This is a genomic window from Sphaerisporangium dianthi (genome assembly GCF_042654065.1).
GTDB classification, from domain to species: Bacteria; Actinomycetota; Actinomycetes; order Streptosporangiales; family Streptosporangiaceae; genus Sphaerisporangium; species Sphaerisporangium dianthi.
Window position 1 is genome coordinate 1 of record NZ_JBHSFP010000003.1, and the last position, 57,671, is coordinate 57,671.

Here is a 57,671-nt window from a genome sequence, read left to right on the forward strand (position 1 = left end):
CGACCTATGGTCAGGGTCGGCCGGTGGATCGGCCGTTGTGGTTGGGGTCGGTGAAGTCGAACATCGGTCATACGCAGGCGGCGGCGGGTGTGGCCGGTGTGATCAAGATGGTGATGGCGCTTCGGCACGGCCGGTTGCCCAGGACGTTGCATGTGGACGAGCCCAGTTCGCACGTGGACTGGTCGGCCGGCGCGGTGGAACTGCTGACCGGGGAACAGGACTGGCCGGAGACGGGGCGGCCGCGGCGGGCGGGTGTGTCGTCGTTCGGGATCAGCGGCACCAACGCGCACCTCATCGTCGAAGAAGCGTCGCTGGCCGGTGGTGAAGTGCGGAACGAGAAGGCGACCGTCACCCTCGACGTGGTGCCGCTGCCGGTGCCGGTGCCGCTGTCCGCGAAGACCGCCGATGCGTTGCGCGCCCAGGCACTGCGGCTGCGGGAACACGTCGAGGCCGACGCGACGCTCGCACCGGCGGACGTGGCCACCGCGCTGGTCGTCTCGCGATCCCTGCTCGACAGCAGGGCCGTGATCACGGCGAGGGACCGGGGGGAACTGCTGCGGGGCCTCGACGCCGTCGCCCGCGGCGAGACGGTGGCCACCGCGGTGACCGGAAAAGCCGTGAGCGGCCGCCTCGGCCTGCTGTTCTCCGGGCAGGGGACCCAGCACGCCGGTATGGGCCGGATGCTCTATGACACCTTCCCCGGGTACGCGGAAACGCTGGACGCGGTGTGCGCCGAACTGGACGGGCACCTCGACCGGCCGCTGGCGCAGGTGCTGTACGCCGATCCGGAATCACGGGAAGCCGGACTGATCGACCGTACGGAGTACGCGCAGCCGGCGATCTTCGCCACCCAGGTGGCCCTGTTCCACCTCCTGGAGTCGTGGGGCGTGCGACCCGATGTCCTGCTGGGACACTCGGTCGGCGAGTTCGCCGCCGCGTACGCCGCCGGCATGCTCACGTTGACGCAAGCCTGTGCACTGGTCACCGGACGGGGACGGCTGATGGGGGACCTGCCCGTGCGCGGCACCATGCTCTCCGTCTCCGCCGGAGAGGCGGAGGTGCGCGACGTGCTCGCCGGACTGGAGCTGCCGCTGGACGTCGCGGCGGTGAACGGGCCGTCCTCCGTGGTCCTGGCGGGCGACGTCGACGCCGTCGACGTCGCGGCCGGCCACTTCTCGGCACTCGGCCGCACGACCAAGCGGCTGCGGGTCGGCCATGCCTTCCACTCGGCACTCATGGACGGGATGCTGCCCGAGTTCCGGCGGATCGCCGCGACGATCACGGCCGCGCCACCGAGCACCCCGTTCGTCTCGACGGTGACCGGTGCGCTGCTGCCGAGCGAGGCACCGCCCTCCCCTGACTACTGGGTTCGGCACATCCGGCAGACCGTGCGGTTCCACGACGGTGTGCGCGCGATGGCCGCGCAGGGCGTGACCCGGTTCTGCGAGGTGGGTTTCGGCGGTGTGCTGACCGCGATGGCCCAGGACTGCGTCGAGCGCGACGACCTGGCGTTCGTGTCGGCCGTGCGGGGCGACCGGGCCGAGCCCGAGGCCCTCCTCACCGCGCTGGCCACCTTGCACACCACGGGCACGGCGGTGGACTGGCGACCCGTCCTCCCCGGTGGTGGACGACCGGTCACCCTCCCCACCTACCCGTTCCAGCGGCAGCGGTACTGGCCCGCACCCGCCACCGCGTCCGACGCGGCCGGGTTCGGCATGCGGACCGTCGGACACCCGTTGCTCGGCGCCGGCACGAACCTGCCGGACTCGGACGGGTTCCTCCTCACCGGCCGGTTGTCCCGCCGCACACATCCGTGGCTGCTCGACCACTCGGTCCACGGTCACGTGGTGGTGCCGGGTACGGCACTGCTCGAGGCAGCCGTGCGGGCCGGCGACGAGGCCGGGTGCGGCCGGATCGACGAACTCACCCTGCGGACGCCGCTGCGCCTGCCGGAACATGGCGGCGTCGCGCTCGGTGTCACGCTGGGCGGACCGGACGAGTCCGGGCGCCGGCCGGTGGCCGTCCACACACGAACAGACGGTGCACGGGACTGGACGTGCCTGGCGAGCGGCGTGGTGGCGGCCGGCGAGCACGTCCCGCCCGCCGAAACCGTGAGCTGGCCACCGCCCAGCGCGACCGCTCTCGACATCAGCTCCCTCTACGACGACCTGGCGGCGGCCGGACTGGTGTACGGCAACGCCTTCCGCCTGGTACGCGCCGCGTGGCGGGCCGGGGGGGAGGTGTTCGCCGAAGTCGCGCTGGCGGCCGAGCAGATGCCCGAGGCGGCTCGGTACGCGGTGCACCCGGCGCTGCTCGACGCTGCCCTGCACGCCTCCGTCCTGACGGGTGCCGAAGCCGGGACGCGACCGGCGGCACTGCCGTTCGAATGGAACGACGTGACCGTCTCGGCGGTCGGCGCCTCGGTGCTGAGGGTTCGGCTGACCCCAGCCGGCCCGGACTCGATCGCGGTCACCGCCACCGACCCGACCGGCGCGCCGGTGATCACCGCGGGCGCCCTGGTGCTGCGCCCCGTCGAGCCGGCCCGGCTGGGCGCCGACCACGCCGATGGGGAAGGCGAACTGTTCCAGGTGCGCTGGACGGAGGTGACCCTGCCGCCCGGTTCGCCGGTGGGACGGACGAACTGGGACGCGCACGCCTGCCTGGCAGCACCGACCGGCGAACCCGTGCCGGAACTGGCGTTCGTCGACTGCGCGGCCCGATGGCCGGCGGGCGACGAGATGCCTTTCTCGGTACACGCCGCGGTCACCGGGCAGCTCGAACTGCTGCGGGCGTGGCTGGCCGACGAACGGTTCGCGGCTGCCACCCTGGCGGTGGTCACCAGAGGCGCGGTCGCCGTGGGGCCGGACGAGGGGGTCGCCGACCTCGCGGGCGCGGCGGTCCGCGGGCTGGTGCGCACGGTCCAGAGCGAGCACCCCGGCCGGCTGATGCTGCTCGACGTCGATGACGACGACGGGTCGCAGCGCGTGCTCACGGCCGCGTGTCTCAGCGGTGAACCGGACATTGCGGTGCGCCGGGGGCGTGCCTACGTCCCCCGGCTGGTGCCGGCCGGGCCGCCCGCACTCACACCCCCCGCCGGCACACCCGCGTGGCGCCTGGACGCCACCGGGGACGGCGCGCCGGCCGGTTTGGAACTGGTCGCCTGCCCGGAGGCGCTCGAACCGTTGCGCCCGGGACAGGTGCGGATCGCGGTACGTGCGGCGGGCGTGAACTTCCGGGATGTCCTCGTCGCGCTCGACATGTATCCCGGACCTGCCCGGATCGGGGGGGAGGGTGCCGGCGTGGTGCTCGATGCCGGACCCGGTGTCACGGACCTCGCTCCCGGCGACCGCGTGATGGGAGTGTTCGACGGCGCCTTCGGTCCCGTCGCGGTCGCCGACCACCGCACCGTGGTGCGGATGCCGCGCGGCTGGTCGTACGTGCGGGCGGCGTCGGTGCCCGTCGTGTTCCTGACCGCCTACTACGGCCTGGTGGACCTGGCCGGCCTGCGACCGGGGGAGTCCCTGCTGGTGCACGCGGCCGCGGGTGGCGTCGGCACGGCCGCGGTCCAGATGGCCCGGCACCTCGGCGCCCGCGTGTTCGGCACCGCCAGCCCCGGCAAACACGACGCGTTGCGCGCCCTCGGGCTGACCGACGACCACATCGCGTCCTCGCGCACGCTGGAGTTCGAACAGCGTTTCCTTGCGAGCACCGGCGGTGACGGCGTCGACGTCGTCCTCGACTCCCTGGCCGGTGAGTTCGTCGACGCCTCACTGCGGCTGCTGCCCAGGGGCGGACGCTTCCTGGAGATGGGCAAGACCGACATTCGTGAACCGGACCACGTCGCCGACGCCCACCCGGGAGTCCGCTATCAGGCCTTCGACCTCGCTGACGCCGGCCAGGACCGGATCGGGCAGATGCTGGGTGAGCTCGTAGCGTTGTTCGAACGGGGCGTGCTGACACCGCCACCGGTCACCACGTGGGACGTACGCGACGCCACCGATGCGTTCCGGGCGCTCAGCCAGGCACGACTGATCGGCAAGGCCGTCCTGACGATGCCGGCGGCCGCCGGCCCGCACGGCACCGTGCTCGTCACCGGCGGCACCGGTGCGTTGGGCGGGATGATCGCCAGGCACCTGGTCCGTGAGCACGGGGTGCGCGATCTCGTACTCGCCGGCAGGAGCGGCCCGGACGCACCCGGCGCCCCCGAGCTGCTCGCGGAGCTGGCACGGTCCGGGGCGCGGGTCCGGGCCGTGCGCTGCGATGTGTCGGATCGGGACGCACTCGCCGACCTGCTGGCAGGTCTTCCCCTCACCGGTGTGGTGCACACGGCCGGCGTGCTGGACGACGCGGTCGTCGAGACGTTGACCGGCGCCGGCGTGGACGCCGTGCTCAGGCCGAAGGTCGACGCGGCGTGGCACCTGCACGAGCTCACGGTGGGCATGGACCTGAACTTTTTCGTCCTGTTCTCCTCGGCGTCGGCCCTGTTCGGCAACCCCGGGCAGGGCAACTACGCCGCGGCGAACGCGTTCCTCGACGCGCTCGCCCACCAGCGCAGGGCACGCGGCCTGGCAGGGGTCTCGCTGGCATGGGGACCGTGGGAGCGGTCGGCCGGTATGACCGCCGGCATGCGCGACCGGGAACTGCGCCGGTTGCACGCCAACGGCATCGGGTTGCTGGCCGGCTCCCGTGGTCTCGCGTTGTTCGACGACGCGGTCGGCGCGACCGCCGCGGTCGTGGCGCCACTGAACCTGGATGTCCGTGCGCTGCGCGCGAGGTCGTCGACGGAGAACCTGCCGGCGCTGCTGCGCGGGCTGGTGCAGGTCCGGAGCGTGAGCCGGCCGGACGAGCCTGCGCGTGCCCTCGCGAGCAGGCTCGCCGCGCTTCCGGCAGCCGCCCAGTACCAGGAGCTGCTCATGCTGGTGCAGGTCCACGGGGCCGCGGTGCTCGGCCACACCTCGCCGGCGTCGATCGATCCCGACGAGCCGTTCAAACAGCTGGGCTTCGACTCGCTGGCGGTGGTAGAGCTGCGGAACCGGCTGCGGACGGCGACATCGATGTCGTTGCCATCCACCCTGGTGTTCGACCATCCGACGCCGTCGGAACTCGCCCAGGCGCTGCGGCTGCGGCTGATGGGGGACGACACGGGTACCGGCTCCGCTGGTCTGCTGCGCGAACTGGACAGGTTCGAGGGCACGCTCACCGGGTCCGACACCGTGGCCGCCGACGATCACGCTGCGATCGTCGACCGGCTGCGCGGCATCCTGCGGCGGCTGACCGGATCGGACGAGACACCAACCGACAACTGGGAGCCGATGAAACTTGACGAGGTATTCGACTTCATCGACCAGGAGTTCGCGGACGACCACTGGCCGGACCGGCCTTGAACGCGGGGTCCGGCTGTTCTGAGACGGCAGAGGCACATGGCGGCCCTGCCGGTGACCGGGGGCGCGGCCACACGTCGCAGGAACACCTGGGCCGGGGCGCTCACCGAGTGCCGGTAGTCGGCTCAGAGCCGGCCGGCGTCGCGGGAGAGGCGGATCGCGTCGATCCGGTTGCCCCGCCGACCTCACTTATCGCGTTCGACAGGTAATCGCGCACGGTGGCCTGCGGTCCCATGGGTGTCGCGCTGTCGGCCACAGAGCGCGGGTCATGCTCGCACCCGCGAGGCCGGTCCGGTCTGGACCTGCTGTTTCTCCCTGGGTAACCAGTCGCAGGTTCAAATCCCGTCGTCCCGACCGGTTCTACTGGTCGTAGGGTTTCAGAGTTCTTCCGGAGCCCCTTTTCGTTTGAGAACGTGCCTGGACTTCCTGGTCTTCGGGTCACCCTTGGCACGCACCGAGCGGTGAACCGCGACGGTGCTCGCTTTGACGCCGGCCGAGGTGGCTCGTCAACGGCGCCTCTGGATGACCTTCTTCGTGGAGAATGGGCGGGTCGTCGAGGACGGGTGGTCTCATGCGGGAGCCGTTGCGGGCCGAGGACCCGCGGGTGGTGGGGCGGTATCGGTTGCGGGCCCGACTCGGGGAGGGCGGCCAGGGGGCGGTCTTCCTCGGGGAGGGCCCGGAGGGCGAAGTCGCGGTCAAGGTGCTCCATGGGCGGCTGTCCGGGGATTCTCGGGCGCGGCAGGACTTCGCGAAGGAGCTGGCCGCGGCCCGGCAAGTGCAGCCGTTCTGTACAGCGGCGGTCCTCGACGCCGACATCGAAGGTGACACGCCCTACATCGTCAGCGAGTTCGTCGCGGGGGCGGCGCTCAACGTCCAGGTCGCCGAGAAGGGGCCTTACAGCGGGACCGCGCTGCACCGGCTGGCCGTGGGGACGGCCACCGCCTTGACCGCGATTCACAAGGCCGGTGTCGTGCACCGCGACTTCAAGCCGGGCAACGTGCTCATCGCCGGGGACGGGCCGCGCGTCATCGACTTCGGTGTCGCCCGGCGGGCCGCGGCCGACGCGACGGCTACCGGGGTCGCGGGGACGCCCGCTTTCATGGCACCTGAGCAGGTCGCGGGAGCTCCGCCCGGGCCGGCTGCCGACATGTTCGCCTGGGCGGCGACGATGTTGTTCGCCGCTACGGGGCGTCCTCCGTTCGGCGGCGATTCCATCCCGGTCGTGTTCTACCGGATCCAGACCGCGCAGCCCGACGTCAGCATGCTCGAGCAACCTCTGCGCGGCCTGGTGGCGGCTTGCCTGGCCAAGGATCCGTCCCTGCGGTTGACCGCAAGAGAGGTGATGCTCGGGCTCGTCGGCCATGAGGACAGCCGTCCGATAGGGGTACCCCAGCCCTTCCAGCCGTTCACTCCGCCGTATTCGGGTCAGGCCGGTCAGGCGAGTGCCGGTCGCATGACGGCCGCCGAACCTGCGGTTCGGCGGCCGCACCATCGGGCGGTCCCCTTCGCGGTGTCCATGAGCGCCGCCCTCGCGGTGACGATGGCCGTGCTCATCGCGGCTTTCGCGCCGAACAGGAGCGGAGCCGACCCGAACGACGTCACGACGAGTCCCGCGACCGTCGCGGTGAAGACTCCTGCGGCGGTGATCACCTCGTCGCCGCCGTCCGGGCTCACCTGGATCGCCGATCGCATCGGGCTCGAACTCGAACCAGGCTGGAAGGTCTACACCTCGGATGCGGGCACCCATGTCGTCACCGGAAAATGCGTCAGGCCGTACGAGTACTTCTCCGCCGAGGAATGCCACGGCTTCTGGGTGATGGGGGCGAGACAGATCTCCGCCGGCGCTCACGGCAGCGGGGGTGGAGGGTCCTACACCGGCAAGATGCGATACAACCCGGCCAGCGACGTCCAGCCATGCTTCTACCCGTACACCGGCATGCAGGGCGAGGTGGGGAAGGCGATCACCGCCAACAGCGTGCTGGTCGGCGCGAAGAAGGCCCGTTACCTTGAGTGGCCGGTGGACTGCATGAACGACGACTTCAGCCAGGCGCTCGACCAGTTCCACCAGCGGGAGTGGTTCGTCGAGGAGCAGCGCGTCCTGATCATCGATCACCAGAAGAATCCTGATCTGCAGGACGTGCTTTCGACCGCCTCATGGCGCTGAGAAAGGCAGAGTGATCGTTTCCCGGAAACGCCGTCCGGCTGCAGTGTGATCGCGACCGTGTCCCCGGTGCTGCGGCCCCGTGGAGGTCGTCGGGCGGGGCGACGCCCCTGACCGAGCCGGAGGGGTCACTTACGGCGAGCCGCCGGACCCGCCCGCGACCACCGCCCTGCTCAAGGTCCTCAAGACGACCACATGGAGCATGATGACGACCTTCCCGGGCCGCGGGTGCGGCCGGCCGGCAGGCGGGGCAGCGGCCAGGGGCAGCCGACTCCGGTAATTACGTTGCGGGGTCCGGAACGGGCGGGCATGCTGGGGTGACCGAGCGGCGGCGAACGCTGCCTGAACTAAGGAGGGCTGACGGATGGCCATCACTGTGCTGCGGCATGTCCGCATCAGTCCCACCTCTCTGTTCAGGAGCACACCCGTTGTCTTCCGAGTACGAACTCTTTGATTCCTCCTCCGCCCTCCCCTCCCGCTGGTCCGATCTCACCAGTGACGAGTCCCGATCAGATCCGGCCGACGCCTTCGTCTTGGCGTTCCACTCGGTCGACGAGGAGCTGGGCCCGGATCAGCGATGGTCCACCTGGCTGGAGGTCGAGCGCGGTTCTCGCGGCCCGGAACCACGCCCCTCCTGGGTTGTGACGGAACAGGCTGCGATCGACACCGAGCTCGGCGTCCTCAAAACCGGTAAGGAAGCCGACGTCTTCCTGCTCGAACGGGCCGTCGAAGCCATCGGCGACAACCCGGCGAAGTCCTCGCTGCTGGCCGCGAAACGGTACCGCACCGAGGAACACCGGTCCTTCCACCGCAGTACGTCCTACGTCGAAGGCCGCCGTACCCGCAACAGCCGCGACAGCCGGGCGATGGCGAAGAAGACCTCGCACGGCCGTAGCGTCGCGGCCGGTCAGTGGGCGTACGCCGAATGGGACGCCCTCAACCGGTTGTGGAAGGCCGGCGTCCCGGTGCCGTATCCGGTGCAGGTGGACGGCACCGAGCTGCTGATGGAGTTCATCGACGACGGCGAGGGCGGCGCCGCGCCCCGGCTCGCCCAGGTCCGGCCGTCGAAGGCGCTGCTCGGCGTGTACTTCGAGCAGCTCCGCAACGGCATGCGCGAACTGGCCCGCGCGGGCCTCGCGCACGGCGACCTCTCGCCGTACAACGTCCTCGCGCAGGCCGAGCGCATCGTGATGATCGACCTGCCCCAGGTCGTCGACATCGTGGGCAACCCGAAGGGCATGGACTTTCTGATGCGCGACTGCCACAACATGGCCACGTGGTTCACCAACCGCGGGCTGGAGATCGACGAACAGGAGCTGTTCGCCGACCTGCTCACGATGGTGTTCTGATGGCCTTCTGAAGAACGCGGTCGAAGCACACCCCCAAGACCTGGCCGCCCGCTCCGTCCACCAGGGCGGCTCCCGGTCAACAAGTTCACCGTCGCCAAGTTCGACCGCTTCGCCGCGATTCCTGTCGTCCCGACCGGCTCTGGCTGGTCGTAGAGGACGCACGCTGCCTCGGTCCACCAGGCCTCCTGCCGCTCTGGGATCGCCGCCGGCCGCCAAGGACGGTGGCGATCCCGCCTGCTGTGCCCGCTACGCGAGCAGCAGATACGCTCCTGCGGCTACGGCGGCGGCGACAGGCGGAGTGCACAACCATGCGATCAGAAGGTCACGGACCGTCTTCTTGTTGAGCCTGGAGAGATCATTGGCCGCGATGCCGGAGATGGCCCCTGCCGACACCTGCGTGGTCGACATGGGCAGGCCCAATATGGCGCCCAGTCCGACGAGGCTCGCGGTCGTGAGGTTGGCGGTGAAACCTTCGACGTGAGGAATCTTGATAACGGAGTACGCGAGCCGGTCGGCGATGCGAGAGCCCGCCACAACACCTCCGATGGCCATGGCCGCGGTGACGGCGAACAGCAGGCCGGTCGGCGTCATCCCGCCCACCAGCGCGAAGGAGCCGATAGCAACGATCTTGGGCGCGTCGTTGAGGCCCCGGGCGAAGCTCGCCAGGCCGCTTGTCGCCCAGTGAGCGATCCCGATGGCTTGCTGCGCTCTGGTCGGCTCGACCCGCGTCGTCAAGGTCGCGGTCGTCGCCGCGTCGCCGTGTGGAACCGGAGCCGGGATCCTTTCCTGCCTCGCAGTACGGATCGTCACGATTTTCCGGGTGATGATTCCTAGTACGGCCGAGATGGCGTAGGCCACCAGGATGCTCAGCAGCAGCGGCTGCACGACCCTCCCGAGCAGTCCGTTCCACTCGACCGCGGAGCCGGCGAACAAGCTTCCGGCGCCAAGAAGCGAGCCGACCAGAGCGTGGGTGGTGGAGACGGGCAACTTCAGGGCGGTGGCCAAGACGACCCAGAAGATGGTTCCGACCAGCACCGCGACCGTGAAAGCCGGTGTGGGCTTGGCGGAGACGATGCCTTTGGAGAAGAGATCGGTCATCTTCGAGGCCAACGTCAACGAGACGAGGCAGCCGAGGGCGGTGGTCACCGTGCCCCATGCGATGGCCGTGCGGATTTTCGTCACGCCCGCGCCGGCGAGCGTGGCGACACCCTTCGGTACGTCGTTCGCTCCGTTGGCGGCGGCCAGTAAGAGCACGAGCAGAAGTACGAGCACTTCCATGGGTGTGCCTCCGGGGGGTAGCGGTGCTCGTGCGGGAGCGCGCGCAGCGAGAGGTATGGCTGGGCCGGACTACACGTCCGCGGGCATCCGACCGAAGAGCGACGCTCGAAGCCGGCGCATCAGGCGCCGTGGCGGACTGACGACATGTCGTCGTTGATGTCGACTACCAGAACGGAGCCGGCTGAGCCGGCGATCTGTGAGGCGATGAAACAGACCTTCCCGGCGCCGCTGCCAGGTCGAGCACCCGCTCGCCCGCGTGCCCACGTACTCGGCCGGCGCCCGGCGGGGTGACGCCGGGCTCACCAAGAATTACCGACCCGGTCGAGACGTACTGACGAGTCGCGCACGTTAGGCCTCCCCTTGACATGACATACCGCATGACGTCCTGCCGCACCGCACCAGCCGACCTGTCATTACATGGCCCCAAGCACCACTTCCAGCACTATCCGCACCGATATTTACAGATATCGATGCGATTGGGTAGCGTCAATCTCCGGGAAGTTCACCTGACCGCCGCGCCCGAGATCCCTGCCGCGATGGCACATTTCCGGACAGGCCAAGAAGGGGAGAAACACTCGGCGGCAGGCAGGCTCGCCCGCGCCGGCCAGCTGCTCGACAACGGCGACGTCCCGTCCGGCGTTGGCGCGTCGGCCCTATCTCGAAACCATGATCAGATGATTCGGGGGATACACCCTTGCCGTCAGATCCACAGGTCTCGATCATTGCTCTCCCGCGGAGGGCTGAGTGCATCCGCGCACGACCGACCCCATCGAGTCGACCTTCGCCACCGGCCGGGACGGGGATCATGGGGCCCGTTGTACGGCGTAATTACGAAAAGTATCGTAATCGTCCCGTAATATGGGTCGCATGCACGAATAGGCGATCTCGTCAAGACTCTTGACCGTCGCCGTCGGCCCATTTATTGTGCACTCGTCGGTTGCATCGATATATATCGATATAGTTCACCTGGTCGAGATGGGGGCGTTCTGTGGGAGGAAAGGAGCGCACCGCATCCTTCACCACATCGCAATCGACTCTGACGGTGGACGCCGCCGCCGGCTGGCGGGGATCGTACGTCCGGGCCACGCTCATCGGCCTGGCCATCGGCGTGCTGCTCTGCGTCCTCAACGTGCTGGTCCTGTTCCGCACAGGCACGTCCTTCGGAGGGTCGGCGCTGGTGGCCGCGCTGGGCGCGGCGCTTCTCCGGGTGGCGGGAGCGCTCAACTGGCAGGGTCTCTTCGTCGTCTTCTCCATCGCGTCCAGCGGATACATGGCGACGGCCGCGCTGGACACCGGCATCGGAGCCGTCGTACTGCGGGCCGGTGAGTTGCCGGCCTGGGGGTTCCTGGTGGTGCTGGCGATGGCCGCGAACGCCGTGGGCATCCTCCTCGGCGGGCTCGTCGCGCGGACGCTGGTGGTCGCCGAGAAACTGCCTTACCCGACCCTGAAGCCGGCCATCACCCTGATGGCATCGCTCAGCACCCCCAAGGACGAGGAGAGCGACCGGCTCGGCCGCCTGCTCCCCATCGCCGCCGGCGTGGGCGCCGCGTCGGCCCTGGGGATCGCCCTGTGGGGGCGCGACGTCACGCCGGAGGTCACGGGCACCCATCTCGCCCTGGCCCTCTCGCCGTTGTTGTACGGCGTCGGGTTCCTCATCGGCCCGCGCGCGTGCGCCTGGCTGGCGGCCGGCGCGGCGTACACAGTGGTCGTGTGGGCGGTTCAGGACGGCACGGCGGGCCGGACGGTGGCGTACACCGACCATCTGGCCTATCCCTGGGTGCTCGCCGCCGGTGTCGGCCTCATCCTCGGTTACTCCGTCGCCTCGATCGCCCGGGTCCGCGGCCCGCTGGTGCGTTCCCTTCAGGGGGGCCGTCTGCTCCCGGGCCGTATCCGATGGCTCGCCGTCGCCGTCCTCGTGGGAACGGCGCTCCTTTCGATGATGTACCCGTCTCTTCTGCGATACCTCGGTTACGGCCTGCTCGGCGTCGTGCTGCTCGCCGTGATGACCGTGTTCCTCACCCGGGCCGGCGGCGAGATCGGGCTGGTGCCGTTGTCCCCGGCGCTGTACTTCAGCGTCGTGGCCTTCGCCATATCCGGCGCGGACCAGACGGCGGCGTTGCTCATGGCCTCGACCATCTGCTGCGCGGCCCTCGCCGCGGTCTACTTCACCTACTCGGTGAAGGTCGCCCACGAACGTCCCGAGGGCCTGTCCGAGCCGCCCAGGCGGCTGACGGGCTGGACGCAACTGGCGGGCGGCCTGGCCGGCGCCGTGGTCGGAGTCCTGGTGATCGCGGTGCTCAGCCGCGCGGGTGTGCTCGGAGGACACTCCTTCCCCGCCCCCGTGGCCACCGCGGTCCAGTTCGTGGACGCCACCGTCCGGGGATCGGCCGACTACCCCGCCACCGTGGCCCTCGCGCTGGCCGTCTCGGGCCCGCTGGGCCTGGTCCTCGCCTTCACCTCGGCCATGCCCACGATGGTCGGCCTCGGGGTGCTGCTTCCCCCCGCCTACTCGCTGACCCTCGCCGCCGGAGGCCTGACCCAGTGGCTGCTCACCCGCCGCAACCCCGGCCGGCGCAGCGCCACCGAGATCGTCGCCTCCGGACTGATCATCGGCGAGGGCCTGATCACCGTGGCGGTGCTCATCGTGCGGGAGGTCCTGCGGTGACCCGCCACCTGGGGCGTGCGCCCCACCAACGACTCTCCCCGCCGCGTGGCGCCGGGGAGCGGGCCGGAGAGCGCGGCAGAGATCACAGCGGAGGAGGTGATACCTATGATCGCTCTTTCCATGATCGAGAACGCCGAAGTGTCCGAGAAGCAGACCGACTGCTGCACCGCCATGCGCGGCCGGAAGAACCTCGACGTCGTGACCAGCATCATGGCCAACGACCCCGACGGCTGCGAGTGACCGTGGCCGAAGGACCGTACCGCAGAGGTATCCCCTGCCGCGCCCTCCAATTCCCGGCCCACCCCCTGACCCGACCCCCGGCGACACCACGGACACCGTTTCTGGGAGACACCCCATGCTTGTGAGCCCGAACACCGTCACCTTCTCGGTGGAACTCCCCGAGGGCACCCTGGACCCGGCCTATCTCGACGAGAGCGGCAAGGTGAGCGTCCTCGCCAACGCGGTCTCCGGATCGATGGACATCGTCACCCCCGCCGAAGTCGCCGTGCTGGAACAGGTGCGCGCCGGGGACGCCACCGTCGGCGGCGACCTCGTGGCCGGCCTGATCGAGCGCGGGTACGTCTGCACCGACCCGGTCGAGGAGGAGGCGCGCTACCGCGCCATCGTCGACGGCTACTTCCAGGCGATCCAGGAAGCGCCGTTCCAGTTCATGTTCATCCCGTCGTTCGTGTGCAACCTGGCGTGCCCGTACTGCTTCGAGGGCGAGCTGACCACCAAGAGCCCGCGCATGGACGAGGAGATGATCGAGGCCGCGTTCGACACCATCCCGGAGATCCAGGACCGGCACCAGAACTCCGGCCCGCCGTACATCACCCTGTTCGGCGGGGAACCGCTGCTGGACACCGCGTACCAGCGCGGCGCCGTCGAGCAGATCCTGCGCGGCTCCTACGATCGCGGCTACCCGGTCACCGCGATCACCAACGGCGTGGCGCTGGACGCGTACGTGCCGATGCTGCTCAAGTACGGCTGCGAGGAGGTCCAGGTCAGCCTGGACGGCACGCCGAGGACCCACGACACCCGGCGGGTGTTCCGCAACGGCAAGCCGACGTTCGAGCTCATCGAGCGCAGCATCGACGTGGCCGCGGAGGCCGGCATCCGCGTGCTGATACGGGTGCTGATCGACGAGGACAGCGTGGACGACATGCCGCGCTTCGCGGAGTTCGCGCAGGCCAAGGGGTGGATAGATCACCCGAAGATCCGCCTGTTCAACGGCTTCACCAAGGCCACCACGTTCCTGTACGTCACCCCCGACCACCCCGAGGAGAAGCGCAAGCGCATGGTGCGGGGAGACGTCAAGGCCGGGCTCCAGGACGCCTTCTGGGCCATGGTGCAGCAGAACCCCCTGGTGGACCGCATGCTGCAGCCCGACCTGGCCCGCATCAGGTCGGCGGTCCTGGAGGGCGACCGCCTCCGGCCCAACCTTCAGGGGTGCAGCGCCGGCACGAGCGTCGTGGCCTTCGATCCCAACGGGAAGATCTACGGCTGCCCGGAGACCGTGGGCCGTCCCCAGCACGCGTGCGGGACCTTCTACCCCGAGTTCAGCTACGCGGCCGGCTATCGGGATCCCTGGCGGCACCGCCACGTGGACACCGTGCCCATGTGCCGCGACTGCAACGTCAAGTTGTTCTGCGGGGGCGGCGGCTGTCCCATCAAGGCGTGGGCGGCCAACGGCGGCGACTTCAACACCTGCTACTGCCCCAAGGTGTCCAGCATCACGACGCGTGTCGAGACCCAGTTGGCCTACCTGCTGCCCATGGCCCTGCGCCGGCGGCAGGAGCACGCGAACCGACCGGAAGGAGAAGAGGGAACGTGGGAGCAGATGACACGCGTGGGTTCGTTTCCCTGGATGAGCTGATCCGGCCGCGGCCGCTCGCCGAGCCGCTCGCCGAGCCGGACGCCTGCGGATGCGCGCCGGACGGCGCGGACCAGGCGTCGGGCTGCTGCGCGGCCCCGGCCGACCAGGGCCCCGTCCCCGTCGAGACGCACGTCAAGAAGCGCTACGACGCGCTCGCGGTGCAGGGCACCAGCACACTGTGCTGCTCTCCCACGGCGGTGTACACCCCCGAGGAACTCGCCGAGGTCCCCGACTGGGTGCTGGAGCTGTCCAGCGGCTGCGGCTCTCCCATGAACGCGATCGGCCTGCGCCCCGGCCAGACGGTCGTGGACTTCGGCTGCGGCGCCGGCCTGGATCTGCTGATCGCCGCGCGCAGGGTGGGGGAGGCGGGCCGGGTCATCGGCGTCGACGCGTCGATGCAGATGGTCAGGACGGCTCGCCGCGCGGCCAAGGAGATGGGCCTCACCAACATCGACGTGCGGGTCGGCGACATCCGGCGCCCGCCGGTGCGCGAGGCCAGCGTGGACGTGGTGATGAGCAACTGCGTCCTCGGCATGTTCCCCGACAAGAAGGAAGTGCTCCACGCGGTCGCGGCCGTCCTGCGCCCGGGCGGGGTGGCGGTGATCTCCGACGTCGTGTACTCCGACGACGGCCCGCCCCCGGCGGACGTGGCGGCCGGCGAGTCCGCCGGCGCGGAGGACTTCGCCCGGTGCGTGGTGGGCATGACCGAGAGCCAGTACCGCGACCTGGTGCTCGGCGCGGGCTTCGGCAGCGTGGACATGCGCAGCGACGGGCTCGTCCCGTACCGGGACGGCGCGCAGGTCACCAGCGCCATGATCTTCGCTTACCGGGACGACAGCCCCGCGCAACCGTGCTGCTGACCGGCGGCTCACCCGCGCTCTTCCGGGACGCGGGCCTGCGGGCCGGCGACTACGCCGAGGTCCGCCTCGAACGCGCCAGGATCGTCGATCTGGTGTGGCGCGGCGACGGCCTGGAAAGCAGCGTGACCAGCCGCGACGACGGGTGCTGTGCTCGGGTGATCGGCCGGTCGGGGTCCGCGTTCGCGACGAGCACCGCCATGGACGCCGGGCCGGTGCTGCGCAGGGCCGCGCGTGACGCCGTCGAGCTGGGGTGCGCGGCGGGACGGCTCGCCGCGCACCGGCCCTACCAGGACGACCGTCCCGGCGAGGCCGGCGAACTCGCCGAGACGGTCGGCCTGGCGGAGAAGGTGGAACTGCTCGGCGCCTACCACACGGCGGCGCTGGCGGCGCATCCCGGCGTGACCGGAGTGATGGTCTACTACCGCGAATCGGTCGCGGACGTGGAGCTGTTCACCAGCGAGGGGACCGGCGTCTCGTACCGGCGCAGGGACCTGACGCTGCAGATCACCGTCTACGCCGACGGCGGCGCGGCGAGGACCGCGGGCTCGGTGTCGGCGGGTAGCGGCGGCGACTTCTCCGTGGTGCGGGGCCTGGCCCCGGACGTGGAGGCCGCCGTCGCGGCCGCCGTGGAGCTGCCCGCCGCCCCCGTCGTGGCGCCCGGAGAGTACGACGTGGTGTGCGACGGCCCGCTGGCCGGCATCTGGGCCCACGAGACGATCGGGCATCTCGCCGAGGCGGACCATCACCTCGGGGACGCGCCTCTGCAACGGTCCCTGGCCCCCGGGCGGCGGCTCGGCCCGTCAATGCTGACGATCACCGATCATCCCGGACGTCCCGGTGCGCGGGGGTTCGTACCGGTGGACGACGAGGGCACGGCGGGGTATCCGGTGGAGCTGCTGCGCGACGGCGTCGTCACCCGGCCGCGGTTGCACGACCGCTCGACCGCGGCGGCCTTCCGCGAGGAGCCGACCGGCAACGCCAGAGCCCTGAGTTTCCGTCACCCGCCGCTGCCCCGGCTGCGGACGATCGCCATCGCCCCGGGTGCCGCGTCCGAGGAGGAGATGATCGGCGGTGTGGCGCGCGGGCTGCTGGCCCGTGGCGTGCTCGGCGGGCAGACCGACCGCGCCGGCTTCACCTTCCTGCCGGCGGAGTGCCGGGAGATCCGCGACGGTGAGGTCCGCGGACGGGTCAGAGGCGTGGTGCTGTCCGGTGACGTGCTCGGCGCCTTCGCGGCCATCGACGCGATCGGCCGGGAGCAGTGGCGCGGCGACACCTCGGCGAGCTGCGGCAAGCAGGGCCAGAACCCGCTGCCGGTCAGCTCCTGGGCCCCCGCGCTGCGACTGCGAGGCATACGTGTCACCTCTGGCTGACCGGCTGGAACAGGTCGGTGCGGAGGCCGCGGCCCGCGCCGAGCACTGGGAGATCCTGGCCGTCGAGCGCGACGACACCGTGGTGGAGGTCGGCTCGGGCGTGCCCGACCTGGTCAGGTCCGCGCACGAGACGGCGCTGTGCCTGCGGGTGCACCGCCACGGCCGGGTGGGCACGGCCACCACTACCCGCCTCGACGACGTGCGGGGGCTGATCGGCGATGCCGTGCGGAACGCGGCTCACGGGCCCCCGGCGGTGCACGACCCGGTCATCGGGAGGAACGCCGCCGCCGAGGCCGCCGAGACATCCGTTGCGGATCAGGGCACCCGATCCGTCCGGCTCCTGGCCGAGCAGCTGGGCGCGCTGCAACGCGCGGCCGGGCTGACGGTGCACGGCACGGTGACCCGGACCGAACAGGCGGTGCACCGCGCGGTCCCCGGCGGGCGGACCACCACCTCGGACCGGTTCTTTCACATCGCCGCGCTGGCGGAAGGGGCCGCCGTCCAGTTGCCCTGGACGGGCTGGACCCGGACTCCGGCGCTGCCCGCCGCGCTCGCCACGTGGCTGGAGGCCGCGGCCGGCTGGGACGGTCTGCCCGCCGCCGACGCGCCTTCCGGTGACCACGACTTGCTGCTCGCACCGTCCGCGGTGCACACCCTGCTCACCCCGCTGGTCATCGCGCTGAGCGGGACCGCCGTCACCGCGGGCCGCTCGTTCGTCGCCGGGCGGCTGGGCGAGCCGTTCCTGCACCCCTCGATCGGCCTGCGCGACCACCCCTCGGAGCCGGCCGCACCGGACGAAGAGGGCACCGGCGGGCTGGTCTGGCCGGGCAGCGACGACGACGGCGTGCCGTGCGCGCCCCTCCCGCTGGTCGAGCGGGGTGTCCCGGTGCGGGGCTATCACAGTGTCCGGACGGCGGCCGCGTGCGGGGCGGCGCCCACCGGGCACGGATTCCGGGGCAACGCGCTGCGCCGTACGGTGCTCAAGCCCGCCACGCCGGTGCTCAACGGCGCGACGCTGTCCGCCGAACCGGCCGACGTCGGCTCCTTCGACGACCTGCTGGCCGGTGTCCGCGAGGGGGTGCTCGTCGAGTCGCTGATGGGCGGCCACCAGCGCGCCGGCCTCTCACCGGTCGTCGAGGGCAGGCTGCGGCTCGGATTCCTGATCAGGGACGGACGGGTGACCGGGATCCTCCGGCAGCGTCCGATCGCCCTGGACCTGCGTGAGGTGCTCGGCCGCCGCTTCCGCGCCGTCAGCGACCGCCGGTGGGCCGTGAGCAGGGTCTGGTCGGGCCGCCTGCCGTTCGTACTGGCCGGCGGGACATGACGCGAGGAGTGGCCGATGTATGACGTGATCGTGGTCGGCGGCGGCGTCGCCGGGGCCGCGAGCGCCGCCCTGCTCGCGCGGGAGGGTCTGCGGGTCCTGGTGTGCGACCGCACCCGGCTGCCCGCCCCGGCCGTCTCCACCCATTTCTTCGGCCCGACGACGCTGGCCTTCCTGGACCGGCTCGGCGTGCTGGACGAGGTGCTCGCCACCGGCGCGCCGCCGCTGCGACGCTGGCACCTGGAGGTCGAGGGCGGGTACTACGGGGCGCCCATGCTGCCTCGCTCGCCGTACCACTACAACCTTTGCGTACGCCGGGAGACCCTCAGCGGGGTCCTGCTGCGCGCCGCGAGCCGGCACGGGGCCGAGATCAGGGAACGCAGCCCGGTCCGGTCCCTGAGCCTGGACGGTGACCAGGTCGTCGGGATCGAGGGCGCCGGGTGGTCGGAGAAGGCCAGGATCGTCGTGGGCGCGGACGGGCGTGGATCTCCGACCGCCCGTCAGACCGGCGCGGCCACGACCTTCGACGCCGGGGCCATGCGCTGCACGTTCCACGCGTATTGGGAGGACGTCGTCCCGCTGCCCTCGCCGGCGCTGGAGCTGTGGCATGACGGCGGCCACGTGCTCCAGGTCGGCCCGTGCGACGGCGAGCGGTGGGTGATCATGGTGTCGGCGCCCGTGGGGGAGTACGCCACCCTCCGGGGAGACGAGGGGTACGAGCGCCTGCTCCGGTCGATCCCCGCCATGGCCGACCGGTTGCGCGCGGCACGGCGGGTCTCGCCCGTGTACGCGTCCAGGAGCCTGCGGAACTTCCACCGTGAGCCGGCGGGGCCGGGCTGGCGGCTGGCGGGCGACGCCTACTGCCACAAGGACCCTCTGTTCGGCGCGGGCATCACCGACGCGTGCGCGGCGGCGGAGACCCTCGCCGCCACGGTGCCCCTCGCGGTGGACGGCGACACGCCGCAGGCCCGGGCGAGCTACGCGACCACCCTGGACGAACGCGTCGGGCGCAAGGTCCGCGCGGGTCTCGCGGGGCTGCGCATCGATCCGCCCGAGCCCGGCCAGCTCGCCTGGATCCGCGGCGTGCTGGCCCATCCCGGGCTGGCACTGGAGATGACCCGCCGCTGCTCTGAGCTGTTCGCCGGGCTCCCCGAGGACCGGCGTGACTTCTGGCAGCGGGTCGCCGACGGCGCCTCGGAGGTGCTCGGCCTGCCCCCGGCGGCCTCCGTGGACCCGTCGTGACCACCGTCCCCGGCTACCTGGCCGGTCATGTCGAGGATCTCGTGGCGCTCCAGGCCCGGGTCGCCCATGCCCGCTGGCTGGCCGCGACGGGACAGGGCGAGGACCACCCGGCGCCGCCGGAGGGCGGCCCGGCCTGGCTGACCGACGGCGGGCTCGTCCTGCTCGCACTGGAGCACGGGGACCTGCACTACGCCGGGGAACTGGTCCTCTGGTACTTCCGCGTCCGGTTGACGGAGGCGACCGCGCGGCTACGGCTGCTCCAGCGCACCGTCACCGCCGAGGCCGGCGGCAGGGCGCTCACCCACGGGGAACTGGTCGCCCTCTCGCGGACCGTCACCGACGATCGGCGGCGCGCCGAGGTCCGGGCGGCCCTGGCGGACGTCGGCGAGCGGCTGCGCGAGGGCCGGCGGCGATGGCTCGACGCGTACGCCGAGGCGCGGGCCGAGCTGGGGTTCTCGACGCACGCCGCGCTCGTGCGGGCACTGCACCCGGAGGTGGACCGGTTCGTCGCCCATGCCCGGGACTGGCTGGACGCCACGCGGGCCGCGTTCCTCCGGCGATGGGACGGCTGGCGGGAACGCGACGCCCTCTCCACCCCGGCCATGGGGGACGCCCGCCTCGTCGCCGCGCGTGCCGTCCTGCCCGACGCCGCCGGCGGCGCGCTCGCGAGCGTTCGCTCCACCGTACGACAGTGGGGTTTCGGCGGGTGTCTGGAACGCATCCTCGTCGACGACGTCGCACGGCCCGGCAAGTCGGGCACGGCGTTCTGCTCGCCGGTCGCGCCGCCGGCCGACGTGCGGGTGTCCACCACACCGGGCACGACGCTGGGGCATCACGCCACGCTTCTGCACGAGTTCGGGCACGCGCTGCACTTCACCGCGGGCATCCGGCACCCCGCCGACCTGTGGCGCACGCATCCGGCGCTGACCGAGGCGTTCGGCTTCACCCTGGAACGGATCGTCCGGCGGCCGGACTGGCAGCGGCGCCACCTCGGTGTCACGGTGGACGCCGAGTCCGTGCAGCGCCTGGCTTTCGCGCGTGAGCACGTCCGGCGCCTGGTGGCGACCAGCCTCTGCTTCGAGATGGCCGTCCACGACGGTCACCCTGACCCGGCCGCCGAGTACGTGCGCTCGTACGAGCGGGAGTTCGGCGTCGCGGTGGACCGAGGGGCCGCGTGGGATCGGATGCAGACGTACCTGGAGGGCAGGCCCTGCTATCCGCTGGTGTACCACCAGGCGTTCGCGCTGCGCGAGACGTTGTGGGACCACCTGGCCGGACGGGCGGGTGAGCGGTGGTACGCGGGCCCGGACGCCGGGCCGGCCATGCGGGAGCTCTTCGAGAGGTTCGCCGCGGGCGATGGCGCGGAGGGATGGCCGTCACCCGGCGGCGTCCCGCTCGGACAGGTCCACGGCGAGGGCGAGTTCGGCCCGCGCCGCGCCTGCCAGCCTGACGAAGCGGTCGCCGGCGGGCATGCGGTCGATCACGCCGAGCGTGCGCCGTGAGACCGACCAGGAGGGGAACATCCGGACGGCGACCGTACGCGCCGGTTCCCGGTCTCCGCCGGAGGCCAGCAGCGGTGGGACGTCCTGCGCGTAGCGCCGCACGAACGGCGCGAGCAGGTGATGGTGCGCGGGGTGGGCGAAGCCGTCGGCCAGCGCGCGGACCTGTGCGACGCTCTCGCTCCGCAGGATGGCCGTCCACGCCCACTCCTTGGCCTCCGCGGTGGGCGCCGACGCCTTGAGCCGCTCGGCGAGCCGGTCTCCCACCACGGTGAAGGCGCCGCTGACGTCCTCCGGGGGCTCGCCATGGGCGACGAGGGACCGGGCGAACCTGCGACGTAACCCGTCGTCCACGTCGATAGGGGCCGCTCCGTGGAACCATTTCCGCACCGTGTCGACGTGGTCGGCCGCCAGCGCCGCGTCCGCGACCGCCCGCGCCGCCGCCAGCCTCTGGTCCGCGTCGCCATCGTGGGCGCTGACGACGCGCAGCAGATGGTCCACGTACGAGGGCCAGCCGTGGGCACGGGCCCAGCCCTGCTCGGTGTAGGCCGTCAGCACGGTGGAGACGCGGACGAGGAGCCGCTGGAACACCCCGATCTGCGTCTCCGCCGTCAGCCCGCCGAGGACCATCGTCAGGAACCGCCGCGGCGGCAGCTCCGCGTGCCGGACCATGTCCCACGCCGCGGTCCAGCAGAGTGAGCGGGCCATGGGATCGGCCAGCCGGCCGATCCGGTGGACGACCTCCTCGGCGGAGCGCGGGTCCAGCACGATCCGGCAGTACGTCAGGTCGCCGTCGTTGGGCAGTACCAGCGGGCCGGACCGGGTGCCGATGAGCGCGTCCACGCTCGTGCGAGGGCCGTCGGCGTCGAGTTCGTGCCTCCGCACACGGACCAGATCACCATGGCGGTCCTCCGCGTAGACGCCCACCGCGAGACGGTGCGGCCTGAGCGATCCGGTCTGGAGCAGGTCGAAACGCGTGAAGCGCCCGGCCTCGTCGACGTCGAAGTCGGCGCGTACCTCGCTGAGCCCGGCCGTCAGCAGCCAGGCGTCCGTCCAGGCGGTCAGATCCCGGCCGGCCGCGGCCGCCAGGGCGCCAAGCATCTCGGCCCGGCCGGCGGTGCCGTAGGAGTGGTCCGCGAAGTAGCGCCGCATGCCCTCCAGGAACCCGTCGAGCCCCAGGCGGGCCACGAGCTGGCGCAGCACGCTCGCGCCCTTGTGGTACGTCAGCGCGTCGAAGGCCGACCCGGCGGCGTCCACGTCGGGGACGCCGGTCACGACCGGGTGCGTGGAGTCCGACTGGTCAAGGAGGTACGCATGCGCCTTCTTACCCGCGGCGAAGTCGGCCCAGGCGCCGGTGTCGCCCGTGAGCCGGGTCAGCGCGTGGACGCCCGCCCAGGTGGCGAACGCCTCGCTCAGCCACAGGTCGTCCCACCAGCGCAGCGTGACAAGGTCGCCGAACCACTGATGCGAGATCTCATGGAAGATCATCTCGTCCCGGCGGCGGTGCGCGTACCGGGTGACCGCGCGGTCGAACACGAACGTCTCCGCGGCGAACACACAGGCGGCGTTCTCCATGGCCCCGAAGTTGAACTCGGGGACGAAACACAGGTCGAGCTTCCGGAAGGGATAGAGCGTCGCGAACGCCCCGGCGAAGAACGCCACCCCCTCCCTGAGCCGCTCCAGCAGCACGGCCGGGTCCAGGTGCGTCGCGAGCGAACGCCGGGTGTGCACCCCAAGTGGCACGGCGCCTCCCTGGTCCGCCGTCCACGACGCCCATGGGCCGGCCGCCACGGCCACCAGGTAGGTGCTGATCGGCGGGGTGGGCGCGAACCTGTGGACGCCCGCCACCGGCGGATGACCGGGCAGGGCGTTGGACAACACGGTCCATCCGTCCAGTGCGGTCACGCTGATCTCGAAGGGCGCCTTGAGGTCGGGCTGGTCGAAGCAGGCGAACACGCGGGGGGCGTGGCCGGGCTGCAGGTGGCTGTACACGTACACCTGCTGATCGGCCGGGTCCGTGAACCGGTGCAGGCCCTCGCCACCGGTGGAGAAGTCGTAGTCCGCCTCCACGGTCAGTTCGTTGCGGGCCGCCAGATCGGGCAGGGGGATGCGTCCTGCGCCGTCGTATTCGACCGGCCGCCCGTTGAGCACGGCCGAACGCACCCGCCGGGGCAGCGCGTCCGCCCAGCTGGAAGCACCCGGCCGGGCGCAGGTGAAGCGGATCGTGCTCCTGGACCGGAACGCGGGCTCCCCGGTCCGGCTCAGATCGACGTCGAGGTCGTACGACCGCACGCGCAGCAGGGCGCCACGCTCTCTCACCTCGGCGTGGGTCAGCGGGGGACGCGGTATGACGAGACCTCCTGTGCGGAAGGGGAGTCTAGACTCGTGACGCGGCCGGGTGACCCACGCCCGGGGTGCTTAGGGAGAGGACCTGATCGCCATGGCCGAGCACGACGAGCCCGTGCTGCTGCCGCATGAGAACCTTCCCGTGGTCGAAGCCGGTGTGCCGCGTCCGGCGCGAGTGACGGAGCCGCTGACCCGGGAGCAGAGCATCACGCTCGCCGTGGGTTTCAAGGCGCTCGGCGACCCGGTACGGCTGCGGCTGCTTTCCCTCGTCGCCTCTCACCTCGACGGCGAGGCGTGCGTGTGCGACCTCGTCGGGGCTTTCGACCTCACCCAGCCGACCATCAGCCATCACCTCAGGGTTCTCCGGGACGCCGGGCTCGTCACGTCGACTCGTCGGGGCACCTGGGTCTACTACCGGGTCGTGCCCGAGGCGCTCACCGCGCTGACCAGCATCATCGCCCTGCCTTCCGTCGCCGCGGGATAGGGAATCCGTCGTGTGGTCACGTACCGATGCCGTCATTGCGGAAATGGTGCGCGAATAACATCGCACACGATATCCCCGTAGTGATTATAGAGCCCGTATTGACTGTCATCAATACCTATTTTTCCGGCCCGGCCACACGGCATTGTCAGTCATTTGTTGCCCGGGGTCAAGCATCTTGACCTGGTGGAACAGAGGCTGTTAGCTGGCTGCGGATGGCGGATCACGACACCGTCTCGACACCCTGTGACGCGAATACTCACTCGTGCCGTGCCATGCGGCGATATCTGCACTTAGCGCCGTTACCAGAAGTGAGGAGAAACCCGGTTGATCACCTTCATGACCTTGAGCGGTTTTCTCGGGGCGGGGAAGACCACCACCCTTGTCGCAGTCGCGAGACATCTCCAGTCACAGGGCCGCAGGACCGCGGTCATCACCAACGACCAGGGCACCGAACTGGTGGACACCCAGCTCGCCAAGTCCGCGATCGCGGAGGCCGGCGAGGTCACGGGCGGATGTTTCTGCTGCCGATTCGAAGACCTGCTGACCGTCGCGCAGCGCCTGGTCGACGACCACCAGGTGGACACACTGCTCGCCGAGGCGGTGGGCAGTTGCACCGATCTGCAGGCCACCGTCATCCGTCCGCTCGGCGTTCACTACGGTGAACGCTTCAGGCCCGTCCCCCTCCTGGTCATCGTTGAACCGGAAAGGCTTGACGCGCTCCGTACGTCGCTGCCGCTCGACGACACAGAGTCGGACATGTCCTACTTATTCGGCAAGCAGTTACAGGAAGCCGACGTGATCGCGCTCAACAAGATCGACCTGCTCGACGCGGCGGAAGCCGCCGCCATCATCGCGGATCTGCGCGGGCGATACCCCACGGCCACCGTGCTCGGCTACTCGGCGAAAACCGGCGAAGGGCTGGAACAACTGGTGTCCCTCTGGCTTGGCTCGGAGCCCGCCGGGCGCGGCCTCGACATCGACTACGACCGCTACGCCAACGCCGAGGCCGCGCTGGCGTGGCTGAACCTCAGCCTGGACGTGACGGCGGCGGAGGGCTTCGACCCGGACGCCTGGGCCCGTGCGCTGCTGGAGCACCTGTCCGCGACCGCCGCCCGCAACGGCTGGCTGATCGGCCACGTGAAGGTCAGCCTCGAGTCCGCCGGGGATCTGAGCAAGGTGAGCGTGACCGCCGGCGGTGCCGAGCCGACCGTGGACGCCGTGGCGGGGAGGACGTTCACCGCGGCGAAGGCACGGCTCAACGCCCGCGTCGCGTGCGAGCCCGCCGTACTCGACGCCGCGGTGGCCGAGGCGGTGAAGGAGACGTCCGCCGCCACCGGCACATCGGCCGTCCAGAGCGCCGGCGTCCCGTCGTTCAAGCCCGGCTACCCGCGTCCCACCTACCGGATCCCCGCCGCGGCAGGATGAGGCGAAGCCGGGGGCGACCCTGGGCTCGCCGCCGCACCCGTCCGCGCGTGAAGGAGGCCGCCGTGGCCCACGATGAGATCGTCCTGCACGAGGGAGACCTTGTGCTCGTCCTCGGCTCCGGCGGCGGAATCGACGTCCTGCCGTCCGCCCGCCGCGTCGGCCCCACCGGCAGGGTCTACGGGCTGGACGCCACCTCCGACATGCCGAGCCTCGCCCGCGACAACGCCGCACAGGCCGGCGTGACCAACACCGAGTTCCTGCACGGCACCATCGAGCACGTCCCCCTGCCCGGCCGTGCGGTCGACGTGGTCATCTCCAACCGCGTCGTCGACCTGTCCGGCGACAGGGCCGCCGCCCTGGCCGAGGCGTTCCGCGTCCTGCGCCCCGGCGGCCGCTTCGGCGTCGGCGACGTCGTCACCGAGGACGCCGTCCCCGACCAGGACCTGCGCCGCCGCACCGAGACCCGCATCGGCTGCGAGGCCGGTTCCCTGACCGCCGGCGAGTACCGCACCCTGCTCCTGGACGCAGGCTTCACCGGCATCACCATCACCCCCACCGCCGACCACGGCGACGGCGTCCACTCGGCCGTCGTCAAGGCCGCCAAGCCGCCCGTCGCTCCCGGTTTTGAGATCCGCCCGATGCGGGCCGAGGACGCCGGGCAGGTTCTGAGCGTCTACCAGCTCGGCCTCGATACCGGCCACGCGAGCTTCGAGACCACCGCCCCGGCCTGGGAGACGTTCAGTTCCGCCCGCCTCGGCCATTTGCGGTACGTCGTCGCCGACACCCGTACGGACCAGGTGGTCGCCTGGGTGGCCGCCTCCCGCGTCTCCGCCCGTCCCGTCTACGCGGGCGTCGTCGAACACAGCATCTACGTTCACCCCGATCACGGCTCCCGGGGCCTGGGCCGTGCCCTTCTGAACGCCTTCGTCACCGCCAGCGAGGACGCCGGCGTCTGGACCGTCCAATCCGGCGTGTTCCCCGAGAACACCGCCAGCCTGGCCCTGCACCAGGCGGCCGGCTTCCGCGTCCTCGGCACCCGCGAACGCATCGGCCGCCATCACGGCGTCTGGCGCGACGTCCTCATGATCGAACGCCGCAGCCCCGCCATCTGACGTCACCGGTGACGCGGTTCGGCCTCCGTGGCGGGAGGAGTAGAGCGTATTCGAGGGGCCTAAGGCGCTGAAAAACCCATTGCCGCCCATTCACAGGAGGTTCCGTGAAGGTCAGCGTCGTCATTCCCGCCTTCAACGTGCGGAGCAAGTTACGCCTTTTGCTGTACACCCTCGCGCACAGCGTGCTCGATCCGGGAGACTCCTTCGAGCTCGTCGTCGCCGACGACGGCTCCACCGACGGTACCGGCGAGATGGTCGCCGAGCTGGCGGGCCGTGGCGATCTGACCTACCTCTACCTTCCGCGCACCGATCGGTCGAGCCGGGCGGCGGCCCGTAACGCGGCCATCGCCAAGGCCACAGGGGAGCTCATCGTCATGGTCGACGCCGATACGGTGGTCGGGCCGACCTATCTCGCCGAACACGTCCGTTATCACCGGCTCAGGAATGATCTCGTCGTGATCGGCTCCCGCCCGGATCTCGGAGACGGAGACTTCGACGAGGAGCGCCTCAGCCGCGAATTCACCTTTGACGCCATGCCCGCCGTCGCCTGGGGCGATCCGCGCGAGCAGGTGCTGGCCGAATTCTCGGGCAACATGAACCGGCTCGCCATCTGCTGGCATCTCCTGTTCACCTGCAACGCCTCGGTCCGCGTCGAGCACCTGCGCCGGCTCGGCGGTTTCGACGAGGCGTTCATCGGCTGGGGACTTGAGGACACCGACCTGGGGTATCGGCTGCGGCAGGCGGGAATGGCCTTCGCTTTCAACGCCTCGGCCGTGGCCTACCACCAGCGGCGCCGGGGGATAGACGCCGCGATGTACAGCGACTGGGTCCGCAATCTCGCCTACATGATGGCCAAGCATCAAGCGCCCGAAGTGGCGATCCAGTCGATCGCCGGCCTGGCCATGAACCCTGCTGGCCGGCGGATCGGCTGGGTGGAGGCGATGCGCTGCTTCGAGGTCGCCGCGCGGGCCCTCGATGGCCGGCTGCCGGTGCCCCTCACCTACCGGCTCGTGGTGGTCGAGGAGGACACGGTCGACGCCGCTACGGCGGAGTTGGCGGCCCGCGGTGCGACGAGCGATCTTCTCATCATCGACGAGACCAGCGGCGCCGAGCTGGCCGGCCCGGTCCAGTGCGTGGACACCCGCGGCGAGCTGCTCTACTTCCACCGGCCGTCGGCGACGCGGCGAGCCGAGATCTTCAGCCGCTACCCGGTGGCCGGCGGCTGAGCAGTGCTGCGCACGGAGTCGGCTGGTGGTGCCGTCAGCGAGCACTCCACGAGCTTCTACTCGACCTCGGTGTCCTCGGGAGCGCTCCTGGCCAGCGCGGCGAGAGTCGCCAGCGCCGTGGCCAGGGTGCCGGGCGGTGGTGCGGACAGGGCGAGACGGACGGCGTTGGGTGCGCGGGCCGTGACGACGGTGAAGGCCGCGCCGGGGGTGACCGCGATGCCACGACGGGCGGCGGCGGCGACGAAGGTGTCGGCCCGCCATGGGCCGGGCAGGCGCCACCAGCAGTGGAAGGCCTGCGGGTCGGCCTCGACGGCGAACTCGGCGAGGTGCTCGCGCACGAGCCCTTGGCGTGCCGCCGCGTCGCGGCGTTTGATCTCTTGGAGAGTGGCGACGGTGCCGTCGGTGAGCCATCGCGTCGCGGCCTCGACGGCGAACCGCGGAGCGGTCCAGCCGCCTGAGCGCAGCGCCGAGGCGACCCGGTCGCCGATCGCCTCCGGTGTCACCGCGATGCCGATGGTCAGACCCGGGGCCACTCGCTTGGACAGGCTGTCGGTGACGATGACGTGTTCGGGCGCGAACGCGGCCAGCGGTGGTGGATCATCGCTGAGGAACGCGTAGATGCGGTCCTCGACCGCGTGGATCCCGAGTTCCCGCAGAGTGGCGGCGATCTCGGCGCGCCGCCGTTCGGGCATGGTGACGCCGAGCGGGTTGTGGAGGGTCGGCTGGAGGTAGACGGCACGCAGTGGCCCGGCCGATCGGATGGCTTCCGGGAGCACCCCGCGGTCGTCCATGGCGAGCGGGACCAGGGTGATGCCGAGGCGGGTGGCGATGCCCTTGACCAGCGGGTAGGTCAGCTCCTCGACGCCGAGGCGGTCACCGGCCGGAACGAGTGCCGCGAGCGCGGCGGCGATCGCCTGCCGCCCGTTGCCCGCGATCAGCAGGCGTCCGGGGCCGGGGCTCCAGCCCGGACGCGACAGCATCGCGGCCGCAGCCGCCCGCACCGCCGGCGTACCCGCGGCGCCCACGGGGGCGAGCGCGTCCGCCAGCACGTCGGGACGCAGCATTCCGCCCAGGCTCTCCGCGAGCAGCGCGGGCTGCTCTGGAGGCAGGGAGAAGTTCAGCTCCAGGTCCACTCGTGCTCGGGCCGGCTCGGCGAGTGCGGGCTCGCTCGACGACGCGGCGGCGCGGATGAAGGTGCCGCGCCCGACCTCGCCGACCGCGAGGCCGCGGCGGATCAGCTCGCCGTACACCCTCGCCGCGGTGGAGCCGGCGATGCCGTGCCTGCGGGCGAACCGCCGCTGGGGCGGTAGCCGGTCCCCGGGCCTGAGCCGGCCGGAGACGATCTCTGCCGCGAGCACGTCCGCGATCCGCCGGAAGTCGTCCATGTTCTCTCTGGCCAAGATTGCTCCGAGTGCAATTATCTCTATTGCACCGAGATAATGCCCCTAATAGCATCGAGCTGTCAAAGCCTGGACGAACAGGAGAGACTCACGGTGGACACTTTCATCTCCGGGCAGGTCGCCATCGCCTATGACGACCACAATCCCGAGGGCACCGGGCCGCCGCTGGTGCTCGTCCACGGGCACCCCTTCGACCGCTCGATGTGGGCACCCCAGGTCGAGCACGTCGGCGGGGAAGGGCGCCGGGTGATCGTCCCGGACCTGCGCGGCTACGGCCGCAGCACCGTCGTCCCGGGCAAGACGCCGCTTCAGACCTTCGCCCAGGACATCGCCGGCCTTCTCGACCACCTCGACGTCGCGGAGATCGTCCTCGGCGGCCTGTCCATGGGTGGGCAGATCGTCATGGAGTTTCATCGCCTGTTCCCGGACCGACTGTGCGGGCTGGTGCTCGCCGACACCGCCGCGCAGGCGGAGACCGAAGAAGGCAGGCGAGTTCGCAACGCCATGGCCGACCGGCTGCTCCGGGAGGGTTTGGGCGGGTACGCGGAGGAGGTCCTGGACAGGATGCTGGCGCCGGCCGGCATTCGGAGGTTTCCCGCGGTAGCCGAGCATGTCATCGGAATGATGCGGAGAACGCCTCCCGAGGGCGCGGCCGCCGCGCTGCGCGGCCGTGCCGAGCGCCCCGACTACATGGCGTCACTGTCGCGCGTCCGCGTGCCCACGCTCATCGTCGTCGGCGGCGATGACGAGTTCACCCCGATCGGTGACGCCCGGCTCATGCACGAGGTCATCCCAGGCTCCGCGCTCGTCGTCATCGAGGACACCGCGCACATGCCCAACCTCGAACGGCCGGCCGAATTCAACATGGCGCTGAGCAGGTTCCTCGACTCGATCCCCCGAAAGCCGTGAGCCCGATGACCATGACCGCGTTCGTGACCGGCGCCCGCCGGGCGTCCTCGACATCAACGCTGCGATCAACATCCTGGCCGCCGGGCGGGCGGACGGCTGAACACCTGTGGAGGGCCGGTCAGACCATGCTTCGGGATGGCACAGCCCCGCGAAGCGGGAAGCCACGGCAGTGCCGCCGCGTGAACGGGGTGCCACAGGCCGGAATCTTCGGGCACGCGCGTTTCGCTGGTCAGCGGCATGACGGGCAAACGCGAAAGCCGGTGACCCGTCGTTGACAGGTCACCGGCTTTGTGGCCCATCGACTCTGTTACGTGATGAGCGGTACCGCCATGAAGCTATTTCAGACCGGTCGTGCGTCTTTCACCGGCTGGTAAGATCAGTAACAGTCCAGCCTGATGTTGCGGTCGTCGCCGTCGTAAACCTTCTTCCAGAACGGGCCTGTGTACCAGGAGCCCCCGTAGTAGGCCGAGCAGCCACTCCAGACGTAGAATCCGTCCGCATCCTTGACTCCGATGTCTTTCGAGCTCTGGCCGGGAGACAGCGCGCGCCAGGTGGACGAATTGTTATAGTTTCCCCAGTCCGTGGTGATCCGGAGCAGGTCATCAGAAGCTGAGTTGTTCTTGACGACTCCACACAGGAGCCCTCCGAGGCTGCACGTTCCCATAGGGGAGACGTCCTGGTCGGTGGCGGCGTTCGCCTGTGCCCCGGAGAGCCCGCCGAGAGCCAGGAGCACACTCGCGGTCACTCCGATGCCGATCCTCTTAACGTGCTGCAGCATGCTGTTCCTCTCGTCCGAAGTGCCCCTTGGCGCTTTCGCTGACGCGCCGCCTCGAAGGTCCACCGAGTTATCGCGACTTTCACATCGCGCCCCTGTGGCCGCTGGAGGCCCGGGCAAGAGCAAGCTTCCTAGATGCTAAGCGAAATGTCCTTACCAATCTGCGTCACGTACTTGACTTTCCGTGCCAGCCGCGTAAGAAGGTCACCGGTTCCCGCCGGGCTCGTCCTTTCGTCTCAGGTCGCGAGGCGGTGGAGCAGGGGGGTGATGCGGTAGTCGACGAGTTGGCGCATGACCAGGGCGGTGTTGGTGCGTTCGACGCCGGGAATGGCCAGGACCTGCCCGGCGATGCGGTAGAGGTCATCGGCGTCGGCGGCCACGATGTGCGCGAGCAGGTCGACGGGCCCGCTGATGCCGTGGACCTGGAGCACCTCGGGAATGCCGGCGAGCGCGTGGGCGACGTCATCGAGTTCGCGCTGGGTCACCTGGATGGTGACGAAGGCGGTCAGCGGATAGCCCAGGGCCGCGGGATCGATCCGGCGCTCGAAGGAGTCGAGCCCCCTCCCTTGTTCCAACCGGTTGAGCCTGGCCTGCACCGTGTTGCGGGACAGCCCGGTGTGCTCGGCCAGCGCGATGGCGGTGGCGCGAGGGTGTTCTGTCAGGGCGAGCAGGAGGTTTGCGTCGGTCGGGTCGATCCGGTCATCGGTTGGCATAATGCACACCCTGTCCACGCGCTCTTTGATCAACAAGTGCAACCTGCACACTTCGCACTGCAGAAGTTGTGCATGTCATCACAATATGGTGCCCTTTGATGCAATCGTGCGTCATTTGGAGGGGCCATGGGCATCTCGCCCATAAGAACCGATCTTCTGCGAGACATCGAGCGCCGCGTCCTGTGGCTGTCGACGGCGATGGTCCACCACGCCAACCGCGTCCGGCCGAACCCGTCCGGTCTCAAGGTGGGCGGCCACCAGGCGTCGTCCGCGTCAATGGTCTCGATCATGACGTCGTTGTGGTTCGGTCACCTCAGCCCCGAGGACCGGGTGTCGGTCAAGCCGCATGCCTCTCCCGTCCTGCACGCGATCAACTATCTGCTCGGCGAGCTGGACGAGGCGTATCTGACGACGTTGCGTCAGTTCGGCGGACTGCAGAGCTACCCCAGCCGGTCCAAGGACCCCGACCCGGTGGACTACGCGACCGGATCGGTGGGCATCGGGGCGACCGCCCCCATCTGGGGCGCCATGGCTCGCCGGTACGTGAACGCGGGCTCGGGCCGGCAGTACTCCCTGATCGGCGACGCCGAGCTCGACGAGGGCGCGGTGTGGGAGGCCGTCCTCGACCCCGCGGTCACGGAGCTCGGGGAGATCGTCTGGGTGGTCGACGTCAACCGGCAGTCGCTCGACCGCGTGGTGCCCCATCTTGCCGCCGCACGTCTGCAGGGCATGTTCGCCGCCGCCGGCTGGCAGGTGCTCACCCTGAAGTACGGGCGGCTGCTGCAGGAGCTGTTCGGCCGCCCCGGCGGTGAGGCGCTGCGCAGCCGTATCGACCACATGCCCAATCCGGAGTACCAGCGCCTGCTGCGCTGCACCGCCGAGCAACTGAGGCAGCGGCTGCCCGGCGGCGACCAGGACATCTCCCGGCTACTGGAGGATCTCGACGACGCGACTCTGCTCGCGGCCGTCCGTGACCTGGGCGGGCATGATCTCGACGAGCTCAACCAGGCCTACTCCGCCATCGACGACGGCCGTCCCACGGTGATCTTCGCCTACACGGTGAAGGGCTACGAGCTGCCGGTTCAGGGGCACCCGCAGAACCACTCCTCCCTGCTGACCACCGACCAGATGCGCGAACTGGCCGGCAGGTTCGGCGCCGACCCCGGCAAGCCCTGGCAGCGGTTCCCGCACGACAGCGAGCAGGAGCGGCTGTGCGCGCAGACGGCCCAGCGGCTGCGCAGGGAACGGCCGTCGCCACAGGAACCGCCGCCGCTCCCCGTCGACATCGGCCGTACGCCGACCGGGACCGCCACCACCCAGGCGGCGCTCGGCCGTACGCTCATGGATCTGAGCCGGGAGGCGCCCGAGGTGGCGCGTCTGCTGGTGACGGTCAGCCCGGACGTCAGCTCCAGCACCAACCTGGGCGGCTGGGTGAACAAGGTCGGCGTGTGGTCGCCGAACGAGCGCGTGGACTGGTTCGCCGACGACGCCGAGACGATCTTGCACTGGCGGGAGAAGCCGACCGGGCAGCACATCGAGCTCGGCATCGCCGAGACCAACCTCGTGGGCCTGCTCGGCGAACTCGGCGCCACCTGGAGCCGCTGGGGCCGGCCGCTGCTGCCGATCGGCGTGATGTACGACCCCTTCGTCGAGCGGGCGCTGGAGCCGTGGTCGTTCGGAATCTACGCCGGAGGCCAGTCGATCCTGGTCGGCACCCCCTCCGGGGTGACCCTCGCACCCGAAGGCGGTGCGCACCAGTCCATCACCACCCCCTCCATCGGCATTGAACAGCCCGGTTGCGTCACCTACGAACCGGCGTTCGCCATCGACGTCGAGTGGACGCTGCTGGCCGCCCTCGCACGCCTGGGCAGGCCGGACGGCGGCTCGGCCTATCTGCGGCTGTCGACCCGGCCCATCGACCAGTCCCTCGCCGCCGTGCCCGCCGATCCGGCCGCCCGCGAACGCCGCAGACGCCAGGTCGTGGCCGGGGCCTACCATCTTCGCCGCAGCGACGGAGCCGCGGTCACCATCGCGGCCATGGGCGCGATCGTCCCAGAGGCCCTCGCGGCCGCCGAGCGGCTGGAACGCAACGGCGTCATCGCCGACGTCGTCTGTGTCACCAGTCCTGATCTGCTGTTCCGGGCACTACGCGCCCGCCAGGGCCACGACGAGGGCCCGAGCTGGATCCTCGACCAGGTGTTCCCCGCCGCGCGCGCGACGCCGCTGGTCACGGTCCTGGACGGCCACCCGCACTCTCTCGCCTTCCTGGGCACCGTCAACCAGGTGCCCACCGCCGCACTCGGCGTCACCCGTTTCGGCCAGTCCGGAGACCTCGAGGACGTCTACCGCTACCACGGCATCGACGTCGACGGCATCATGGGCGCCGCCCTCGACCTCGTCGAGTAGGGCGAAGCGGGACGATCGGTGCGCCGCGCGCCGCCGGAGTGGTGGCGCGCGGTGGGGCGGTCATCGTCCGGCGGCTCGGCGTGCCGCCGCCACGATCGTGTTGTCGCTGATGGCCCAGGCCACCTCGAAGTAGTCGCCCTCGGGGGCGGCCAGGTAGGCCGACCGTCCGGCGCGACGGGTTTCGTGGCCGGTGAGGGACTGCTAGCTTGCCTTCGCCACCACAGATCACGAGTGCCCTTTTCGCGGCCGCACGTTGAAGGCGGAGAGACGCAGTGAACACACCACAGCAGCCGCAGCCCGCCGGTCCGCTTCGGCCCGGCTACTATCCCGACCCGGGCGGCCGGCCATGCCTGCGCTGGTGGGACGGCGGCAACTGGACGCCCAATACGGCTCCGGCACCACCGCAGGCGCCTTCACCGGCCCCGCCTCAGCCGTCGAAGGGGTCGGCGGGGAAATGGCTCGCCGTCGTCGGAGTCGTTCTCGCCCTGGCGGCGCTGGGGTGGCTGGTTCCGACAGCGGTGGCCCTCTTCCGGGATATCAACCCGGTGGTGCTGGTCATGCCTGCGGGGGAGGAGGTCAAACGGAACGAAGTAGGCCAGATCCTGGACGAACTCGCTACGTACGTCAGCGTGAAGGCCGGCGACGCGAACTCCACTGCGCGTTGGACCTTCTGTGACGCGATTCCGGCCGCTTTTCTGAAGGCCGGGATCAAAGCCCGGTATCCCTCCGGTGAGGGGGCATTCGTCGGGGCGTGCGTCGACGCTCGCTGATCTGGTCTCCAATGGTGCCCGAGCTCGCCGCCGGCGCTGGTGCGCGATGGAGCGCTGCGGCAACCGCCACAAGCTCCGCGCTCTCCGCGCCCGGCAGGCCACGCACCCGTGACGCGGCCTGGAGCGCGCGCCGACGCCACTCCTTAATCGGTTGCGCCTGTGGTTAGCGTGGTCGTCATGGCAGAGATCGATGGTGAGACGTTCGTCCGCGACGGGTTCGTGAAGGTGGCCGCGACGGTGGCGCCGGAGCTGGCCGAGGCGGCGCTGACGCAGGCGTGGGAGCAGCTGGGCGGCCGCTCCGCCGGCGATCCGTCCGGCTGGGACGAGCCGGTGATGTGGGCGTCGGACCTGAGCGGTCAGGGGCCGCTGGGCGAGATGGCGCGCAGCGCTCGGCTGGCGCGGGCACTGGACGAGGTGTGCGGGGCGGACGGCTGGGCACCGCGTGGCGCGCTGGGCATGATCCCCGTACGGTTCCCCGGCAAGGCGGCGGTCGACGATCGCGGGTGGCACATCGATGCGAATGTGGCCCTGCCCGGCGGGACGTACGCGGTCAGCGGGCGGCCGGAGATGATGCTGGTGCTGACGTTGCTGTCGCGGGTGGGCCCGGATGACGCGCCGACGCGGATCCGGGTGGGTTCTCACCGGGCGGCGGGGGAGGCGCTCGCAGGGCAGGTGCTGGACCCGATGAAGGCCGGGCCGGTGGTCGACGAGGCCACGCGAGACTTCCCGGTGGCGTACGCCACGGGCGAGCCGGGCGATGTGTTCCTGGTGCACCCGTTCACCGTGCACGCCGCCGACGAGCACCGGGGGTCGCGGCCGCGGTTCATGGCGCAGGGGCCCGTACTGCTGAGGCGGCCGGTCTCGCCGGAGGCGGGCAACCTGCTGGGGCTGGCACTGTCCTGAGTGTCCATCCGAGTGACGACGGATCGATCGGCCGTCCGCCGGACCAAGCCGTGGATCTCCCGCGGCGGCACGGAACCCTGGGGCCCGCCGAGGATGAAAGCTTCATCCGCCGCGGTTCGACGGTGAGCGAGGCGGACGTAGGGTGATCAGGCCGCTACCGCAGCCGATGACGGATTGTGGGGGGCAAAAGATGCTCGCTCCACGGCCGGAGGTGTCCCCTCATCTCTCGCGCCGTTGCTTTCCGGTCGGCGCGGTGGGACGTTGTGCGACATGCGTGCTGTATCGGGGCGATGGGGTGTGGCCGGTGCTCTGGCCGCGCTCGCGATCGTCGTAGGTACGGGGTGGCCGGGCGGCTTCCCCGCGGGTGTGGCCACGGCCGGGGTCTTCGCCAGTCCGACGCCGTCCCCCACCGGTCCGGAACTGGTCTACGTCGCCAACGTCCGCGGTCCGGTGACGGCATATCCGGCCGCCGGCAGCACGGGTGCCGTGTCGCCGGTGCGGCGACTTGCCGACCCGGGCGATCCGAACACGTACTGGGGGCCGTGGGGGATCGCCTTCGACAACCGTGGGAACGCGTACGCGCAGAGCTTCCTGTCGGACGCGACCACCTTCGTGTACCCGCCGGGCGCCACGACGCCGAGCCGGATCTTCCGCGTCGCCGGGCCGGATTCCCGGGCGGTGGCGGTGGACACGGCGGGGTACGCGTACGTGGCGACCGGCCAGGCCGAGGCGGGGATCTCGGTGGCGGCGCCGGGGGCGAGCGGCGTGGCCGCGAACGTCTACACGGTGCCCGCTGTCCGCCAGATCCCGCTGGACGAGACGGGGTTCTACCCGTGGCCGGGCGTCCTGACCACGGACACGTCCGGTCATGTGATCGCCGCGGTGGCGCGCTCGACCGGCAACGCGGTGGAGTTCTTCTCCGGCGGCTCCTCCGGCGGTGCCACGCCGGTACGGGTCATCGCCGGGCCGCACACCGGCCTGGGCAGCTGCTCCAGCACGTGCGACCACATCTCGGTCGCCTACTCCGCCTTCACCGGGCGGCTCTACGTCGCGGTCAGCCAGGGGCAGCAGACCCGCATCAACGTGTACGCCGGCACCGCGTCCGGGGACGCCGCCCCGGTGCGCGTGATCTCCGGACCGGCGACCGGCCTGGCCGGGAAGGTCGTCACCGGCATCGCCGGCAGCCAGGCCGACGGCACCATCTACGTGCTCACCAAAGCGGCCCTGTTCGACAGCCCCGGCAGCATCCTGGCCTTCGACCGGCTGGCCGGCGGCAACACGCCGCCGCGGCGTACCTTCACCGACGGCGGCACCGGACTGCGGGACGGGCTCGGCATCGCGGTGTCATCCGCCCGCTGAGTCGCGGGTGGGGCCGGATGACGCGCCGGCGCGTCATCCGGGTGGGTTCTCACCGGGCGGCGGCCGGCACTGGCGGGCTGCCGTAGCCGGCCAGGAAACCCGGATTCCGGCGCATGGAAACCTAGATTTCGGCCAGGAGGTAACCGGCGGCGGAAGGGGTGGTGAATTGGGTCGTCTCGAGTTGCCGGGCGCGCGGCGAGCACTGCAGGGTTGGGGAGCGATCACCGCTCCCCCCCACGATGGAAGTGCTTCCCTGTGCGTCTACTGGCGTTCCTCGCCGCCCTCGCCGCCGTGCTCCTCGTCGCCGCTCCGGCGCGGGCGCACGTCCGCACGACCTCGGTCGCGGTCGACCTGCGCGGCCAGGGCGACGGCGTCGCGGCCGTCGTCGACGTCGAGTACGACGTCCTCGCCCGGCTGCTGGGTCTCGACGGCGCCCTGAGCCCGGACGCCGCCGGCGCCGGCGGCACGGCCGCCGAGGTGCCGGCCGAGGTGCGGCGCACTTCGCTGGACGCGCACGCGAGCGACGCGGCGGCCTACATCGGCGGGCGGCTGCGGCTGAGCCGCGGCTCGATCGGGTGCACCGCCGGGGACGACGCACGCGTCGAACTCGCCGACTCCGGCGCGGTGCGGGTCGCGCTCGCCTACGACTGCCCGGCGTCCGGTGCGCTCACCGTCCGCAGCGGCGTCTTCCGCGTCTCCGACGGCGTCATCGACGAGACCGAGACGATGGTGGCCTACGACATCGACGGCCGCCGCGGTTCGACGTTGCTCGACGCCGGCCACACCAGCGTCACGGTGGGGCGCACCGACCTGCTCAGCGAGATCCCGCGGTTCGTCCGGCTCGGGGCGGAGCACCTGCTCTTCGGGCTCGACCACGTGCTGTTCCTGCTGGTGCTGCTGCTGGGCGCGAAGCGGCTGCGCGACGTCGTCGAGGTCGCCACGGCCTTCACGGTCGCACACTCGGTGACCCTGGTGCTGGCCGCGATCGGCTGGGTCAGCGTGCCCGGGTGGATCGTCGAGCCGCTCATCGCGCTGTCGATCGCGTTCGTCGCGCTCGACAACCTGCTCGCGCCGAGGACGAGCCACCGGCTGCCCGTGGTCTTCGGCTTCGGGCTGCTGCACGGGCTCGGCTTCGCGGACGCGCTCAGCGTCGACGGGCCGCTGTCGGCCTCGACGCTGGCCGACCTGGTGTCCTTCAACGCCGGCATCGAACTCGCCCAGTTGACGATCATCGCGCTGACCTTCCCGGCGCTGCTTCTCCTGCGCAGGGCCGCGACCACGCCGGTCGCCGTCCGCGCCCTCACGCTCGGCACCGTCGCGGCGGCCGTCGCCGTCGCCGGTACCGGTCTTGTCTGGTTCGCCGAACGTTCCCCGTTCCTGACCTGACACCTCCTCCCCCCACTCCGAAGGATTGTGATGTCCGCGTTCACCTGGACGCGCGCGCGCCTGCGCGTCGTCCTGTACGCCACCACGCTGGGGCTCGCCGCCAGTGTCGTGGCGGGCCCGCTCGCGTCGTACGCGACGGCCGCCATCGACCCGCCGGAGGCCACCGTCAGCGGCGTCGTTTACGTCGACGCCAACGGCGACGGCCGGCGCGACCCCGGCGAGGCCGGCCTGGCCGGCGTGCGCGTCTCCGACGGCAAGGTCGCCACCACGACCGCCGCCGGCGGCTCCTACTCGCTGACGATCTCCACCGACCGCCGCAAGACGGACATCGTGTGGGCCGGTCAGCCTCGGGGCTACCGGTTCGGCCTGGACCAGTACAAGGAGCCGAGGTTCTGGGCCGACCTCGGCCGGCTCGCCGACGACGCCACACCTACCGCGGACTTCGCGCTCGTCCGTGACGACCTCTCCGACGGCGACACCTTCTCCTTCGCCAACATCGCCGACCCGCACGTGAACGCACAGCTGCCCGACCAGATCCGCGAGATCAACTCCACGGGCACCGACCTGCGCTTCATCGCGGTCAGCGGCGACCTCACCAACGACGCCAGCCAGGGGCAGTTCGACACCTATCGTCGCGGCACCCAGCAGTCGGCCGTCGGCGTGTGGCCGGCCGTCGGCAACCACGAGTACGCGAGCGGGTCGGCGTACGAGGACAAGATCGAGAACTACCGCAAGAACGTCGGCCCGGAGTGGTACTCGTTCAACTACGGCAACCGGCACTTCGTGGTGCTCGAGAACAACGGCTCGGCGCCGTTCGACGAGGAGCTGAACTGGCTCAAGGACGACCTCGCCGCGAGCGTTCCGCTCGACCGCGACCCCGCCGACGACATCGAGGTCGTCGTCCTCACCCACCAGCCGATGAACGTCCCGTTCGGCTCGCCCTCGACGTACGACGCCTTCGGTGACGTGCTCGAGCACTACAAGGCGCAGCTGATCCTGGTCGGCCACGAGCACTCCAACCACGTCGAGAACCACTCGGCGTTCGCCTCGACCGCCAAGCACATCCAGACCGTGTCGAGCTCCTACACGATCGACAACGCGCCGCGCGGCTTCCGCTACATCCATATGGCGGGCCCGGGCTTCGACAACCCGTTCCGGATGTACGGCGAGAACGAGCACCTCACCATCGTCAGCCCCGCGCCGGGCTCGAAGGTGCCGGCCGCGAAGTTCCCGGGCGTCCAGGTCAACGCCTACGACACCGGCGACGAGGTCGTCTCGGCGCGCTACCGGATCGCCGGCGACAAGAAGTGGACGCCACTGCGCCACAGCGGCGAGTTCACCTGGCAGGGCGACCTGCCCGGCCGACTGCGGAGGGCCGGTGAGCACGGCATCGACGTGGAAGTGGTCGACGCCGCGGGCAAGACCTGGACCAGGTCGGCGGACTTCACCCTCACCCGCGGCCCGGCGCTCAAACCGGTCGCCGGCGGCGACTGGAAGCAGCACCACGGCGACGAGGCCCACTCCGGTGTCGCGCCCGCGCAGGAGGCCGGCCGCCGCCTGGCCTGGAGCTTCCGCACCGACGGCACCTTCCTCACCGGGTCGCCGGTCATCCACGACGGCGTCGTCTACGCGGGCACCCGCGACGAGAACGGCGACGGCAACAGCCGGGTCCACGCCGTCAGACTCAAGGACGGCAAGGAGCTGTGGAACTTCACGGTGCCGCAGTCGATCCACGGCAGCCTGGCCTACGGCGACGGCCTGATCTTCGCGCCGACCCTCGGCTCGGAGCTCTACGCCGTGGACGCGGCGACCGGGAAGCTGCGCTGGAAGGCCGTCCCCGAGAAGGCGCCGGCCCCGAACAACCAGCGCACCTACGGCTACTACTCGCCGGCCGTCTCGGGCCACACCGTGCTCTGGCCCTATCTGACCCGCTTCGGCATCGGCAGCCAGGGCGTCCTGAAGGCGCTCGACACCCGCACCGGCGCGCAGATCTGGGCCTCCCCGATGTCCGGCGCGACCATGAGCGACGGCACGCCCGCCGTCATGGACGGCACCGTGTACGTCGGCAACGAGACCGCCGACCGCGTGCTCGCCTACGACCTGGCCACCGGCGCCCGCAAGTGGACCGGAGCCGAGTCCCTCGGCAGCTGGCAGGACGGCGTGCCGACCGCGGCCGAGGGCAAGGTCTTCATCGGCGCCAACAACGGCATCGCCGCCCGTGACGCCAGGACCGGCGCGACGCTGTGGACCTACCTGAGCTCCCGTTCCTCTCTCGTCTCGAGTGGCTCGACCCCGAGCGCCGCGGCCGTCAAGGACGGCGTGGTCTACATGGGCTTCCCGAGCGGCGCCGTCGTCGCCCTCGACGCCGAGACCGGCAACGTCTTCTGGGAACGGGTGCTGCCCGGTGACATCTACCACGGCGGCGTCATGTCCAGCCCGGTCGTGGCCGGCGGCACGCTCTTCGTCGGCGCCAACAACGGCAGGTTCTACGCCCTGGCCACCGACACCGGCCAGATCCTGTGGAGCCACGAGATCGGCACCTGGGTGGGCGCCGGCCCGGCCGTCAGCGGCAACACCGTCGTGACGGGCGCCTGGGACGGCAACCTCTACGCCTATGTGCCGGGAGGCGAGTCCGCGCCGCGCTGGGCGACGGTGACCGGCACGGTCAGCGACCGGGAGACGGGCGCTCCGATCGCCGGCGCGAAGATCACCGCCGTCGCCGCCGGTCAGGACACCGCGGTGACCAGCACCGACGCCAAGGGCCGCTACCGGATCGGCCTGCAGGCGGCGACCTGGACCGTCACGGCGGCCAAGCGCGGCCTGATCGCCGACGACCGCTCGGCGGCCGGCGTCACGGTCGGCGCCACCGGCGACGCGAAGGCCGACCTCAAGCTGGTCAAGGTGGCCCATCCGGTCGCCGGCAGGTCGACGTACGCGCCGGACTACGGCAACGGCAGCACGCGCACGGACGTCGTCACGGGCACGGAGTACTACTACCTGGCCAACGACAGGATCCGGGCGTCCGTGACGCCGTACGCCGGCGGCAACAACGGCGCCGGCGGTCTGGGCCAGGGCGCGCTGTCGGACCTCATGCTCAACGACGCGGCCGGCGCCGAGACCCTCGACTGGGGCGAGATGCTGCTGCGCCCGAGCCTCACGCCGCCCGACTCGTGGGACCGGCCGAACGACCAGCTCGACCTGCCCGACCTCGCCGTCGACGGCGCCGCCGTGGTCGGCAACGGCCAGTACCGGGCGGATCCGGCCATCAAGGCGCAGGTCCGCTACGAGACCCTGCCCGACGCTCCGATCGTGAAGATGACGGTCAAGCTGACCAACACCGGCACCACGGGCTACCAGGGGTACTTCAACTACATGATCGACCCCGACAGCTCGGTCGACAACGGCCGGATCCCGGGGTTCGGCGGCGTCAACCCGGGCCTGAAGACCTCGGGCTGGACCGGGAACTTCGTCTACGTCGGCGCCGACACGGCCACCACGAACGGCCAGGCCGCCCACGGTCTCGCGTGGGCGGCGGACATGCCGGCCGCGGTCGGCGCGTACGGCTACGTCGAGGGTCTCTACTACGACGCCACGATGGCGCCCGGTGCGAGCCGGCAGTTCAGCTTCTACCACCTGACCGACTACGCGACCGCCGGTGGCGACCCCACCCGCACCATCGCCAAGTGGGCCGACGAGATCGACCTGCGGGACGCGGCCGTCCCGGACGCCGCTCGCGCGGCCGGCACGGTCACCGCGGGCGGCGCCGCCGTCTCCGGCGCCCGGGTCGCCCTCGAGCAGGCCGGCACGGTGGTCGCGGTCACGAGCACCGACGCCCAGGGCAAGTACCTCCTCAAGGCCCCGGCCGGCCGGTACGACGTCCGGGTGTCGACGCTGGGCTACCAGACGGCCGCCGGCACGGTCACCGTGCCGGCGGCGGGCAGCGGCGTCGCCGACGTCGCGCTGAGCCCGGTCACGGTCGAGGCGAGCTACGGCAAGCGGATCGGCTCGGGTCTGGTCGAGGCGGGCCCCGGCGACGTCATGCTCGAGAACGACAAGTTCTCGATGGCGATCGCCGACGCCTACGACGACGCGCAGCTCTCCGGCGGCACCCGCGGCAAGCCGGTCGACATCGCCGTCCGCGGCAGGGCCGACCAGTTCGACTGGATCAACCTGCCCTACGTCTCGGCGACCCAGCCGACCGGCGGCAGCGCGTGGGACGTCCGGTCGGTGGCGGCGACCAGCGTCCAGATCGTCCAGGCGACCGGCGACAAGGCCGTCGTGCGGGTGTCCGGGCCGGTCAAAGGCTTCACGGGTCTGACGGCGACGACGACGTACACGCTGAAGCGGGGCGACGACTTCGCCACGGTCTCGACGGAGCTGAGCAACTCGGGCTCGGCTCCGCTCAGCGTGTGGACCGGTGACGCGATGGACCACGACGAGGCCGGCCAGGCCAGTGTCATCCCGGGCGCCGGCATCGTGACGCCGGGTACGGCGGCGGCGTACGTCCCGGCCAAGCCGTACATCGGCATGACCGGCACCGACCCGCAGGTCTTCGGTCTCGTCTACGGCACGCGGGCCGGCGCCTTCGACGTCTACTCCGCCGGCAACTGGGTGATGAGCCGGTTCAACGTCGAGGTGCCGGCGGGCGGCTCCTCCACCCTCACCCGCAAGCTCGTCGTCACCCCCGGCACTGACGCGGTGGGCATCCTCGACGGCGTCGCCGCGCCGTAACGCACATCCACCCCAGCGCACGGGGCCGGCCCGGAATCCGACCTGGGCCGGCCCCGTGGTCGCTCGCCGTGGGGGAATCCCTGATCCTCGATCCGCTTCGCCCGCCACCTCCCGGGCCGTTGATCCGGTCCCGGGGGGTGTCGCGCGCGGTCCGCTTCACCTACCGTTCTCCTTCGAGTGCGAGGGTGCGCCGCGCGGGCGGCACCGGCAGCGGCAAGGAGGGGATCGCGTGACCGATTCCGGTACGGGCTCCATCCCAGGGCGGACTCCCGCGTGGCGGTACGCCATCGGCATGTTCGGCACCTCGATCCCGATCAGCATGATCAAGGGGTCGATGATCCTCTACTACGTCGACATCCTGGGGCTCGACGTCCGCGCGTACGGTGTGGTCATGGTGATCTACGCGGTCATCGACGCCGTCGACAACCCGCTGCTCGGTCACCTGTCGGACCGCACGCGAAGCCGGTTCGGCCGGCGCCGGCCGTGGTTGCTCGTCGGCGCGCCGATGCTCGTGGCCTGCATGATCGCGTTCTTCTCCGCGCCGGCCTCACTGCGAGGAGCCGGCCTCGTGCTCTGGTTCGCGGTGTTCGCGATCCTGTGCGAGGCCTTCGACTCGATGCTCAACGCGAACTACGGCGCCCTGCTCCCCGAGCTGTATCCCAAGGAACGCGATCGCGCCGTCGCCAACGGTCTGCGCCAGGGCTTCCAGCTCCTGGCTCTGGTGATCTCGCTCGCGGTCACCCCGCTGCTGACGACGGAGGTGTTCGGCACCGAGGAATCCACCGAGGGCTTCCGGACCACGGCGGTCATCTACGGCGTGGTCGCGCTCGCCGTGATCGTGTTCATGGCGCTCGGCGCGCGGGAGAACCCCCGCTACTCCACGCGTGAGCAGCCGCTGCTGCTGCGCAGCCTGTGGTCCATCGTGCGCAATCCGATGTTCTGGACGGTGGGGCTCACCGGCGCCTGCTACGGGATCGCCATGGCCCTCGTGTTGTCGGGCGTCCAGCTGTACGTGCGGTATTCGCTCGGGCTCCCGGTCGGGAACGCCCTGTTCCTCCAGGGCGTCGTCATTCTCGTCTCGGCCGGCGGCCTCGCGGTGTGGACGCGCGTCGTCGCACGCCGCGGCGCCCTGTGGACCTGGCGGCTCGCCTTCGCGGTCCTCGCCGCCGGCTTCGCGGCCCTGTTCTTCGCCACCGGCCTGGTCACGGCGATCGCCGCGGGGATGCTCGTCGGGGCCGGATGGTCGGGAATGCTGGCCACGAACGACCTCATCGTCGCGCGCGTGCTGGACGCCGACGCCACGCGCAACGGAGAGCATCGCGAAGGGCTGTTCCTGTCCGCTTTCGGGTTCTTCGCCCGGCTCAACGGGATCGTGACGGGGCTCGCCCTCACATCGCTGGGCGTGTTCTTCGGCTACAACTCCGGCGACGATCCGGGCACCAGCACCGGGCTCGCGTTCCGGGTGTACCTGTGCGTGTACCCGTTCGCGCTGACGGTGGCCGGCGCGGTCGCGGCGCGGTTCATCTCGGTTCCGATCGAGCCGCCGCCCACGGCGGCCGAGCCGGTGGAGCCGCCGCCCGCCGGTCCCGCGGACGAGTCCGCCGTGGAGGGGCCCCGATGACCCGCCGCGTCGTGATCACGGCGGACGACCTCGGCCGTGAGCAGGGGACGACGGAGGTCGTCGTCGCGCTGCTCGCCGAGGGGCGTGTCAGCGCGACGACGCTCATCCCCGTCTCGCCCGCCGCCGAGCAGGCCGCGAGCCGGGTCCGCGGGCTCGGCTTCGTGCCGCGGCTGCACGTGACGCTCACGAGCGAGCGCGGGCTCCCGCGCTGGCGGCCGCTCGACGGCGCGGCGAGCCTCGTCGGCCCGGACGGGACGCTCAGTGACGATCCGTTCGTCCTCGGAGCCCGCGGCGAGGCCGGCGACGTCATGCGAGAGGCGGAGGCGCAACTGCGGTGGATGCGCGAACAGGACCTCACGCCCGAGGCGGCCGACTCCCACGCCGGCACCCTCTACGGCCTGCACGGCCGATCGTGGCTCACCCGGACGCTCCAGTGGTGTGCGGGCCACGGCCTCGCCTTCCGGCTGCCCCGCGACCCGGAGCCCTACGTCGGCGCGCCGCTCCCGCCGCCGCTCGCGGCCGCGCACGAGCGCGCCGTCGCCCTCGCCGACGCGCTCGGCGTGTCCATCCCGCAGACGATCGCGACCAACCGGCGCACGGCACACGAGCTCGGCGCGTACGAGCGGCTACGGGAGGACTACCTCCGCCGGCTCGCGGCCCTCCCTGAGGGCACGAGCGAGTTGTTCCTGCACCCGTCCAGGCAGGACGCGGTCACCGGGCCGGACGGCGTCGTGCGGGCCTGGGAGGCGCGGCTGCTGCGCGATCCGGTGTGGCACCGGGCCCTGGAGAGCGAGGGCGTCGAGGTCGTCGGGGGCTGGTGGACGTGACCCGGGAGCCGCCCGGGGGCCGATCCGCGGACCACCGGCCACGAGCCCGCGCTCAGGGCTTCGGCCCCGGCCCGGCGTCGTGGACGATCAGGGCCAGCTGAACCCGGTTGTCCAGGCCCGCCTTGGTGAGGATGCGGGAGATGTACCCCTTCACGGTGCCCACGCTCATGTGCAGCTCACCGGCGATCACCGCGTTCGGCTTCCCCTGGCCGACCGCGAGCGCCACCTCGCGCTCCCGTGCGCTCAGCCGTGCCAGCACCTGACGGGCGTCGGCACGCCGCCGGCTCTCCTCCTCGGGCACGAGGTGGGCGATCAGCTTGCGCGTGACGCCGGGCGACAGGACCGGCTCGCCCGCCACGACCTTCCGCACGGCGTCCACGATGCCCTCCGGCGGGGTGTCCTTGAGCAGGAACCCGCTCGCTCCCGACCGCAGCGCCCTGAACACCAGCTCGTCGGCGTCGAACGTGGTGAGCACCACCACCTCGGGCGCTCCCGCCTTCGCCCGCAGCCGCCGGGTCGCCTCGATGCCGTCGAGGCCGTTCATCCGGATGTCCATGAGCACCACGTCCGGCCTGTGCTCGGCCACGGCGCTCTCCACCTCGCCGCCGTCGGCCACCGCGCCGACGATGCGCAGGCTCGGGGCGCCTTCGAGCATCAACGTCAGACCGGCGCGCACGAGGGCGTCGTCGTCCACGATCAGCACCCGAATCGGCGCGCTCTCGTCGGCTCTCACCCGCGCCATGCTAGTCACGCCCTCACCGCGGCCACGGCAGCCGGCCTGCCAGCCGGAAGGCGCCGTCCGCCGTCTCGCCCCATTCCAGCCGGCCGCCGGCCAGCGACGCCCGTTCCGCCAGCCCGGCCAGGCCCGCTCCCGCCCCGGTCCCCGCGAGGGCGGACGGCCCGCCGTGAAGAGGGTTGCGCACCTCGACCACCAGCTCGACCCCCCTCGCGCCCGACACGAGCACGGTGACGGGCCGCCCGGGCGCGTGCTTGCGCGCGTTCGTGAGCCCCTCCTGCACGATCCTGTACGCGGCGCGGCCCGCCGCGTCCGGCGCCTCGGACAGGCGCACCCCGTGATCGCGCAGGTCTACCCGCATCCCGGCCCGCCGTGACTCCTCGACGAGCGCCCCGAGATCCACCCCACCGCCGGGCGGCGGCCCGGTGCTCGATGGCGGCGGTGGCGCCGGATCGCGCAGGACCGAGACGACGGTGCGCAGTTCCTCCAGCGCCAGGCGCGCGCTCGACCGGATCACCCCGGCGGCCTCCGCGACCCGGCCCGGTGTCGCGTCGACGTTGAACTCGAGCGCCCCCGCGTGCACCACCAGCAGCGACAACCGGTGAGCGAGCACGTCGTGCATCTCCCTGGCGATCTCGAGCCGTTCGGCGCGGCGGGCCTCCTCGGCGCGCAGCCGCTGGTCGGCCTCCGCCCGGTGAGCCCGCTCGGTCAGCGACAGCACCAGCTCCCTGCGGGTGCGCGCCAGCATCCCCCACACGGTCACCGCCACCCCGAACAGCACCCCGACCAGCGCCCACACCGGATAGGGCGCGAGCCCGGGCGGCCGCAACGCGAACCGCGCCAGCGTCGCCCCCACCCCCGCCGCCCCCACCGCGATCGCCACGCGCGGCCGCCGGTGCAGGGCCGCGATCAGCGCGGCGATGCCCGCCGCCACCGATGCGGAAGCGGCGGGCACCGACAGCGCGATCACGCCCAGCCCCGCGGAGACGGGCCACCTCCGGCACAGCCACACCCCGGCGCAGGCCGCCGCGCCACCCACCAGGTCGGCGGCCAGGTGCCGGCCCGGAGCGCCCGCCAGATCCCCCCAGACCACGGCCACCGCCGCGGCGAGCGCGGGCACGAAGCCGCCCAGGTCCACGACCCGGCCGCCTCGCGACCAGATCCAGCCGATCCGCGCCTCATCCGCGCTGGTCAGGGACATAACCGCCGATCGTAGCCCGCCCCGGGGCCCCACGTGGGCAACCGAGGTCACCCGTGGACCACGACCAAAGTCACCGGCGGAGGCGTCCGGAGCGCCGGGCGCAAGCGACTCCGGCTGCGACGATCCGGACGTCCGCAGGCAGAGAGGGGTTCCCGCCGTCCGGCACGCTGGCCCCCATGAACGCACCAGGCCCGCCGAAGGGCGGCCGACGCGCCGCGTCGCTCCTCGCGGTGATCACCCCGGCCATCGCCGAGCTCACGCTGGGCAACCCGCCGCTCAGCCGGATCTGGCTGATGCTCCTGTGGATCCCGATCTACGGCGCCGGCACGGTGCTGATCCGGGAGCTGGTGCGACGGCGCCGCAGGGGCGCTTCGTCGATCCTGCTGCTCGGACTGGCGTACGGCATCGTCGAGGAGGGGCTCGTACTGCAGGCGCTCACCAGCCCCACCATGTACGGGGCGGCCGGTTGGGCGCCGAGATTCCTCGGGCTGAACAGCGCCTATGCCGAGCTCAACCTGGTCTACCACGCCGTGTTCAGCGTGGCGCTGCCGATCCTGCTGACCGACCTGGCGTTCCCGTCCCTGCGCGACCGGCCGTATCTGGGACGGACGGGGGTCGTGGCGGCCGCGGTCGTGTTCGTGCTGGGCGGGCTGCTCCTGCGGGTGACCGTGGCGACCTCCGTCGATCCCGGCTACCAGGCGCCGCTCGCGGTGCCGGCGGGGTGCGCGGCCGCCGTGGCGCTGCTGGCGGTGGTGGCCTTGCGCGTACTCCCGCCCACCGGGTCCGGTGCGCCCATCGCCCGCGCGAGGTCCGGTACGCCCGCGGCGGTACCTCGGCTCTGGGTGGCAGGAGGGTTCGGGGCGGCGGCGGGGTTCGGCTATCTGGCGCTGCTGTTCCCGTTCGGCGGAGCCGTTCAGCCCGCCTTCACCCACGGCGGCTGGGTGGCGGCGCCGATGCTGGGAGGAGCTGTGGTCGCGGTGCTGGCCTGGTGGCTGACACGCCGCTGGACGGCGAGCCGCGGGTGGACGGACCGGCACAGCCTCTGCCTGGCCGGCGGGGCTCTGGTGGGGCACACCGCTTTCGGGGTGGTGGCCAACGCCGCCACCCTCGCCGACGAACTCGAGCTGTCCGCTCTGGGGCTGGTCATGGTCGGTCTGACAGGGCTGCTCGGCCGCCGGCTCCGGGCACCGATGCCGGGGAGATGACCCGGAAATTCCTTCCGCCGGATGTCGAGAACGTCGCCACGGCTCCGACCCACGGTGAAAGCAAGTATGAGCGGGGGCCGGACATGCGACGGCGAAGAGAACAGGAACCGCACATGCGTAAGATCATCTTCTGGGTGCACACGTCGATCGACGGGCACATCGACGGCCCGGACGGCGAGTTCGACTGGCCCGTGATGGGCGAGGAACTGTCGGCGTACTCCGAGGCGCTGAGCGACCGTTCCGACACCTTCCTGTACGGGCGCGGCGTCTGGGAGGGCATGGCGGCCTTCTGGCCGGACGCCGAGTCGATGTCGGACCACCCGCACGTCCTGGCGTTCGCTCCTCGCTGGCGCCGCACGCCGAAGATCGTGTTCTCGAGGACCCTGAAGGAGACCGGCTGGGCCACGCGGGTCATCGGCGACGACCTCGCCGGTCAGGTCGCCGAGCTCAAGCGGCAGGACGGCAAGGACCTGCTGCTCACCGGCGGCTCCAGCCTGGCCGCCGCGCTCACCGGCCACGGCCTGATCGACGAGTACCACATCGCGGTGCACCCGGTCGTGCTGGGCGGTGGCCGGCCGCTGTTCGCCCCGCGCGACAAGCGGCTCGGCCTGCGGCTGACCGGGTCGCGCACCTGCGATTCGCAGGTGGTGGTGATGCGGTACGACCGTGTCCGGCACTCGGACCGGTGATCCGCGCCCCGGTCCCATGGAGGCGTCGCCGGGCCCGCCGTCAGGTGCGGGGCTCCCGGGTCTGCGGGACGATCAGGCCCGTCTCGTAGGCGAGGATGACGGCCTGCGTCCGGTCACGCAGCCCCAGTTTCGCCAGGATCCGGCTCACGTGCGTCTTCACGGTCTCCTCGGTGATCACGAGCCGGCCGGCGATCTCCGCGTTGGACAGGCCGCGTGCCATCAGCCGCAGGACCTGCGTCTCGCGCGCCGTGAGCGTGCCGAGTTCGGGGACGGGCGTGTCCCGCGCCTGCGGGCGGAGCCGGGCGAACTCGGCGATCAGGCGGCGGGTCACGTTCGGCGCGAGGAGCGCCTCCCCGCGCGCGACGACCCGCACCGCCTCGAAGAGGGTCTCGGCGGTGACGTCCTTGAGCAGGAAGCCGCTGGCGCCGGCGCAGAGCGCGTCGTAGACGTAGTGGTCCAGGTCGAACGTCGTCAGGATGAGGACCCGGGTGCTCCCCGGCTGCGCGCCGGTGAGCCGCCGGGTGGCGGTGATGCCGTCCATGCCGGGCATGCGCACGTCCATCAGCACGACGTCCGGGCACAGGTCCGAGCAGAGCTCAAGCGCCTGCGCCCCGTCGGCCGCGGTGCCTGCCACCGTGAAGTCGGGCTGGGTGTCCAGCAGCGCGGCGAAGCCGGTGCGGACCACAAGATGATCGTCGGCGACGACGATCCGGATGTTCGGCGGCGAACCGGTCACCGGACGCCCTCCGTCTCGACGTGCCCTGTGTCCAGAGTGCCGGCCGGGGCCCGGCCCGGCATGGCCGGCAGGACGGCCTCGATCAGGAAACCGCCGTCCGGCGCGAGGCCGGAGCTCAGCGCGCCGCCGACCGCGGCGGCGCGCTCGCGCATCCCCGGCAGCCCGTGCCCGCCGCTGGACGACGCCCCGGGCGGCCCTGGCCCGTTGTCGCGGACCCGCAGGCGCAGCGCCTCGTCGGTGTAGACCAGTTCGACGTCGACCGCGGCGCCGGGCGCGTGCCGCCGCGCGTTGGTGAGGGCTTCCTGGACGATGCGGAAGGCGGCCAGTTCGACGCCGGAGTCAAGGGTCACGGGCCGGCCCCGCATGATCAGTCTCGTGCCGGCGCCGCCGGTGTTGCGGGCGTCGTAGAGCAGGTCGATGAGCTGCCCCAGGTCAGGCTGCGGGCGGCGGTCCTCGGCGTCCTCGATCTCGGTGTCCTCCCGCAGCACGCCGAGCAGCCGCCTCATCTCGGTCAGCGCGGCCCGCGCGGCGTCGCCGATCTCCGAAAGGCGCCGCGCCCCGGCGGCCGGCATGCCGGGAGTGGTCAGCCGGGCCGTCTCGGCCTGCACCGCGACCATGGAGATGTGGTGCGCGACGACGTCGTGCAGCTCGCGGGCGATGCGCGCCCGCTCGCCGCGGGCCGTGTGCTCCATCAGACGGCCCATGATCGCCTGCCGGGCCGCGCCGTGCCGTTCGGCGTCGACGTGGGCGCGCTGGGCGGACCCGGCCCAGGCCGCGACCGGCGTGAGCGAGGCCAGCACGACGGTGAGGACCTCGACCTCGCGCCCGGGAGCGCCGAACAGCGCCAGCAGGAGGAACACGACGGCCGCGGCCGGAGTGAGCAGCAGGGCGGCGCCGTGCCGCGGGCCCGCCCGGCCGAGCCGGTAGGAGACGATCAGGGCGGCGCAGAGACCCGCCACGGTCAGCGTGTGGAAGCCCGCCAGCGACAGGACCGCGACGGCGGAGACGCCCGCGGCGGCCACGGCGGGGGACAGGAAGGCCAGCGGCAGTGTGCCGGCCAGCCCGAGCAGGCTGAACACCAGGAGGTTCGACAGGCCCCAGCCGGAGACCGCGGCCCGCCAGATGGACTCGGCCGTCGCCGCGCCGCCGAGCAGCATGCCCGTCACGGCGGGAGGCTGTGGACCGGCCCCGATCTGCCGCCCCTCTCCCGCCGAGCCGCCACTGGTCAGGTCCATGCCCTCATTGTGCCTGCTCCAGCCGTTGGGCGGTCCCGTGATCATCGGCAGGGCCATCCCCGCCGCGGCCGGGGACGCAGGGGCGTGGAGGCGTGGAGGCGTAGAGGCGTTCGAGGAGTTCGAACGCCGAGATCACCTGCTTGCCGGCACCGCGGACGGCCGCGGGCGGTCGATCCGGCCGCCCGCGAGCTCCTTGGGAGGGACGTCCGCCGCCCCTTGAGAGGGACGTCCGCCGTCGCTCTCAGGAGGGACGGCGCGCGGGGAACGTCGCTCGTGACGGGGGCGGCGAAGATGGCTCCGCTCCGCGATGCCCGCCGCGGCCCACGTCCATAGCCTTGGATCCCATGGAAGCGACCATCGAAGTCTCCGGCCTGCGCAAGCGTTTCGGGCGCACCGTGGCCCTGGACGGGATGACGTTCAGCGTCCGGCCCGGCCTGGTCACCGGCTTCGTCGGGCCCAACGGGGCCGGGAAGTCCACGACGATGCGGGTGATCCTCGGGCTGGACGCGGCCGACGAGGGCGCCGCGCTGATCGGCGGGAAGCCGTACCGCGGCCTCCGGCACCCGCTGAGCCACGTGGGCTCGCTGCTGGACGCGGCCGCGCTCCATCCGGGCCGGAGCGCTCGCGGCCATCTGCTCTGGCTGGCCCACTCCCAGGGGATGGCCGCGCGGCGGGTGGACGAGGTGCTCGACCTGGTCGGCCTGACGTCGGCGGCCCGCCGCAAGGCCGGCGGCTACTCGCTGGGCATGCGGCAGCGGCTCGGGATCGCCGCGGCGCTGCTGGGCGACCCGGCGACGGTGATGCTCGACGAGCCGTTCAACGGCATGGACCCCGAAGGCATCGTCTGGATCCGCGGCTTCCTGCGGTCGCTGGCCGCCCAGGGCCGCGCCGTCCTGGTGTCCAGCCACCTGATGAGCGAGCTCCAGGACACCGCCGACCATCTGATCGCGGCCGGCCGCGGCAAGGTCATCGCCGACACCAGCGTGGCCGGCCTCATCGGGGCCGCGTCCGGGAACCGGGTCGCCGTGCGCACCGCCGCCCCGCAGGACACGATGCGGGTGCTCGCCGGGGCCGGCGCCACCGTGGCGGCCATCGGCCGGGACACCATCACCGTCTCCGGGTTCGCCCCCGACCGCGTCGTGGCCCTCCTGAACGGGGCCGCGGTGCCGTTCTCCGAGGTGTCGGCCCACCGGGCGAGCCTCGAGGAGGCCTACATGGAGCTCACCCGCGACGCGGTCGAGTTCCGCGCCCCGGCGTCCCCGGAGGTGACGCGGTGACCGCCACCCTGACCTCTCGCCCGCCAGGCCGCAGGACCGGGCGGGACGGCTTCCTCCAGCTGCTGCACGCCGAATGGACCAAGTTCAGGACGGTCACGGGCTGGGTCGGCGGCATGCTGGTCGCGGCGCTGCTGGTGGTGGCGGTCGCGCTGCTCGCCGGGCTCAGCAGTGACCAGGAGGGCGCACCGCCCGTCCCGATCGGCCCGGGTGGCCGGCCGGTCACCGACAGCTTCTACTTCGTGCACCGGACGCTCGCGGGGGACGGCGCCGTCACCGTCTCGGTGTCCGAGCTCCAGAGCCGCATCGCCAGTGGCCCCGGCGGCCCGCGGCCCGGGAGCGTGCCGTGGGCGAAGGCCGGGCTCATCGTCAAGGAGAGCATCCGCCAGGGATCACCCTACGCGGCGATCATGGTCACGAGCGGTCACGGCGTGCGGATGCAGGACGCCTACGTGCACGACACCGCGGGCCCCTCCGGCGCGGGCTCCGCCGGGTCCCCCCGCTGGCTGCGGCTGGAGCGCGCGGGCGACACGGTCACCGGTTACGCCTCCGCCGACGGCACGGACTGGACCAAGGTGGGCGCCACGCGGGTGAGCGGCCTCGGACGGACCGCGCAGGTCGGGATGTTCGTCGCGTCCCCGCCCGCCGTGGAGGGCCTGGGGACGGTCGGCACCGTCTCGACGGCCGTCTTCGATGACCCGCGCTTCGAGGGCGGCTGGACCGGTGGCGAGTGGGCCGGCGAGGCGGTGGGACAACACTCGCCCACCTTCTCCGGATACCCGGATGGCGGGACGGGGTCGGTCACCCAGTCCGGTGGCCGGTTGACCGTGACCGGCGCGGGCGACATCGCGCCCGCCGTCCGCGAGACCCTGCCGACCGGCGGCACCCTCCGTGACATCCTCACCGGCACGTTCGCCGCGCTGATCGCGGTGATCGTCGTGGGGGCGCTGTTCATCACCGCCGAGTACCGGGACAAGATGATCCACATCACCCTGGCAGCCAGTCCGAGGCGGAGCCGGGTGCTGGCGGCCAAGGCGATCGTGCTGGGAGCGGTGAGCTTCGCCGCCGGGCTGGTGGGGACGCTCCTCGCGGCCCCGATCGGCAGGAAGCTCGCCGGGGACAACGGCGTCTACATCTTCCCGGTGGACTTCCCGACCGGGCTGCGGGTGGCGCTCGGGACGGCGGCGCTGCTCGCGACCGCCTCGGTCCTGGCCCTGGCGGTCGGCGCCATCCTCCGGAGCGGCGCCGGCGCCGTCACCGCCGTCATCGTGGCGATCGTGCTGCCCCACATCCTGATCGCGGTCCCGTTCATGCCCGCGAGCGCGGCGAACTGGCTGGCCCGGGTGACGCCGGGGGCGGCCTTCGCCGTCCAGCAGACGCTCGTGGAGTACCCCCAGGTCGCGAGCCACTACACGCCCTACTACGGCTACTACCCGCTGGCGCCGTGGGCCGGGTTCGCCGTCCTGGCCGCCTACACGGCGGTGAGCCTGGCCGTGGCCGCCGTCCTGCTCGGCCGGAGGGACGCATGAGGCTCGCCCTGCACGCGGAGTGGACGAAGATGCGGACCGTCGCGGGCCCACTGTGGCTGCTGCTCGGGACCGTCGCGGCGATGGTGGCCGGGAGCGCCGGGGCGACGTCGGTGGTGAGCTGCGCCGCCGGCGGCTGCGGCGGCGACACGCCCAAGCTCGCCCTCATGGGCGTCCACCTCGGCCAGGCGCTGGTCGCCGTCCTCGCGGTGCTGACCATCAGCGGCGAGTACGGCTCGGGCATGATCCGCACCACCCTGGCGGCGGTGCCGCGGCGGGCGACCGTCTTCGCGGCCAAGGCCGTCACCCTCACCGGCGTCGTGGCCGTCGGCGGGACCGCCGCCGTCCTCGGGGCGGTGCTCGCCGGGCGGCTCGTCCTGCCCGACGTCGGCGACCGGGCCCTGTCCCTGACCGGCGGGCCGACGCTGCGGGCGGTCTTCGGGACGGTGCTCTACCTGATCCTGGTCGGCCTGCTGAGCCTCGGTGTCGCGACCGCCGTGCGGGACTCCGCCATCGGCATCGGCGCCGTCCTCGGCCTGCTGTACATCGTCCCGATCGTCGCCCAGACCATCGGCGACCCGGACTGGCAGCGCCTCCTTGCGAAGATCGCGCCGATGAGCGCCGGGCTCGCCATCCAGGCCACCACCGACCTGGGCGGCCTGCCCATCAGCCCCTGGGCCGGGCTCGGGGTGACCGCCGGGTGGGCCGCCGCCGCGCTGCTGGCCGGCGGCCTGCTGCTGCGGAGGCGCGACGCCTAGTCGCGCGGGCGCCCACCCGGCGTCCCGCTCATACGCTGTGGTCCTCGGGCTCGGCGTCGCGGACGACGCCGAGCGTCATGCGGTGGAACCCACCGTCGAGGACCGGGAGTGCGCCGTCAGGCTCGGGCCCACTTCTGGTTGGCGCCGCCGTGGCAGGTCCAGATGTGGACCTTGGCGCCGTTGGCGGTGCCGCTTCCGGAAACGTCCAGGCACTTGTTGGCCCCGACGGCGGTGATGCTGCCGTCGGTGTTCAAGCGCCACTTCTGGTTGTTCTGGCCGTTGCAGTCCCAGATGACGACACTGGCGCCGTCCGCTGTTCCCGCGCCGCTGACGTCCAGGCACTTGTTGCCGTAGACCCGCAGCTCACCCGCGCTGGTCGTGGTCCACCGCTGGTTGGCCTGTCCGTTGCAGTCCCAGATCTGCGCCTGCGCGCCGTTGGTCTGCGAGGCGCCGTTGACGTCCAGGCACCGTCCCGACCCCGCACCCTTGAGCGCGCTCGTCGCCGGCGGGTTGCCCGTGGGCGTGACCGTGGGTGTGGCCGTGGGCGTGACCGTGGGAGTCGGCGACGGCGACGGGTTGCCGCCTCCGAACTGCGTGAAGAAGCTCCACACCACCGGCCTGGTCCAGGAGTTCTCCCCGGGTTCGAAGTCACCGGACTTCCCGTCGGAGGGGTTCGGGGTGTGGCCCGCGTCGAACGCCGCCCATGCGACCGGATACCCGGCCCGGCACCCCGAGTAGTAGGTGACGATGTGCGTCAGGCTGCCCTGCGCCGGCTCCGGCGGGTTCTGGGCCGTGCAGCCGTTGTTCCTGACGAACCTGTCGCGCAGCGACCGGCCCGTCGAGATGTTGAGCACCGGGTCCCTGAGGCCGTGCAGCCCGATGTAGGCGACGGGCTCGGTCCCGCCACTGCACCCGCTGAGCTGTCCGCCGGAGTAGACCGCCACCGCGCGGAAGACCGTCGCCCGGTTGCACGCGAGCGAGTAGCTCATGCCGCCGCCGTAGCTGAAGCCCATGGCGAAGCGCTGGGAGGTCTCGACGCAGAGATCGGCCTCGATCCGCTTGATCATGTCATCGACGAAGGTGGTGTCCTCGCCGCCGGAGTTGGCCCAGCCGTTGTTGAGGCCCTGAGGCGCGACGAAGATCGAGGTGTTGTTCGACAACGCCCTGAGCCCGTAGTAGGACCAGGGATATCCGCTGGTTCCGCCCGAGTCGACGTCGTTGGCGGTGCCGCCGTTCCAGTGGAACCCGAAGATCAGCCGGTAGGGGGTGTTGTTGTTGTAGTTGTCGGGAATCCGCAGGATGAAGTTGCGATTCTTCCCGCTGGTCGTGATCGACTGCGAGCCGCTTCTCAGCGTCGGCGTCTTGCCGCATCCGGCGGTGGCCGCGAGAGCGCTCTGTCCGGTATGCGACGTGGGCGCACTGGCACCCAGCGCCATCTGCGCCGACGTGGTCAGGACGAGCACTGCCGCGGTCGCGATGGCGGTGAAGAGGGACCGATTCCTCAGCATCACGAAGTTCCCTTTGCGGTTGTCATGGTGGCACACGTAGATGGGGAAGCCATTTCCTCCACCTTTCCGGTGGTGAGGGCGTCAGCCGGTCGGAATTCCTGGCCTCCGACTCGGTGAACACCGGATCGACGCCGCGCGGCCGTGTCCTGCCGATCGATGCTCGACCGGCGACGCACGAGCCGCCCCGTCGAGTTGTGGAATGTTAGCGCTAACTCAACGCCGTGCCTTCGGGATCTCCTTGTCTCACGGGGGGCTGGAGGCGACGGTGCAGCGGAGCAAATATGATCGTGATGGGACCTGTCAAGGCCCGGCCCGCCCGGCGTCGCGGGCCATCGCGTGAGACGACCCGTCGCTGCGGCAGGTGGCCAGGGCGAGCGTCTCTGGTCACCCCTGGCGGGCCGTCCTGAAAGTTTCAGTGCCCGTGTCGAATCGATTCGTCCAAGGCCATGCGCCGAAAGCGACGCCGCGTGCGCCGCCATGGCGTGGTCGGCCTCGACCGTGCCTCAGGGGCGGCCGGCGCGCCACGGCGGGATCGATCGTCAGGCGGCGGTGATCCCGCCGTCGACGGCGAGCGCGGCTCCGGTGATGAAGCCGGTTTCGGCGCTCAGCAGGAACGCGGCGAACGCCGCGATCTCCTCCGGCCGGGCGATCCGCCCGAGCGGGTGCATCGCCGCGGCCGCGCGCAGGGACTCCTCCGGGGTCGGGCCCAGGTTGGCGCGCAGCAGCGGGGTGTCGACGCCGCCGGTGACCAGGGCGTTGATCCGGATGCCGGTCGCGGCCGTCTCGAGTGCCGCCGAGCGGGTGAGCCCGATGACGCCGTGCTTGGCGGCGCTGTAGGCGGCCATGCCCGCCGCTCCGACGACGCCGAGGTTGGAGGCGTTGTTCACGATGGAGCCGCCGCCGGCCGCGCGCAGCGCGGGGATCTGGTGCTTGAGGCTGTAGAAGACGCTGCTGAGGTTGAGCGCCAGTTCGGCGTGCCAGGCGTCGTCGTCGATGTCGGTCACCGGGCCGGTGGCGGTGGCGGCGCCGACGTTGTTGAACGCGCCGTCGAGCCGGCCGTACCGGCTCACCGCGTGCCGGACCAGATCGGCCACCTCCGCCTCCACCGTCACGTCGGCCGGTGCGAAGGTGACCTCGCCTCCGGCGGCGCGCAGCTCGGCGGCCAGCGCGTCGCCGGCCTTCTTGCCGCGCGCGGCCAGGACGAGCTTCGCGCCCTCGGCGGCGAGCCGCTCGGCGGTGGCGCGGCCCATGCCGGAGGTGGCTCCGGTGATCAGGATGACCTTGCCTGCGAAACGTGCGGACACGACTGCTCCTATGTCGGAATCGGTGAAGATCGGTGAAGATCGGTGAAGATCGGTGAAGATCGGTGACGTCAGAAGGTGAGCACGAGCCGGCCGCGCAGGCCGCC

The 57,671-nt window shown here is 71.6% G+C and carries 41 protein-coding genes (1 of these 41 running past the window's edge); 29 read left to right on the forward strand and 12 right to left on the reverse strand.

Annotated elements, in window-relative coordinates; genetic code table 11:
* Window positions 1-50 precede the first annotated feature (50 nt).
* From ACFO60_RS06185 to ACFO60_RS06195, 3 genes are all read left to right on the forward strand, one after another.
* Window positions 51-5,384, forward strand: coding sequence for a type I polyketide synthase (locus tag ACFO60_RS06185; RefSeq protein ID WP_380838108.1), 5,334 nt, complete (start codon window positions 51-53; stop codon window positions 5,382-5,384).
* Between the two features lie 568 nt (window positions 5,385-5,952).
* Window positions 5,953-7,545, forward strand: a complete 1,593-nt coding sequence (locus ACFO60_RS06190; protein ID WP_380838110.1) for a serine/threonine protein kinase — start codon at window positions 5,953-5,955, stop codon at window positions 7,543-7,545.
* Window positions 7,546-7,970: 425 nt separating this feature from the next.
* A complete protein-coding gene (locus ACFO60_RS06195; RefSeq protein WP_380838112.1) occupies window positions 7,971-8,891 on the forward strand; it encodes a serine protein kinase RIO in 921 nt (306 codons plus the stop codon).
* Window positions 8,892-9,137: 246 nt separating this feature from the next.
* On the opposite strand, the gene ACFO60_RS06200 is transcribed toward ACFO60_RS06195, so the two are convergent.
* Complete coding sequence (locus ACFO60_RS06200) at window positions 9,138-10,169, reverse strand: inorganic phosphate transporter (RefSeq protein WP_380838114.1); 1,032 nt, start codon at window positions 10,167-10,169, stop codon at window positions 9,138-9,140.
* A gap of 1,042 nt (window positions 10,170-11,211) precedes the next feature.
* Here ACFO60_RS06200 and ACFO60_RS06205 point away from each other — a divergent pair.
* The 7 genes from ACFO60_RS06205 to ACFO60_RS06235 all read left to right on the forward strand — a co-directional run bounded on the left by ACFO60_RS06205 (window position 11,212) and on the right by ACFO60_RS06235 (window position 19,503).
* Window positions 11,212-12,834 (forward strand): OPT/YSL family transporter, encoded by a 1,623-nt coding sequence (locus ACFO60_RS06205; RefSeq protein ID WP_380838116.1) that lies wholly within the window; start codon window positions 11,212-11,214, stop codon window positions 12,832-12,834.
* A 105-nt stretch (window positions 12,835-12,939) separates the two neighbouring features.
* A complete protein-coding gene (locus tag ACFO60_RS06210; protein ID WP_380838118.1) occupies window positions 12,940-13,074 on the forward strand; it encodes a hypothetical protein in 135 nt (44 codons plus the stop codon).
* A 115-nt stretch (window positions 13,075-13,189) separates the two neighbouring features.
* Window positions 13,190-14,710: a radical SAM protein gene (locus ACFO60_RS06215; protein ID WP_380838120.1), complete on the forward strand. Its 1,521-nt coding sequence runs from the start codon at window positions 13,190-13,192 to the stop codon at window positions 14,708-14,710.
* Window positions 14,665-15,570, forward strand: a complete 906-nt coding sequence (locus tag ACFO60_RS06220) for a methyltransferase domain-containing protein (RefSeq protein WP_380838122.1) — start codon at window positions 14,665-14,667, stop codon at window positions 15,568-15,570. The genes ACFO60_RS06215 and ACFO60_RS06220 overlap by 46 nt, the downstream gene beginning before the upstream one ends.
* Window positions 15,561-16,940 (forward strand): TldD/PmbA family protein, encoded by a 1,380-nt coding sequence (locus ACFO60_RS06225; protein WP_380838124.1) that lies wholly within the window; start codon window positions 15,561-15,563, stop codon window positions 16,938-16,940. The genes ACFO60_RS06220 and ACFO60_RS06225 overlap by 10 nt, the downstream gene beginning before the upstream one ends.
* Window positions 16,924-18,264, forward strand: coding sequence for a metallopeptidase TldD-related protein (locus ACFO60_RS06230; protein WP_380838126.1), 1,341 nt, complete (start codon window positions 16,924-16,926; stop codon window positions 18,262-18,264). Before ACFO60_RS06225 ends, ACFO60_RS06230 begins: the two co-directional genes overlap by 17 nt.
* 15 nt (window positions 18,265-18,279) lie before the next feature.
* Window positions 18,280-19,503, forward strand: coding sequence for an NAD(P)/FAD-dependent oxidoreductase (locus ACFO60_RS06235; RefSeq protein ID WP_380838128.1), 1,224 nt, complete (start codon window positions 18,280-18,282; stop codon window positions 19,501-19,503).
* Window positions 19,504-20,879: 1,376 nt separating this feature from the next.
* Here ACFO60_RS06235 and pepN read toward each other — a convergent pair.
* On the reverse strand, window positions 20,880-23,321 hold the full coding sequence (gene pepN / locus ACFO60_RS06240) for an aminopeptidase N (protein WP_380838130.1): 2,442 nt from the start codon (window positions 23,319-23,321) through the stop codon (window positions 20,880-20,882).
* A gap of 121 nt (window positions 23,322-23,442) precedes the next feature.
* On the opposite strand from pepN, the gene ACFO60_RS06245 reads away from it, so the two are divergent.
* The 4 genes from ACFO60_RS06245 to ACFO60_RS06260 all read left to right on the forward strand — a co-directional run bounded on the left by ACFO60_RS06245 (window position 23,443) and on the right by ACFO60_RS06260 (window position 27,595).
* Window positions 23,443-23,832: an ArsR/SmtB family transcription factor gene (locus tag ACFO60_RS06245; protein ID WP_380838132.1), complete on the forward strand. Its 390-nt coding sequence runs from the start codon at window positions 23,443-23,445 to the stop codon at window positions 23,830-23,832.
* A 324-nt stretch (window positions 23,833-24,156) separates the two neighbouring features.
* A complete protein-coding gene (locus tag ACFO60_RS06250) occupies window positions 24,157-25,257 on the forward strand; it encodes a GTP-binding protein (protein WP_380838133.1) in 1,101 nt (366 codons plus the stop codon).
* A 62-nt stretch (window positions 25,258-25,319) separates the two neighbouring features.
* On the forward strand, window positions 25,320-26,369 hold the full coding sequence (locus ACFO60_RS06255) for a GNAT family N-acetyltransferase (RefSeq protein ID WP_380838135.1): 1,050 nt from the start codon (window positions 25,320-25,322) through the stop codon (window positions 26,367-26,369).
* Window positions 26,370-26,473: 104 nt separating this feature from the next.
* A complete protein-coding gene (locus ACFO60_RS06260; protein WP_380838137.1) occupies window positions 26,474-27,595 on the forward strand; it encodes a glycosyltransferase family 2 protein in 1,122 nt (373 codons plus the stop codon).
* A 56-nt stretch (window positions 27,596-27,651) separates the two neighbouring features.
* On the opposite strand, the gene ACFO60_RS06265 is transcribed toward ACFO60_RS06260, so the two are convergent.
* Window positions 27,652-28,995: an aminotransferase-like domain-containing protein gene (locus ACFO60_RS06265; RefSeq protein ID WP_380838138.1), complete on the reverse strand. Its 1,344-nt coding sequence runs from the start codon at window positions 28,993-28,995 to the stop codon at window positions 27,652-27,654.
* Between the two features lie 93 nt (window positions 28,996-29,088).
* Here ACFO60_RS06265 and ACFO60_RS06270 point away from each other — a divergent pair, with 93 nt between their 5' ends.
* A complete protein-coding gene (locus ACFO60_RS06270) occupies window positions 29,089-29,904 on the forward strand; it encodes an alpha/beta fold hydrolase (protein WP_380838140.1) in 816 nt (271 codons plus the stop codon).
* A gap of 376 nt (window positions 29,905-30,280) precedes the next feature.
* Here ACFO60_RS06270 and ACFO60_RS06275 read toward each other — a convergent pair whose 3' ends face one another.
* Together ACFO60_RS06275 and ACFO60_RS06280 are read right to left on the reverse strand one after the other, a co-directional pair.
* Window positions 30,281-30,682: a hypothetical protein gene (locus ACFO60_RS06275; RefSeq protein WP_380838142.1), complete on the reverse strand. Its 402-nt coding sequence runs from the start codon at window positions 30,680-30,682 to the stop codon at window positions 30,281-30,283.
* A gap of 233 nt (window positions 30,683-30,915) precedes the next feature.
* Window positions 30,916-31,392, reverse strand: a complete 477-nt coding sequence (locus ACFO60_RS06280) for an Lrp/AsnC family transcriptional regulator (RefSeq protein ID WP_380838144.1) — start codon at window positions 31,390-31,392, stop codon at window positions 30,916-30,918.
* Between the two features lie 126 nt (window positions 31,393-31,518).
* On the opposite strand from ACFO60_RS06280, the gene ACFO60_RS06285 reads away from it, so the two are divergent.
* The 9 genes from ACFO60_RS06285 to ACFO60_RS06325 all read left to right on the forward strand — a co-directional run bounded on the left by ACFO60_RS06285 (window position 31,519) and on the right by ACFO60_RS06325 (window position 45,395).
* Entirely contained in the window at window positions 31,519-33,798 is a 2,280-nt protein-coding gene (locus tag ACFO60_RS06285; protein ID WP_380838146.1) for a transketolase-like TK C-terminal-containing protein, read from the forward strand.
* 272 nt (window positions 33,799-34,070) lie between these two features.
* On the forward strand, window positions 34,071-34,568 hold the full coding sequence (locus ACFO60_RS06290) for a DUF2510 domain-containing protein (protein ID WP_380838148.1): 498 nt from the start codon (window positions 34,071-34,073) through the stop codon (window positions 34,566-34,568).
* Window positions 34,528-34,680: a CGNR zinc finger domain-containing protein gene (locus tag ACFO60_RS06295; RefSeq protein WP_380838150.1), complete on the forward strand. Its 153-nt coding sequence runs from the start codon at window positions 34,528-34,530 to the stop codon at window positions 34,678-34,680. The genes ACFO60_RS06290 and ACFO60_RS06295 overlap by 41 nt, the downstream gene beginning before the upstream one ends.
* Before the next feature lie 65 nt (window positions 34,681-34,745).
* On the forward strand, window positions 34,746-35,471 hold the full coding sequence (locus tag ACFO60_RS06300) for a phytanoyl-CoA dioxygenase family protein (RefSeq protein ID WP_380838152.1): 726 nt from the start codon (window positions 34,746-34,748) through the stop codon (window positions 35,469-35,471).
* A 270-nt stretch (window positions 35,472-35,741) separates the two neighbouring features.
* A complete protein-coding gene (locus ACFO60_RS06305) occupies window positions 35,742-36,830 on the forward strand; it encodes a hypothetical protein (RefSeq protein ID WP_380838153.1) in 1,089 nt (362 codons plus the stop codon).
* A 255-nt stretch (window positions 36,831-37,085) separates the two neighbouring features.
* Window positions 37,086-38,216 carry a HupE/UreJ family protein gene (locus ACFO60_RS06310; protein WP_380838155.1) on the forward strand — a complete coding sequence of 377 codons (1,131 nt, stop codon included), beginning with the start codon at window positions 37,086-37,088 and terminating at the stop codon, window positions 38,214-38,216.
* Window positions 38,217-38,246: 30 nt separating this feature from the next.
* Window positions 38,247-42,947, forward strand: a complete 4,701-nt coding sequence (locus ACFO60_RS06315) for an outer membrane protein assembly factor BamB family protein (protein WP_380838157.1) — start codon at window positions 38,247-38,249, stop codon at window positions 42,945-42,947.
* A 229-nt stretch (window positions 42,948-43,176) separates the two neighbouring features.
* The gene (locus ACFO60_RS06320; RefSeq protein ID WP_380838159.1) at window positions 43,177-44,568 is read left to right on the forward strand and encodes an MFS transporter; all 1,392 of its coding nucleotides are present in this window, start codon (window positions 43,177-43,179) and stop codon (window positions 44,566-44,568) included.
* Window positions 44,565-45,395 (forward strand): carbohydrate deacetylase, encoded by an 831-nt coding sequence (locus tag ACFO60_RS06325; RefSeq protein WP_380838161.1) that lies wholly within the window; start codon window positions 44,565-44,567, stop codon window positions 45,393-45,395. The genes ACFO60_RS06320 and ACFO60_RS06325 overlap by 4 nt, the downstream gene beginning before the upstream one ends.
* A gap of 52 nt (window positions 45,396-45,447) precedes the next feature.
* On the opposite strand, the gene ACFO60_RS06330 is transcribed toward ACFO60_RS06325, so the two are convergent.
* Entirely contained in the window at window positions 45,448-46,137 is a 690-nt protein-coding gene (locus ACFO60_RS06330) for a response regulator (protein WP_380838162.1), read from the reverse strand.
* Between the two features lie 13 nt (window positions 46,138-46,150).
* Window positions 46,151-47,332 carry a sensor histidine kinase gene (locus ACFO60_RS06335; protein ID WP_380838164.1) on the reverse strand — a complete coding sequence of 394 codons (1,182 nt, stop codon included), beginning with the start codon at window positions 47,330-47,332 and terminating at the stop codon, window positions 46,151-46,153.
* Window positions 47,333-47,508: 176 nt separating this feature from the next.
* On the opposite strand from ACFO60_RS06335, the gene ACFO60_RS06340 reads away from it, so the two are divergent.
* Together ACFO60_RS06340 and ACFO60_RS06345 are read left to right on the forward strand one after the other, a co-directional pair.
* Window positions 47,509-48,537, forward strand: a complete 1,029-nt coding sequence (locus tag ACFO60_RS06340; protein WP_380838166.1) for a hypothetical protein — start codon at window positions 47,509-47,511, stop codon at window positions 48,535-48,537.
* Window positions 48,538-48,650: 113 nt separating this feature from the next.
* Window positions 48,651-49,226: a dihydrofolate reductase family protein gene (locus ACFO60_RS06345; protein WP_380838168.1), complete on the forward strand. Its 576-nt coding sequence runs from the start codon at window positions 48,651-48,653 to the stop codon at window positions 49,224-49,226.
* A gap of 40 nt (window positions 49,227-49,266) precedes the next feature.
* On the opposite strand, the gene ACFO60_RS06350 is transcribed toward ACFO60_RS06345, so the two are convergent.
* Together ACFO60_RS06350 and ACFO60_RS06355 are read right to left on the reverse strand one after the other, a co-directional pair.
* Complete coding sequence (locus ACFO60_RS06350) at window positions 49,267-49,962, reverse strand: response regulator (protein ID WP_380838170.1); 696 nt, start codon at window positions 49,960-49,962, stop codon at window positions 49,267-49,269.
* On the reverse strand, window positions 49,959-51,197 hold the full coding sequence (locus ACFO60_RS06355) for a sensor histidine kinase (RefSeq protein ID WP_380838172.1): 1,239 nt from the start codon (window positions 51,195-51,197) through the stop codon (window positions 49,959-49,961). The genes ACFO60_RS06350 and ACFO60_RS06355 overlap by 4 nt, the downstream gene beginning before the upstream one ends.
* A gap of 344 nt (window positions 51,198-51,541) precedes the next feature.
* Here ACFO60_RS06355 and ACFO60_RS06360 point away from each other — a divergent pair, with 344 nt between their 5' ends.
* The 3 genes from ACFO60_RS06360 to ACFO60_RS06370 are packed head-to-tail and all read left to right on the forward strand — an operon-like array spanning window position 51,542 to window position 54,755.
* Window positions 51,542-52,474, forward strand: a complete 933-nt coding sequence (locus tag ACFO60_RS06360; RefSeq protein WP_380838173.1) for an ABC transporter ATP-binding protein — start codon at window positions 51,542-51,544, stop codon at window positions 52,472-52,474.
* A complete protein-coding gene (locus ACFO60_RS06365) occupies window positions 52,471-54,000 on the forward strand; it encodes an ABC transporter permease subunit (protein WP_380838175.1) in 1,530 nt (509 codons plus the stop codon). Before ACFO60_RS06360 ends, ACFO60_RS06365 begins: the two co-directional genes overlap by 4 nt.
* Window positions 53,997-54,755, forward strand: a complete 759-nt coding sequence (locus tag ACFO60_RS06370) for an ABC transporter permease (protein WP_380838177.1) — start codon at window positions 53,997-53,999, stop codon at window positions 54,753-54,755. The genes ACFO60_RS06365 and ACFO60_RS06370 overlap by 4 nt, the downstream gene beginning before the upstream one ends.
* 116 nt (window positions 54,756-54,871) lie before the next feature.
* Here the strand turns inward: ACFO60_RS06370 and ACFO60_RS06375 are convergent, their stop codons facing one another.
* The 3 genes from ACFO60_RS06375 to ACFO60_RS06385 form a co-directional block, all read right to left on the reverse strand.
* Window positions 54,872-56,263 (reverse strand): lectin, encoded by a 1,392-nt coding sequence (locus tag ACFO60_RS06375; protein WP_380838178.1) that lies wholly within the window; start codon window positions 56,261-56,263, stop codon window positions 54,872-54,874.
* A 539-nt stretch (window positions 56,264-56,802) separates the two neighbouring features.
* Entirely contained in the window at window positions 56,803-57,567 is a 765-nt protein-coding gene (locus ACFO60_RS06380) for an SDR family NAD(P)-dependent oxidoreductase (protein ID WP_380838180.1), read from the reverse strand.
* Window positions 57,568-57,635: 68 nt separating this feature from the next.
* Window positions 57,636-57,671, reverse strand: partial view of a quinone oxidoreductase family protein gene (locus ACFO60_RS06385; protein WP_380838182.1) — the 3' portion only. 924 nt of this gene lie beyond the right edge of the window; the window shows 36 of its 960 coding nt (coding positions 925-960); the start codon falls outside the window, past its right edge — the gene reads right to left on this strand; it ends in the stop codon at window positions 57,636-57,638.

Excerpts from the sequence above, each read along its gene's own strand:
- ACFO60_RS06190 (WP_380838110.1), top strand. The coding sequence starts at position 5,953 with ATGCGGGAGCCGTTGCGGGCCGAGGACCCGCGGGTGGTGGGGCGGTAT.
- ACFO60_RS06200 (WP_380838114.1), bottom strand. The coding sequence starts at position 10,169 with ATGGAAGTGCTCGTACTTCTGCTCGTGCTCTTACTGGCCGCCGCCAAC.
- ACFO60_RS06210 (WP_380838118.1), top strand. The coding sequence starts at position 12,940 with ATGATCGCTCTTTCCATGATCGAGAACGCCGAAGTGTCCGAGAAGCAG.
- ACFO60_RS06215 (WP_380838120.1), top strand. The coding sequence starts at position 13,190 with ATGCTTGTGAGCCCGAACACCGTCACCTTCTCGGTGGAACTCCCCGAG.
- ACFO60_RS06235 (WP_380838128.1), top strand. The coding sequence starts at position 18,280 with ATGTATGACGTGATCGTGGTCGGCGGCGGCGTCGCCGGGGCCGCGAGC.
- ACFO60_RS06245 (WP_380838132.1), top strand. The coding sequence starts at position 23,443 with ATGGCCGAGCACGACGAGCCCGTGCTGCTGCCGCATGAGAACCTTCCC.
- ACFO60_RS06275 (WP_380838142.1), bottom strand. The coding sequence starts at position 30,682 with ATGCTGCAGCACGTTAAGAGGATCGGCATCGGAGTGACCGCGAGTGTG.
- ACFO60_RS06280 (WP_380838144.1), bottom strand. The coding sequence starts at position 31,392 with ATGCCAACCGATGACCGGATCGACCCGACCGACGCAAACCTCCTGCTC.
- ACFO60_RS06285 (WP_380838146.1), top strand. The coding sequence starts at position 31,519 with ATGGGCATCTCGCCCATAAGAACCGATCTTCTGCGAGACATCGAGCGC.
- ACFO60_RS06300 (WP_380838152.1), top strand. The coding sequence starts at position 34,746 with ATGGCAGAGATCGATGGTGAGACGTTCGTCCGCGACGGGTTCGTGAAG.
- ACFO60_RS06305 (WP_380838153.1), top strand. The coding sequence starts at position 35,742 with ATGCGTGCTGTATCGGGGCGATGGGGTGTGGCCGGTGCTCTGGCCGCG.
- ACFO60_RS06315 (WP_380838157.1), top strand. The coding sequence starts at position 38,247 with ATGTCCGCGTTCACCTGGACGCGCGCGCGCCTGCGCGTCGTCCTGTAC.
- ACFO60_RS06325 (WP_380838161.1), top strand. The coding sequence starts at position 44,565 with ATGACCCGCCGCGTCGTGATCACGGCGGACGACCTCGGCCGTGAGCAG.
- ACFO60_RS06330 (WP_380838162.1), bottom strand. The coding sequence starts at position 46,137 with ATGGCGCGGGTGAGAGCCGACGAGAGCGCGCCGATTCGGGTGCTGATC.
- ACFO60_RS06335 (WP_380838164.1), bottom strand. The coding sequence starts at position 47,332 with ATGTCCCTGACCAGCGCGGATGAGGCGCGGATCGGCTGGATCTGGTCG.
- ACFO60_RS06340 (WP_380838166.1), top strand. The coding sequence starts at position 47,509 with ATGAACGCACCAGGCCCGCCGAAGGGCGGCCGACGCGCCGCGTCGCTC.
- ACFO60_RS06345 (WP_380838168.1), top strand. The coding sequence starts at position 48,651 with ATGCGTAAGATCATCTTCTGGGTGCACACGTCGATCGACGGGCACATC.
- ACFO60_RS06355 (WP_380838172.1), bottom strand. The coding sequence starts at position 51,197 with ATGGACCTGACCAGTGGCGGCTCGGCGGGAGAGGGGCGGCAGATCGGG.
- ACFO60_RS06360 (WP_380838173.1), top strand. The coding sequence starts at position 51,542 with ATGGAAGCGACCATCGAAGTCTCCGGCCTGCGCAAGCGTTTCGGGCGC.
- ACFO60_RS06370 (WP_380838177.1), top strand. The coding sequence starts at position 53,997 with ATGAGGCTCGCCCTGCACGCGGAGTGGACGAAGATGCGGACCGTCGCG.
- ACFO60_RS06375 (WP_380838178.1), bottom strand. The coding sequence starts at position 56,263 with ATGCTGAGGAATCGGTCCCTCTTCACCGCCATCGCGACCGCGGCAGTG.